The 57,671-nt window shown below is 61.3% G+C and carries 40 protein-coding genes (1 of these 40 running past the window's edge); 12 read left to right on the forward strand and 28 right to left on the reverse strand.

The features are described from left to right. The 20 genes from VFV96_01915 to VFV96_02010 all read right to left on the reverse strand — a co-directional run. Positions 1-507, reverse strand: a 507-nt coding sequence (locus tag VFV96_01915) for a family 43 glycosylhydrolase (GenBank protein ID HEU5069148.1), incomplete at its 3' end; no start/stop codon positions are given. Between the two features lie 22 nt (positions 508-529). After that, on the reverse strand, positions 530-4,156 hold the full coding sequence (locus tag VFV96_01920) for a LamG domain-containing protein (protein HEU5069149.1): 3,627 nt from the start codon (positions 4,154-4,156) through the stop codon (positions 530-532). Positions 4,157-4,217: 61 nt separating this feature from the next. Continuing rightward, entirely contained in the window at positions 4,218-6,971 is a 2,754-nt protein-coding gene (locus VFV96_01925) for a sialate O-acetylesterase (GenBank protein HEU5069150.1), read from the reverse strand. Positions 6,972-7,121: 150 nt separating this feature from the next. Continuing rightward, a complete protein-coding gene (locus VFV96_01930) occupies positions 7,122-8,219 on the reverse strand; it encodes a metallophosphoesterase (GenBank protein ID HEU5069151.1) in 1,098 nt (365 codons plus the stop codon). Between the two features lie 62 nt (positions 8,220-8,281). Further along, positions 8,282-10,840: a discoidin domain-containing protein gene (locus tag VFV96_01935; protein ID HEU5069152.1), complete on the reverse strand. Its 2,559-nt coding sequence runs from the start codon at positions 10,838-10,840 to the stop codon at positions 8,282-8,284. Positions 10,841-10,868: 28 nt separating this feature from the next. Next, a complete protein-coding gene (locus tag VFV96_01940; GenBank protein HEU5069153.1) occupies positions 10,869-12,047 on the reverse strand; it encodes a DUF1080 domain-containing protein in 1,179 nt (392 codons plus the stop codon). A gap of 34 nt (positions 12,048-12,081) precedes the next feature. Beyond that, positions 12,082-13,464: a Gfo/Idh/MocA family oxidoreductase gene (locus VFV96_01945; protein HEU5069154.1), complete on the reverse strand. Its 1,383-nt coding sequence runs from the start codon at positions 13,462-13,464 to the stop codon at positions 12,082-12,084. Between the two features lie 68 nt (positions 13,465-13,532). Beyond that, the gene (locus VFV96_01950) at positions 13,533-16,013 is read right to left on the reverse strand and encodes a PA14 domain-containing protein (protein HEU5069155.1); all 2,481 of its coding nucleotides are present in this window, start codon (positions 16,011-16,013) and stop codon (positions 13,533-13,535) included. Positions 16,014-16,033: 20 nt separating this feature from the next. Next, positions 16,034-17,878 carry an NPCBM/NEW2 domain-containing protein gene (locus tag VFV96_01955; protein HEU5069156.1) on the reverse strand — a complete coding sequence of 615 codons (1,845 nt, stop codon included), beginning with the start codon at positions 17,876-17,878 and terminating at the stop codon, positions 16,034-16,036. A 35-nt stretch (positions 17,879-17,913) separates the two neighbouring features. Then, on the reverse strand, positions 17,914-19,491 hold the full coding sequence (locus VFV96_01960; GenBank protein ID HEU5069157.1) for a sialate O-acetylesterase: 1,578 nt from the start codon (positions 19,489-19,491) through the stop codon (positions 17,914-17,916). Positions 19,492-19,562: 71 nt separating this feature from the next. After that, positions 19,563-22,019, reverse strand: a complete 2,457-nt coding sequence (locus VFV96_01965) for a beta-L-arabinofuranosidase domain-containing protein (GenBank protein HEU5069158.1) — start codon at positions 22,017-22,019, stop codon at positions 19,563-19,565. Positions 22,020-22,090: 71 nt separating this feature from the next. Further along, the gene (locus tag VFV96_01970; protein ID HEU5069159.1) at positions 22,091-23,752 is read right to left on the reverse strand and encodes a hypothetical protein; all 1,662 of its coding nucleotides are present in this window, start codon (positions 23,750-23,752) and stop codon (positions 22,091-22,093) included. 178 nt (positions 23,753-23,930) lie between these two features. Beyond that, positions 23,931-24,794, reverse strand: coding sequence for a prepilin-type N-terminal cleavage/methylation domain-containing protein (locus tag VFV96_01975; protein ID HEU5069160.1), 864 nt, complete (start codon positions 24,792-24,794; stop codon positions 23,931-23,933). A gap of 222 nt (positions 24,795-25,016) precedes the next feature. Continuing rightward, on the reverse strand, positions 25,017-25,955 hold the full coding sequence (locus VFV96_01980) for an aldo/keto reductase (protein HEU5069161.1): 939 nt from the start codon (positions 25,953-25,955) through the stop codon (positions 25,017-25,019). A gap of 21 nt (positions 25,956-25,976) precedes the next feature. Continuing rightward, a complete protein-coding gene (locus VFV96_01985) occupies positions 25,977-27,671 on the reverse strand; it encodes a sodium/solute symporter (GenBank protein ID HEU5069162.1) in 1,695 nt (564 codons plus the stop codon). 4 nt (positions 27,672-27,675) lie between these two features. Continuing rightward, positions 27,676-28,728, reverse strand: coding sequence for an L-idonate 5-dehydrogenase (locus VFV96_01990; GenBank protein ID HEU5069163.1), 1,053 nt, complete (start codon positions 28,726-28,728; stop codon positions 27,676-27,678). Between the two features lie 8 nt (positions 28,729-28,736). Continuing rightward, positions 28,737-29,567 carry an amidohydrolase family protein gene (locus VFV96_01995; protein HEU5069164.1) on the reverse strand — a complete coding sequence of 277 codons (831 nt, stop codon included), beginning with the start codon at positions 29,565-29,567 and terminating at the stop codon, positions 28,737-28,739. A 104-nt stretch (positions 29,568-29,671) separates the two neighbouring features. Further along, on the reverse strand, positions 29,672-32,509 hold the full coding sequence (locus tag VFV96_02000) for a hypothetical protein (protein HEU5069165.1): 2,838 nt from the start codon (positions 32,507-32,509) through the stop codon (positions 29,672-29,674). A gap of 47 nt (positions 32,510-32,556) precedes the next feature. Next, complete coding sequence (locus VFV96_02005) at positions 32,557-35,070, reverse strand: glycoside hydrolase N-terminal domain-containing protein (protein ID HEU5069166.1); 2,514 nt, start codon at positions 35,068-35,070, stop codon at positions 32,557-32,559. 484 nt (positions 35,071-35,554) lie between these two features. Beyond that, positions 35,555-37,093 (reverse strand): M66 family metalloprotease, encoded by a 1,539-nt coding sequence (locus VFV96_02010; GenBank protein HEU5069167.1) that lies wholly within the window; start codon positions 37,091-37,093, stop codon positions 35,555-35,557. Between the two features lie 436 nt (positions 37,094-37,529). Between VFV96_02010 and rpmI the strand changes: the two genes are divergently transcribed. The 7 genes from rpmI to VFV96_02045 all read left to right on the forward strand — a co-directional run bounded on the left by rpmI (position 37,530) and on the right by VFV96_02045 (position 44,873). Further along, positions 37,530-37,748, forward strand: a complete 219-nt coding sequence (rpmI, locus tag VFV96_02015) for a 50S ribosomal protein L35 (protein HEU5069168.1) — start codon at positions 37,530-37,532, stop codon at positions 37,746-37,748. A gap of 24 nt (positions 37,749-37,772) precedes the next feature. Further along, complete coding sequence (gene rplT / locus VFV96_02020; GenBank protein ID HEU5069169.1) at positions 37,773-38,147, forward strand: 50S ribosomal protein L20; 375 nt, start codon at positions 37,773-37,775, stop codon at positions 38,145-38,147. 96 nt (positions 38,148-38,243) lie between these two features. Then, on the forward strand, positions 38,244-39,314 hold the full coding sequence (pheS, locus tag VFV96_02025; GenBank protein HEU5069170.1) for a phenylalanine--tRNA ligase subunit alpha: 1,071 nt from the start codon (positions 38,244-38,246) through the stop codon (positions 39,312-39,314). 10 nt (positions 39,315-39,324) lie between these two features. Next, on the forward strand, positions 39,325-39,903 hold the full coding sequence (locus VFV96_02030; protein ID HEU5069171.1) for a hypothetical protein: 579 nt from the start codon (positions 39,325-39,327) through the stop codon (positions 39,901-39,903). A 77-nt stretch (positions 39,904-39,980) separates the two neighbouring features. Beyond that, the gene (locus VFV96_02035; protein HEU5069172.1) at positions 39,981-40,892 is read left to right on the forward strand and encodes an ectonucleotide pyrophosphatase/phosphodiesterase; all 912 of its coding nucleotides are present in this window, start codon (positions 39,981-39,983) and stop codon (positions 40,890-40,892) included. A gap of 109 nt (positions 40,893-41,001) precedes the next feature. Beyond that, positions 41,002-43,458 carry a phenylalanine--tRNA ligase subunit beta gene (gene pheT / locus VFV96_02040; protein ID HEU5069173.1) on the forward strand — a complete coding sequence of 819 codons (2,457 nt, stop codon included), beginning with the start codon at positions 41,002-41,004 and terminating at the stop codon, positions 43,456-43,458. Between the two features lie 107 nt (positions 43,459-43,565). Beyond that, positions 43,566-44,873, forward strand: coding sequence for a TrpB-like pyridoxal phosphate-dependent enzyme (locus VFV96_02045; protein HEU5069174.1), 1,308 nt, complete (start codon positions 43,566-43,568; stop codon positions 44,871-44,873). 16 nt (positions 44,874-44,889) lie between these two features. Here VFV96_02045 and VFV96_02050 read toward each other — a convergent pair whose 3' ends face one another. The 8 genes from VFV96_02050 to VFV96_02085 all read right to left on the reverse strand — a co-directional run bounded on the left by VFV96_02050 (position 44,890) and on the right by VFV96_02085 (position 53,650). Then, positions 44,890-45,726, reverse strand: a complete 837-nt coding sequence (locus VFV96_02050) for a polymer-forming cytoskeletal protein (protein HEU5069175.1) — start codon at positions 45,724-45,726, stop codon at positions 44,890-44,892. 42 nt (positions 45,727-45,768) lie between these two features. Next, positions 45,769-46,185: a polymer-forming cytoskeletal protein gene (locus VFV96_02055; GenBank protein HEU5069176.1), complete on the reverse strand. Its 417-nt coding sequence runs from the start codon at positions 46,183-46,185 to the stop codon at positions 45,769-45,771. A 158-nt stretch (positions 46,186-46,343) separates the two neighbouring features. Further along, a complete protein-coding gene (gene rnhA / locus VFV96_02060) occupies positions 46,344-46,868 on the reverse strand; it encodes a ribonuclease HI (protein HEU5069177.1) in 525 nt (174 codons plus the stop codon). Then, positions 46,865-47,998: a sugar phosphate nucleotidyltransferase gene (locus tag VFV96_02065; GenBank protein HEU5069178.1), complete on the reverse strand. Its 1,134-nt coding sequence runs from the start codon at positions 47,996-47,998 to the stop codon at positions 46,865-46,867. Before VFV96_02065 ends, rnhA begins: the two co-directional genes overlap by 4 nt. Positions 47,999-48,031: 33 nt before the next feature. After that, complete coding sequence (locus VFV96_02070) at positions 48,032-49,693, reverse strand: alpha-L-fucosidase (GenBank protein HEU5069179.1); 1,662 nt, start codon at positions 49,691-49,693, stop codon at positions 48,032-48,034. A gap of 38 nt (positions 49,694-49,731) precedes the next feature. After that, on the reverse strand, positions 49,732-50,532 hold the full coding sequence (trpA, locus tag VFV96_02075) for a tryptophan synthase subunit alpha (protein ID HEU5069180.1): 801 nt from the start codon (positions 50,530-50,532) through the stop codon (positions 49,732-49,734). A 55-nt stretch (positions 50,533-50,587) separates the two neighbouring features. Next, complete coding sequence (locus VFV96_02080; GenBank protein HEU5069181.1) at positions 50,588-51,670, reverse strand: aldo/keto reductase; 1,083 nt, start codon at positions 51,668-51,670, stop codon at positions 50,588-50,590. A gap of 15 nt (positions 51,671-51,685) precedes the next feature. Then, complete coding sequence (locus VFV96_02085) at positions 51,686-53,650, reverse strand: alpha-L-arabinofuranosidase C-terminal domain-containing protein (GenBank protein HEU5069182.1); 1,965 nt, start codon at positions 53,648-53,650, stop codon at positions 51,686-51,688. A gap of 149 nt (positions 53,651-53,799) precedes the next feature. On the opposite strand from VFV96_02085, the gene VFV96_02090 reads away from it, so the two are divergent. The 5 genes from VFV96_02090 to VFV96_02110 form a co-directional block, all read left to right on the forward strand. Continuing rightward, positions 53,800-54,351, forward strand: coding sequence for a hypothetical protein (locus tag VFV96_02090; GenBank protein HEU5069183.1), 552 nt, complete (start codon positions 53,800-53,802; stop codon positions 54,349-54,351). Between the two features lie 62 nt (positions 54,352-54,413). Further along, a complete protein-coding gene (locus VFV96_02095; GenBank protein HEU5069184.1) occupies positions 54,414-54,803 on the forward strand; it encodes a hypothetical protein in 390 nt (129 codons plus the stop codon). A 195-nt stretch (positions 54,804-54,998) separates the two neighbouring features. Further along, the gene (locus tag VFV96_02100; GenBank protein HEU5069185.1) at positions 54,999-55,949 is read left to right on the forward strand and encodes a hypothetical protein; all 951 of its coding nucleotides are present in this window, start codon (positions 54,999-55,001) and stop codon (positions 55,947-55,949) included. A 49-nt stretch (positions 55,950-55,998) separates the two neighbouring features. Then, a complete protein-coding gene (locus tag VFV96_02105; GenBank protein HEU5069186.1) occupies positions 55,999-57,282 on the forward strand; it encodes a glutamate-5-semialdehyde dehydrogenase in 1,284 nt (427 codons plus the stop codon). Further along, positions 57,279-57,671, forward strand: the 5' end (the start) of a protein-coding gene (locus VFV96_02110) for a hypothetical protein (protein HEU5069187.1). 924 nt of this gene lie beyond the right edge of the window; 393 of the gene's 1,317 nt are visible here — the first part of the coding sequence; the start codon lies at positions 57,279-57,281; the stop codon falls past the right edge of the window. The genes VFV96_02105 and VFV96_02110 overlap by 4 nt, the downstream gene beginning before the upstream one ends.

Genomic DNA, 57,671 nt, shown 5'->3' on the forward strand with positions numbered 1-57,671 from the left:
CCAAATGTAGGCCGACTGGTCGTCGTCAATGAAGGTTTCGCCGTCAAGGACGATGGTCCCTTTGGGCGTCTGGTCGGGGATCATTTCCTTCCCATTTTCCCCCATGAGATTGCTCCAAGGTCCGACGGGAGAGTCCGAAACGGCGGCCCAGATCTGGCAGGGGACGCTGCTATACATGTAATACTTGTCTTTGAACTTCACCACCGACGGGGCCCACTTGAACTCCGTCTGGGGCCAGTTCATCGGCTGCCAGGTCCAATGCACGTAATCCTTGGAACTCCACACGCCCGCCGGACCGCGTCCAACATCCCACCCATCCGGCGTCGCGTAGATGTAGTAAGTGTCACCGAACTTGCGGCTGCACGGATCGGCAAAATATCCCGGGATCACCGGGTTTCCCGCGCGCGGCGAATTCCATGCCGTGCCTGCCAGCACACTGACACTCGTCATGGCCAGGCAGACCACGAGCGTTTTCCGGCGCATTCGGGATGTCTTTGGTTTGTTCATAATCTCCATCGCTCTCGTTCCATCAATTCTCATTGGGTTGACTCAACCGGGCCACATTGTGATGCGCCGCCTCGTAGATCTCTCGAATACCTTCCGGCCGCAGCGCGTAGCTGAACCATCGCAAGTCATCAATATCCCCGGAGAAGCTGGCCGATCCGGGCGGGAAGTCTTTGTTGCAATAGCCGATGCGAACCGGCAATCCGCCTTCGTCAAATTGCCCCACTGCCAGGCGACTCTTGCAGGCAAGACGTCCATCCACGAAACAAGCCACGTTATCCCCGGCAGCAACGGTTGATACGGTCACCGCCACATGATGCCATTGGCCATCCGCGACAGGCACCGGGGCCGCCGTGGCGCCCACCCAACCCGCGTCGAATTGCAGGCGGCCCTGGTTTACAAACAGCACCTTGCCGCCCCGTGCCCATTTGGATCCTCCGCCGGCCCGCGCCAGAATCGGCCCGCCTTTCGTTGTGCGGATCCAAGCGGCCCAGGTGAAGGCACCGTTCGCATGCAAATCCTCCGCACCGCGAATCTCCACATGGGTTTTTCCATCCAAGTGAAGGGCCATTGCTTCCACGCCCTGCCCCCATTCTGCTGCGCCGCGAATCAAACCCTGATGCCGGCCGGAATTATCCGTGAGCGTGGTGCCTGTTCCCTCGTTCATGCTCCAGATCACCGGGGCGGGCACGGGGGGCGTGGTTAACCGTTGCACCGGCGACCAGTCTGTTTCGTTGAAGTAGAGGCCACGAGCCTTCACACGGTAGGCAACCTCCTGATTGGGCGCCAGGTCTGAGTCTTGGTAGGATGACGCACGCTGCCAGCCGCTGCTATGGCCGGAGCCTTCCGTGCATTGGAAGAAGTATTCAACGCCGACTTGGCCCAACTCGGCAGCCGTCATCACGGCCGAAAAACAGTTTGTGCCAGCTTGGGGTGCCAGTGCCCAGGAAACCGGCCGGCGAACGTTCACGGCCGGGTCCGGACTGGCGCCGTGCAGTGTGAACGTGACCGGCGAGGTGGTTTGATATTCCAGCCACACGACCAGCACTGGCCTGCCATTCGGGTCGCGCACGATGCCTTGGCGGCATTTGCTGCCAACGGCCTGAGCCTGACCCTCGATTTCCAACCGACCCAATTCGGTGGCATTCCAGTTTCGAAACACGAAACATGGATTGAGAACCGGATGTTCGGGTGAGGCCATTATCCGGAAGACGGGCGAGGGTCCGGTGGCTGAAAGGACATACGCCCGCTGGCTTTGGTCATAGCCCGTGCTGACGCAGTCCGAGGCGGTTTCCAGCGCGGGCGCCTGCAGCCATGACTTGGCCAGTGGGACAAGCGCGACGGCACTTTGGTCGGTCATGCCTTCCATCAGGGTCTTTTCCAATGAGGGCACATCACCCTCCTGGCGCCGGCTGACGGGCCAGAAGAGATGGGAGACCGAACAATGCGCGGCCCGGTCGGGGAAAGAGGCGTTGCGCCCGGAAGAATTGATCTGCGAGGTCGGCCAGTGATTCCAGGAAGGGAAGACCGAATACCAGGTGCGCTCGCCCCGGTAGGTATCACCGCCGGTGAACCGCTGGATGGTGAACGGGTCGTATTTGCCGGTATAGTGGATTTGCTGAATGATGCTCCCGCCGTAGGCCGGCGATGGCGGCTCGGGATTCCAATCGTAATCGTGAGCCTTCCCGGCCGCATCCACCAAGGTCATGACGGGCGATTTTTCCAGCACGCTCTCCGGATGCTGTCCTTCGCCGAGAACGACGATCTGTTCATCCCACTCGTGCCACGACTCGGGCGTGTCCGTGTAGAGACGCATTCGCTTCACGGCGACGCCATCCGGATAGATGTAGTAATACCAGTCGGAAATGTCGCCCCAGCCGGTCCGCTCATCATAATTGGCCCAGTGATGGTCGGGATTGGACAACCAGCAGCGCCAGTGGACGACCACGCGCGCCGGCGTGTTCTCGAGGATGCGGACATGGGAGTTCCAACAGCCTTTGTCCGACATGGGCTCGCAATCCCCCGGCGCCCTGGCCGTGCCGCCGGTTTCGTTGAACTCGTTGTTGAACCACTGATTCTCCTCATTGACGACCATCGGCACGTAGCTCACCCCGCGCCAGAAGACAAACTTGGTTGGCAGTTGGTCGAAGCCCACCACGACGTCGGGATACTCGCCAAACCGCCACAAGTTGTCCCAGGTTTCGTAGTAAGGGAGGTGGGTGTAGACCCCCTTGAACTGCCCGCCGGTGCTCGGGTTGGGCAACACACGCCTTTGCATGTCGGGTGAAGAGACAACCGCCTGGCCGGGATTGAAGTTCCGGTGGCTTGCGGCGAGTTGGTCCGAACTCAAGGCCACGTCATAGAGTCGCACCTCGTCAAGCAGGGCATCCAACCCGAACTCACTCGCAAAGGTGTCATGCAGCGCCTCAGTCGGCATTCTGGGAATCCCCGCCTTGCCAACGCGCACGCTGGCGTTGACGGTCTGAACCCCACCCACACCGGCGGATTTGCTGGCCACCTGCTCGCCGTCGATATAAAGGCGCATCATGCCGTCGGCTCTGCTGTAGGTGCCAGCAATGTGATACCAACGGAAGAGCGCCAGGTGGTTGGCAGCCTCATACGGCGGGTGATTGGGAACCGTGAGTTGCTGCCAGACGCCGCCGACCTTGACCTTAAAGCCGGGGTAACCATGGGCATCCACGCCGAGAAAGAAACCGTCGTCATCTCCCTGTTGCACAATGGGCGCCCAATTCCACGGATAAGCACCCAGCGCGATCCAGCCCTCAAGCGTCAAATCGCCGCCTGCCAGTTTCGGCGCCTGCTCCGCCGGCAGGACCACTTCGGTGTGGTAGCCGTCAAATTCGAGGGCCGTGCCCGAAACACCTCGCTTCCAAAGCGTCTTGTCACCGGGAATCGACAGGCTCAAGCCGGAAACGAGTTCCCTGCTCAGGTTGCCCTGCCCCTCGTCAAACCTGAACCCGGCGACCGGAGCCACCACCGGCGGCCCTTTCTCTGGATTGCCCTTCACCCGGGCGGGCGGCGCTGAACGCCTGGCATTCTTGCGGCTCATCTGGGTGATTCCATTTACGTTCAACTGCAACACCTGCGTGGTCTGATTCAATGGATCATTCCATTCATCGATGGTCTTGGTTCCCTGTTTGACCACCCTTGTCACCTTGCCATCGGAGTGGATTGTAAACACCTCGTCCGTGAAATTCTTCGGGTCCAATCCCCCACGGGGATTTCCGGCCGTGAAACTCGACAAGTAACGCCAGTGAACGGTCGCTGTTGAGCGGCTGGATTCAATAATCTCGGCGTGAGAGAAAAGGTTGACCCGGTCAGGCATGGTAGCGGTCCCGTCGCCGTGCCGGGGGACGATTTCCTCGAGCGGCCACCTCCCCTGTGCGGTCTCCCAATACGGCAGATAACTCGCCCCGCGCCAGAAAACCAGCTTCCCATCCGCAGCGCCGATGTGAACAACAATGTCGGTCTCGTCGCCCGTTCGGGAGTAACGCTCAAAGGGATCGCCCGAACGCACGTGCGTGTAATAGGCGAAAAAGTCGGCGCGCGTTCCAGCGGAAGCCGCGCCTGGCATACTGGCCAGCAGCAGTCCTGCGATCGGCCCGCCCATGCTGTTGAAGTGCTTCAGCATCAGCGGACCGTCAAGTTGTAAAAACCATTCATCATGTTTGAATATTCGGCCTCGACCGCAGCTATTGCTTGCCCTCCTTTTCACTCACCAATGAGTTCGCGATGAATGCCTCCAGGTGTTGACGCTCATCGTCAAGCAAGGCCGTTTTGTAAACAAACACATCGCCGATGTCTCCGTTGAACGTCGTCCAGGCATCGGGCGCGTTACGGCCCACCGTGATGCTGGTGGCATAGGATCCCGCGACGCCTGGCACCAGCAAGGTCATGGGGCTGGTGGCGGAATTCGCCATCACTTCGACGCCATTCGCAAAGACTTTGTAACTTCCGTCCGGCTGCACGATGAGGCTTAGCAGGGTGGTTTGTCCGTCCGGAATGGCGACTTCGCTCACATCCACGGAACCATTGCGGCGCACGCAGATCCGGCCCGTATCGTTGCGAATCCCAAGCACCAGGCGGTCATAAAAAACGTCCACAATGGAGAACCATCCCGAGGCCGCCCCACTCCGCATCGGTCGCGCGACGACCACGATGCTCGCTCCATTGCATGGTATCGGCTTGGAATAGGATTCGAAATTGAATCCGTCTCCATCGAGATACTGATTCCGGCTGAATTTTCTGTCAGCGATCGTGACCGTCCGGGGCGTGGAGATGGGCGTAAGTGTGCCGCCCTCGGGAAAGAGCGTGGGCCAGACGCCTGTGCCGCCGGCTGCCGGAAGCGAATTCGCCCGCGCGGCCACAAGCAAATCACCGGTCCTTGGAATCTTCCCCGTGGAAACGGAGTCGCTTTTGAACTGCACAGAGATGGAATGGGACGAAGCAATTTTGGCAAAGGTGTAGGCATTTCTCGCCCCAAGATCCTTTTCATCGACCCGGACGTTCGCGATGGAGTAGCCGGGTATGGGAACAATGCGGAAGGTCTGCGTCCCGTTGTATTCGGCCATCACCTCTCCGCATGGTGAGATGCCGCCACCGTAACCCGCCTCCGCAGAAATCTTGCAGGCAAAGGATGCGCCGAGGGTATGATTTCGGCGAACATCATTGAGCGCGAAGTCCTCGCGCGGCCCCAGCGCAACTCCATCCACCGTCACCGACCTCGTGCTCATGCCGCGTTTCGGCATGATGCTAAACGCCTGCGCGCCACCCTGGGGCACGGCTACCGACCCCGACGGCCGCACCGATCCGCCCTCGTTCGCCACCGTCGTGATCTGGTAGGTCGGCGCCTTCCGGGCAAAGGTCGCTTCGATGGTGTGATCGCCGTAAACGGGGTCAAAGGTGAAGTTCGGCACTGACCCAACGGACGCGCCGTCCACCTTCACGTCCTCGATGAAATAACCCGGCTTCGGTTCAATCATGTAGAGAGCGGTCATTCGCTCCAACAGTTGCCTTGCGCCAGACGGGCGAATCTCTCCGCCTCCTCCCGCCTTCGCAATGATGCGGTGGTGGGTCGTCACATCTTCCACATAAAATGGCGCGGCGGGCAGCCCTTCCCGGTTGTAAAGGTTGCAGCCTTCCGGATTCTGCCAGCAGGCGTAGGCCACCTTGCGCGGTTGAGCAACCGAAGGTGAGGAGAGCAGCACCTGGTTATCTTTGATCGTCGCAATGGCCGGGAACCATTTGCCGTCAGCACCCGCAATGACAAAACGCTTCAACGTGCCTCCGACGACTTCTTCTGTCGGCTTATACCAGGTTTTGTGGCCGACCATCAGCCCGCTCCCAATGTGATCAAAGAAACAAACCACGGTGTTGCCCGCAACCGAGACGTCCTTCAGCACGGGCCCGCTGGCGACAAGGTCCGGATGACCGTAATCGTTCTTCAGCGCCCAAAGCGCCAGGCGTTCGCCGACGTCCTGTTTATTCTCGGGGTGATAGCCCGGCCAGCCCACCTTGGACACCCCGATATCCATGGCCGATGCGCAACCGGCGTGCGGCAGCGCCATGGCTTCGACCTGCTGCAATCGCGTATCTGCATCCCACCCCCCGGAGTGGAGCACCGGACTGTTGGTCGGCAACAGCTCGCCATAATTCGCAATCATCACATAGTAAAACGGAAAGTCGTCCATTCCGAAGAGCTGTTTCCAGCCCTGCACCATCGCCTTCATTTTCAGAAAATAACTGTCGGGCGACTGAACGGTTCTTTCGGCGTTTTCGCCCTGATACCATATCGCCCCCTTGATGCCATAAGGAGCCAGCGGAGCGATCATGCCGTTGGCCAGATGGAACGGACCATCGGGCAAAACCGGCTGGTCCAGAAGCGGCCTGAGTGCGGGGACGTCTATCAATCCTTCCGGGGAAAGCCACAGATCAATGGCGGTTCCGCCAACCGCAGACACGATCAATCCAATCGGTATAGAAGCGTCGTTGGTCTGATAGATACTTCGGGCGAAATAGAAGGCAGCCGCAGAAAAGCCGCCCGCACTGCGAGGACTGCATACAATCCACTTGGGATCGCCTTTTAGCCCCTTCAGTGGTTCACCTGCTGCCGTAAGGGGCACCCGGAACGAACGGATTCCAGAAAAATTGGCAGCAGCGATATCCTCGGGGCGATTGCAGGCGGCCAGCCCCATGTCCATGTTTGATTGACCGCTGCACAACCACACATCTCCAACCAAAACATCCTGCACGGTGATTATGTTGGAACCCTTGACCGTCAAGGTTTGCCCCCGGGTGTTGGCAGGCATGGCCGGAAGCAACACCCGCCAGTTCCCTCGCGCATCGGCCTTCGTCGAAATCGTTTCGGAGCCAAAGACAACGCTGACTTTTTCGCCCGGATCTGCGGTGCCGAAGACTGCCACGGGCTTGTCGCGTTGCAGCACCATGTGATCGCCAAACAACTTTGAAAGCTGCACGTCCGCCTGCGCCGCGTTGGTCAGCCCAATGCCGAGTGCAACAAACAACCAATAGAGCCTGAACGATCGCATGATCATATCCTGAAGAGTGACTTAGATGGACCCGGCTTGCTCACTTCTTCACTCCTTCGACAACCGGCCGCCGGGTTTGATTGATTTCACAAAAAAGTCAGCCGGGTCCTTGCTCCAGCCAGACTCATCGAAATGCGCGGCAATGAACTGGTCGCCGTGAATGCGCATGACCCAGCACACGCTGCCGCACGAGAAAACATCATAGCGGCGCGGATGGTCCGGCACCTTGCCCTCGTAAAAATACGCCAGATCTGCCGCATGCCGCTGCGGATCGGGCCATTGGTAGTGGGCCGTGTGATGGTCGTGCCCGTGCAGAATCGCCACCACGTTGTAGTCCTTGAGCAGTTCGTAAAGGGCGCGCCGCTGCTTCAGGGTCCACCAGTTCCAGTCATTGAGGGAGAAACCGTCGAATCCGTAGTGGTGCATCAGCACCACCGGCTCGCCCGAAGCGCCAACGTGTTTAACCAAATAATCCCGCAGAAACGACAGCGCGCCCTGCGGGTCATTCCAGCTTCCCGGCCCGGCCGGTCCAAACTTGAAGGGCGTTTCCGCGTCAGTCGTGTCAGCGGGGCACAACCCCAGGCTGACGAAATGCACGCCGTTCCAGTTCAGCGCGAAGTGGACGCCGTTGGTTGAAATGGCATCCAGTTGACCGGCTTCGGCGAGTTGACGATTGCGCCCGACGAGCCCGGTTCGCGCCGGGCCATCCGGCGCGCCGTCGTGATTTCCGGTGCACGCGAACACGGGCACCTTGTTATGACCAAACTGAAGCCCGAGCGCCGGAAACACCTGGTCGAAGCCGGCCCATTGCTCTTGCCGCACGGACAGTTCCTTGTCGCCATCGGTCAAATCGCCGAGCACGAACAAGCCGCGCGGCGGGGCCACCACACCCAATTGCACCTCGTCCAGCGCCGGCCGTTCGGGATAGGGCAACCCCACCAAACTCCGCATCGCCTCCCGCCGGGCCCGGGCACTGACCACCATTTGATCCGGCGTGAGTGCCGTCTTGTCCTTGTCCTTGTGCGCGCCCACGTGAACGTCCGAAAGCACAAAGAAGGTGTAGTCTCGCGTCGCCGCTGAGGTTGCCGCCCCGGTCACGGGAGCGACAAAAGCCAGCATCAAACTCGCCGCCAGCAACGGAACCATCCACGCAGCGCGCCGCGTCCGTTGGCAATGTGTCCGAAATAATCGCATAACTGAGGACTCGTCTATTCTTTCCAAGCCAGGATTTCCGTGACGCCGCTGCGCGCCTGTCCGTGATGAGTGAAAACCACACGAAACTTGCTGGTGGTCACCTTGGAAAAGGTGACCGTATTGACCGCGCTACCCAGGGGTTTGACCGGCGTCTTGACCTGGTCTGGCACGTCCTGCCATTCGGATCCGCTCCATGATTGAACCGTGTAGGATTCGGGTGGTTGAACCCCTCCATGATCGTCATAAATGCAGAGCTCGATGCGGCCGATCTCCTTCGGCTCACCAAAATCAACCTCCAGCCAGTCGGTTGCGTTCGTCGAACCGTAGGAAGTCCAGCGATTCACCGGCGTGGAGGTATAGACGGTTTTGCCGTCGTTGGCCCGGACGGGGAGGCCGCCAAAAACGTCATGAAACGAAGCGGTTGCTTTGGGAAAGCCTTCGCCGCGCAGGTTCAATGCCAGGTTCCCGGCGGGCGGCGGCGCAATGTGATACTCGCCACGCAGCGGGCCCCACGCCTCCAATTCCGTCAACCCGGTCTTGCCGTCCCGGCCGTTGGCAAACCGGATGCGAAGCTTCTGCGCATCGAGCGTTGGGAAGCTGACGACGTTGGCCCGATGTCCGGAGGGCTGCTCGGGGACGCGGGTCTGCCCCGGCACCGCCGACCACTCCTGGCCGGCCCAATATTCCAGATCATAGCGCATCGGCGCCACGATCCCTTTGCCGTCGTCGAGCAGGTAGAGCTTCACCATGTCGAGCGGACGCTTGACGCCAAGATCCACTTCCACCCAATCCGTTCCGCTTGGCGATCCTTCCGCGGTCCACCGGTTCGGCGGATGGATGGAATACCAGTAGCTCCCGTCATTTATTTTGGAGAGCGACGTGCCCTCGGCGGTAAATGAAGCGGTCACTTGCGGAAAATAATCCCCGTCGTTGCTGACCAGGTAATTAACCTCCTTCGGTTCCGCCGACGGCCGTTTGGCGGCGGGAAGTTTGGCCGTGACCCGCGCCAGCTTGCTGGACGTAGCGGCTTTTTTCCCGTCCACAAACACCGTCAAACCCTTGCCGCGTCCGTAGCGTTTGCCGTCCCGGTCCCAAATGACGCTGACGTTGTGGCCGTGATAATTCAAATCATCCAGCGCAAACCACGGCCAGTCTTCGGGCGCCAGCGGCTGGATTTCCAGGACGTCATCGGCGCGCGGCTTCACCCCCACGAGCCCGGTGATGATGAGATCGTTGTAACCGCTGTGGAAATAATCCTCGCTGCGGTCATACATGTCGTAACCCTCCCATGAACCGGTGTCAGGATTGGCCGCCTCGGCGATGTAGGGCTTGCCGTTCTTACGCTGGGTCAGGGAATAGATGCGGAGCAGCCGGTAGTAATCGGCGCGACTGATGACGTGCTGCTGGTAATTTTGCAGCAGGTTGGCCAGGGCTTTCAGCGTCTGCGTGGTGGCGTAGGGCCAGGACTGCCCGCTCCACCAGCAACAGGAGGCGTTGACGAGAAACAACGGATCGTGCCGCCCCACAAAGCTCGGACCGAACGGCGCGAGAAAATAGTTCGTGTCCATGAGGAATTTCCACGCCGCTTCGTAGCCGGGATCAGGCAGGTTGAATTGCCAGGGCACATAGCCGATCAACTCGCGCCCCTCCGGACTGCCGGCAAACGGGCCGTCCTCGTAAATCAAGGTTCCCGCCTTGATGGGTTTGCCGGGAAAATCCTTGATGTTCTCCTCATTGTTCTTGAAACGAATCAGGAAGAAATCGCGCTTGGGATCCCACAGGGACGCTTCAATCCGCTCCTTCAACTTCGCCGCCTTGGCATTGAAGACCTCGGCCTGCGCCGCATCGCCGGCCAGGGCGGAGAGTTTGGCAATCGCCCGCTCATCCGCCCACATGTAGCTGTTGAAGGAAGGCCGATAGCTCGGCGCGCCGCGCAGGATGTCGCTCGTCTGCCGGCTGGCAATGTTGAACTCCATGCCGTCGTCGTGGCCGATCTGCCAGAACATCCCCATCTCCGGCACGTAATGTCGCTGTTCGAGCAGATTGAAGTGCTTGACCAGGCCCGGCAGCAGGCGGGTGGCAAACCCCTTGTCCTGCTTCACCTCGTAAACCGCCCACGCGGAATCCGCCAGCCAGGTGCTGTAGTTGCGCGGCTGGGCTCCGGGCACATTCAGCCAGTAGTTCAGATAGTCATGGGCATATTGCGCATCACGCAGCCAGCGCGCTTCATACAAATGATGCCCCGCACCGCAACTGATCCCGCCATACGCGCCCGACCAGAAAGGCCGGTTCCGGAATTCGGTGAAGGAATACCCGCTGGCCGGCGAACCGTAAATGAGGTGCTTGGTCACCAGTTCCCAGCGATAATAGTAGGTGGTGTTGATGTCCGCATCCGGGCATTCGAAGAACGGGATGTTCGCCTTATACCAGTCCCAATCCCGGTTGTCCCAGAAGGTTTGGGCTTCGAGTTGGGCCTGCTTGTCCAGAACGGCTGCGGGAGCCGTTAAGACTCCGGCGGCAGCCAGCAACATGCCTGACGACCGGCGAACAAAAGGGGCCAAACGTATTTTCATGAACGGATGCTTCAACGACTTCATTACGTCACCTTTTTGCATCCCAATGTTGGGACGCGATGATTTGGTCAATCTCCTTCTTCGGCGCAAACGACTCGGAGAGGGCATGGAAGCGAACAAGGAAGTTGAAGACGTCCCGCAAGCGCCGCACTTCGTCCTTTTTGGCGCCCAGTTTCTCCGGTGACAGCGCCTTCAGGCCCGCAATGTATTGCTGCGCCCCCTGCTCCGCCTGCTGCAACGCCGCGGGGTTCTGCTCGTATTCGAGCGATTCCAACCAGAGATAGAGTGCCGGCAAGGGATCCGTTGTCGTGGAGAGTTGAGCGGCATGTTGCCGGATTGACGCGGCAATTTCCTGGCGCTTCGCCATCGTGGCGACCGTGGTCAGGTAGCCGTCGGTTCCACCTTCGACGGCGCGCGGCGGGAGCGGACGACACCAGATGTTGCGATAGCGAACCGGGTTGCCGTGATCCTGGAGCTTGAGCGGGGCCGCGTCAGGAAAAGGGCCCGGCCGGCTGCGCACCATGTGACTGGTGGGCCCTTCGATCTGGGTGTGGTCCTGCACCAGCACGCCGTTTTCAAACACCGTGACGTAGCCGGGATCAACGACCTTGCCGTCCTTGTAGATGGGGCGCCGGAACACGATGTCATAAGCCTGAAACTGCCCCGGCGGACGGAGCGCATTGGCCATGGGCGGCATCACATCATACACGGCTCCGGCTGTGCCGTCGGCGTAAGTCGGATTGTCATAGTTGTCCAGCACCTGGATTTCCATGATGCCCATGAGAAACACGCCGCTGTTGCCGCGGCCCTGATCGTTTCCCACCACCTTCGTCGGAGCGGCCCATTCAATGTGCAGTTGCATGTCGCCAAATGTGCGTTTGGTGCGGATGTAGCCGGAACCGGGAACACATTCCATGGCGCCGTCCTGAATCACCCACTTGGTCGGCTCTGGATTGGGCGTGTCGGCTTCCCATTGGGAGAGGTCGGTTCCATCAAAGAGCACGATGGCATCCGACGGCGGTTTGCCCGGCTGCTCCTGCGTGCTGCACGTGCCGGGCGTGACCACCGGCGGCTGCGGACGGTTCCGGTCGTGAACGGCCCAAGGATGATGGTCGTCCGGCGCATCGCCATAAAAGACCGGTCCCACGGCCGCTGCTGTAAAGGCCAGGCCAACCACCGAAGTGAACACAAACGTGTGAAGTCTCATGAGTCAGAATGCGGGTTTTAATGAAGCCCCCCGTTTAAGCCAGCTTCCATGGATGCCGATACGGGCGCGACAGCAGCTTGCTGGCTTCGGCATCGCCGATGATTTTTTCGCGGTCGGGGTTCCATTTGATTTTCCGTCCCACCAGCATCGAAATGAGCCCCAGGTGGCCCGGAATGGCCGAGTGATGCGCCACGTCCGCAGGCGTGATGGTCGGCTGACGCGATTTGACCGAGTCAATGAAGTTGCGCTGGTGATTGGAGGACTTGATGAGTTTCACCTTGCGCAGCTCATCGGGGACGTTTTTCCAGTCCTTCCACTCGGCGTTTGATGCATCAAAGCCGCCGCGGTCAACCCAAACCCAGCCGTCGGTGCCAATCCACTTGGTGCCGCCCCGAATGTCATCATAACCGCCGGCAATCGTCATGGTGACGTCCGCGGGATACTGCAACTCGATGCGGTAGCGGGTGCAGGTGTTCCACACGGCGTCCGGCGGCGGAAACTCCCCGTGTCCCTCGATTTCCAACGGCCCGGTGTGATCGAATCCGAGGCCCCAGTGTGCGATGTCGCAATGATGCCCGATCCAGTCCAGCAACTGGCCGCCGCCGATGTTGTAATTCCAACGCCAGTTCATGTGAACGCGCCCCTTGATGTAGGGCTCCATCCGGGCGGGACCGATCCACCGGTCATAATCCAGTTCCGGTGGCGGATCAGAAGGCGTCATGAACTGGCCGGTGCCGGCAAAATCGGTGTGACCCGACGGCAATCCCACTTCGACGTGGCGGACGCGGCCGATCATGCCGTTGCGAACAATCTCGGCAGCCTTGTGAAAGTTGCTCACCGACCGCTGCCAGGAGCCTGTCTGCCAGATGATCCTGTGCTGGCGGACCGCACGGACGATGGCCTGCTGTTCGGCAATGGTCCGCGCCAAGGGCTTCTCACCATAAACATCCTTGCCCCGCCGCGCGGCCTCCGTCGCAACCAGCGCGTGCCAGTTGTCGGGCACGGCCAGCATCACGGCGTCGATGTCCTCGCGGGCCATGAGTTCACGATAATCGTGATACGCCGCACAATCCTTGTTTTGATAGTGGCCGTTGATGGTGTTCACCGCGGCGGCAAGATGATCACGATCGACATCGCAGGCGGCCACAACCTGGCAATCCGGCAGATTCAGAAACGCCCCGGTGTTCCACGGCCCCTGCATGCCCCAGCCCACCACGCCAATGGTGATCCGCTCGGACGCCGATTTGCGTGGCTTGCCGCCCGTGGCGCAACTGGTCAGGATTGTGGGGGCCGCCAGCGCCAGCGCCGTGGTGGCGAGGAAATGGCGGCGGGAGAAGGAACGCGGCGCCGCGGCCGCGTTGTCCGCCGGGCGGCCGCCCGATAGTTTACGAGTGGAGTTGGTTTCGTGCTTGTTCATGGTTGTGTTTCAATTCCTGGCTTTTTGTCCGGGCAAGGCGCCCCGATCGCAAAAGTGGGCCGGCGGGTTCATGGTTCGGTGGGCGCCGCCGCGCTTTTCGGGTGCGTGAATGCCTCGGGCGGCACCTCGGTAAATCGGCTGCCCGGCAGCGCCCATTCCAAACGCAACCCCGAACCGCCGGTGCCTTGGAAATAGCGGACTGAGAGGGCGTGCGCGCCGGCGGCAAGCGCCACCGTGCCCACGGACTCTTCCATGCCGTGAATGCCGTGCTTGCCGCACACTTCCCGGCCATCTATCCACACCGCCGCCCCGTCGTCGGAGGCCACCCGGAGCAAATAAACACCCGTGGTCGGGGCGTTGAGGAACCCCTCAAACACCAGGGCGAAGTCCTCTTCGCGCGGCTTGGGGGCCAGGCTCACCTGTTCGACCACCACGCGCTTCAGCCGCTTCAACGAGTCAAACGCAGGCATGTCCTCCGGCCGCTGCCCCAGTTCATACACGGCAACGTCCAGTCCCGGCCCGGCTCCGCCCGCCTCAACCGCCGGCAGCGGCGTCGTGTGCTGCATCGGAAACGCCACCACGCGGCTCAACCGGCCGTCCGGCCACCGGGTGCGGGCTTTGATGACCGTGTCACCGGTGATTTTGATCGGCTCCCGGTAAACTGGCGAACCGGCATCCGGCTCCCGTCCGTCGAGCGTGTAAATGATCTCCCCCCGATCACTGGCGCCTTCAAGTTCGACGGTTGTGGAGCCAATGAACTGATCTGCCAAAGTGGTCTTGCGGGGCGGCAACAGGCCCGCCAGTGCGCGCGCGGAAATTTCCGGGCGGATCTTGCAGACGTCGCGGTCGTAGGTCATCAGCCCGTTGTTCTCGACCTCGATGTCGGTGAGCTGCGTGTAAACACTCGCGCTGATTCCGGGTTCCTTCACGCGCCGCAGGAGGACGCCGGTGATCTCCTCGTAACGGGCATTGAGCGATTCCTCGTCATTGAAGGTCTGATAGCCCCAGCCCGAGTCAACCCACATGTGCCCCGGGAGGTTGCGGCCCAGGCCGCCGTATTCACCAATGACGGCCGCCCGCTTTTCCGTGGGTTTTGGTGCGCCCGGCACGGGATAAGTGTGATGGTCCAGCACGTCGCCAACGTTCTTGTCCACCCAGCCACTGGCGTTGTCGATGAGCCGGCTGGGATCCCACTGGCGCACCAGATCCACCACTCTTTCAGTGTCGTATTGCCCCCACCCTTCGTTGAATACGACCCACATGATGATGCAGGGATGGTTGCAATGCGTCGTCACCATCCGTTGCAGTTCGAGTTCAAACTGCTGCTGCTGTGCGGCAGTGTGATTGCCGGAGCCCGGCATGTCCTGCCAGACCAGCAGGCCAAGCTTGTCGCACCAATAATACCAGCGGTCCGGCTCCACTTTCACGTGCTTGCGCGACAGGTTGAAGCCGTATGCCTTGGTCATCTCGATGTCGTGCTTCAACGCCTCGTCCGTCGGAGCCGTGTAAAGGCCGTCCGGCCAGAAGCCCTGATCCAGCGGACCGGCTTCAAAAAGGAACTTGTTGTTGAGCAGCATGCGCGTGACGCCGCTCTCATCCGGTCCAATTGAAATTTTCCGCATTCCGAAATAGCTGTGCACCTCATCCCGGTTCGAATCGTCCGTCAGTTCGATGTCGAGGTCATAGAGGAACGGCGAGTCGGGCGTCCACAGCCGCGCGTGCGGGACAGGAATGGTGATTTCCCCGCCGGCCGGCCCCGTGCCGGTGCCGACCCGGGTCTGACCGTCCCGGGCGACGGCGCGCACGGTGCCGCCTTCCGCCTCCACGGTCAGCCGCAACACGCCCGCGTCGATGTCCGGCACCATTTTAAGGGCCTTCACGTAGGTCCGGGGCACGGACTCCACCCAGACGGTGCCCCAGATGCCGCTGGTGGCCGTGTAAAAAATGCCGCCCGGGTTGAGGGTTTGCTTGCCGACGGGCTGGCCGCCTTCGTTGGTCGGATCCCAGACGGCAACCACCAGCGTCTGCTCGGCGCCGGGTTGCAGCGCCGCGGTGACGTCAAAGACAAACGGATCATAGCCGCCTTGATGCCGCCCGATCGCGTGGCCGTTGACCCACAGTTCGGTTTCCCAGTCGGCCGCGGCGAAATGCAGCAGCACGCGCCCGCGGCGCCACGCTTCCGGCACGGAAAAGGTTCGCCGATACCAGAGGCGGTCCTTCGGCTCGACCCGCTTCTTGATGCCGGACAACGCTGACTCCACCGGGAAGGGAACCAGAATTTGCTGCGTGAACTGTGACGGCGGCGGCGCATCCTTGGCCGTGATTTCGAACTGCCACAAGCCATTCAGATTCTGCCAGGCCGTTCGCACCAGTTGCGGACGGGGATACTCGGGAAGCGGCCGGGCGGGATCCACATCCTTCGCCCAGCGCGTCATCATGTTGCCGGGCACGGGCTGCCACGGCGCCGCGCCAGCGGCCAGTCCGGCCAGCAGGATCAGCGCGCCCGCAAGGCGATTTCTCAAGGACGAGGAGGATGTGGTTGCACTCATTCAGATTTTGCGATGACCGGTCATTCTGCTTGCACCCGGTAAAGCCCCGCGCCGTGCCGGGGCAGGGTCTGTTCAAACGTTTCTTTGACCGGGCCCAAATCCCTGCCCTGCCAGAGATCCCGCACCGCCACCGCGCCCGTGAACCCCAGATCTCGCAGCGAAACCCGCACCGGCTTGCTGGCCAGCGCAGGCGGACGCTGGGTGAAAACCATGAAGTTGACCGTCGCTCCGCCGATGGTTTGCCCGGTCCCGCTGTCATCCAGTCCAGCCCGCGCCTGGAAACGCGTGTAGCCCGGCGGCAAATCATAGACAATCAGCGAGGCGGCGTGCGTGCCGATCCCGTCCGCAACGGGCTGGCCGTCGATCGTCAACGGCGAACCGGCCGCCGAGCGGCCAAGCAGCACGCTTCCCCAACCGCACGTGGCGGAGCGCCATTTGAGCTGGGTGAGCTTAAGCACGCCCCGCGGTCCGATCAGCCGCGGCTCCGCCCAATCCGCGTGGTCACACACAAACCCATCGCCCCCCGTGCTCACGGCCAGATACAGTTGACGGGCTCCAGTGATGTCCACATCCACCGGCACCGCGTGGCCGGGCGTTGCTCGCGTCACCAGCGGACTGCTCCAGGCCGCACCTTCCGGCGTCAACTCTTCGGCGCCCACCGAGAACAGGGCCAGATATTTGGCGGTGGAACCGGGCACATCGGCAACCCACGCCGCCTGGTCGTCATTTAGGAAAATTTGCCGGTTGTTGGCGCTGCGTTGGTTGACCGACAACACTTCACGATTGGTGATCAATCCGAGCGTGAAGGCATCCGTATCCGGCAAATTCCCGCCCAGCATCAGGGGACAGCGACCGATCGCCCACAAGGTGACCAGGGTCCGTTGTTCATCGTGCGTCAGCAGATTGGTTCGCGCCGGTCCGGTGGGCGGACCCGTGAGACGCAATTGCCCCAGCGGCAGCATGTCCGGATCCGGCCAGTGCCCGTGGCCGATTTGCGGCTCCCACTCGTGCAGAATGCCGAAGGCGCTGCGCACCTGCGGCCATTGGTCCCACAAATCACCCAACAAGCGCCACATGTTGGCATGACTCGCGACGTGCCCGGCCACGCTCACCGGCGTGGGTCCCGGCGAAAGGCTCAACACAACAGGCCGGCCGCACTGATCGATCGCCCGGCGATACCCTTCCACCTCGGCCTGATCGTAGGGCGTGCTCAGGTCATCAACCTTGATGAAGTCCACCCCCCACGAGGCATAAAGGTCCAGCAGCGAGTTGAGGTAGGCCTGGGCGCCAGGCAGGTCCATTTTCAACCCGACCATGTGGTTCAACCACGGACAGGGATTGTTCATGTCGGCGACCTGATCAGCGGTGGCGTCGGACTTGGCAACGGGGCACTTCGCCGCCACCGCCTGTTTGGGAATGCCGCGCATCACATGAATACCGAACTTCAGCCCGAGCGAGTGGACGTAGTCAGCCAAAGGCTTGAATCCTGCGCCCTGCGCCGCCGAGGGAAAACGGGCTTCATCGGGCAGCAGGCGCCCGTGGGCATCCATGTTCAGGCGGGGATGAAAATCCGGCGACTGCTCGGGCGCAAAGCCGGCGCCGGGCAGGTCCGGCGCCGACCAGACGTAATCCACCACCACATATTGCCAGCCGGATTCCTTGAGATGCGCCGCCATGTAATCCGCATTCTCACGCACCTGCGCTTCGTTCACCTTGTAGCCGTAGCAGTCGTAACTGTTCCAGCCCATCGGCGGCGTTGGCGCCCAGGTCAGAAACGCGGCCTCGTCGGCGGCCTGCGCCCCCGCGGCCAGCAGGAGACTCACCGCCAGTGGAACGTGCGCCAGGAGGTTGAATTTTTTTGTCATAATGTGTGACTTCACGTGCCGCCCGGAAAAATCCGTCACCAGTCGTCCGTGCGAAAGGGCGAAGCCGGCAGGCCCTCGCGGTTGTAAAGATTGCAGCCGGCCGGATTCATCGAGTAGGCGTAGCGGACGGCGACGGGAGCGGGCACGTTGGGCGAGGAAACAACGACGGTGGCGCCGTCAATGACCGCATCCGCCCAGAACCACTTCCGATCCTGCCCCGCAATCGCAAAGCGCTTGAGTTTGGCCGTCTTGTCTTCGATGGTGGGCTGGCGGCCCTCCTTCTTACCCACCATCAATCCGCTGCCGACGCTCGTGAAGAAAATGCAGGCCTTGTTGCCTTCGACCTTCAGGGACTGGTAAAGCGGACCGCTGTAAACCAGCCCGGCCTTTCCGTAATCCTTCGCCAATGCCCAGAGGGCCAGCCGCTCACCCACGTCAAATTTGTTCTTCGGATGGATGTCATTGGGATTGTCCGCATCCGCGAGTTCAATGGTCACGGCCATGCCGGTCTTGGGAATCTCCAGACTTTTCAACTGCGCCATGCGGACGCGCGCCCAACCGTCGCCGCCGGCCGGGTCATTGTTCGGCTGCGTGAAGTTGGCCAGTTGCACAAAGTAAAAGGGAAAATCGCCCTGGGCCCAAAGCTCGCGCCACCCGCCAATCAACGCGCGCATCTTGGCGTAATACTCGTCGCCTTCGCCGCCGTTCGATTCGCCCTGATACCAGATCGCGCCTTTCAGCCCGAACGGAACAATCGGATGGATCATGGCATTGTAGATGGAGGACGGGAAACTGGCGTCGTTGTAGGGATTCCCGGGCACCGGCGGCTGGACAGGGATGTCGGCTCCGGGCGCGGTCAAAGCCTTCCGCACGTCGCCGATCCATTGCTCCAGTGGTCCGAGCGCCTTGCCGAGCTCAGCGCGATAGGACTGACAGCGATTCGTGACATCCACCAGAATGCCTGCGAGCGAATCCACCTGCTCAAAACCGCTGGGCGGAATCCACGGCTCGATGCGGGTGCCGCCCCAGTTGTCATCAATCAGCCCGATGGGCACGCCGGTTTCCTGCTGAATCCTGCGGGCGAAATAAAATCCGACCGCGGTCCAGCCCGGCGCGCTCTGCGGCGTGCAAACCTCCCACCGGCCCGGGATGTCATCCGCCGGTTTGCTGGCCGTGGTGTGATCGAACTTGATGCGGCGCAGCGTCGGAAACTGCGCCGCTTCGATGTCTTGCGGCGCATTGCATCCGCCCAGTCCGAATTCCATGTTCGACTGACCGCTGCAAAGCCACACGTCCCCGAGCAGCACGTCCTGCACGGTGACTGTGTTCCTGCCCGCGACGGTCAGTGTGAGCGGCGCGGCAGACATGGGTTGCGGCGCAAGCTTGACCATCCACCTGCCATCCTTGCCGGTGGTGGTTGTGGCTTTCGCCACCCCCATCTTCACCGTGATTTCTTCGCCGGGTTGAGCCCAGCCCCAAACCGGGACCGCCTGATCGCGCTGGAGAACCATGTGATCGCTGAAAATGCCGGGGAGCCGCACATCTGCCAGCGCCGTCACCGTCAGCCCGGCTGCCACCAGTCCCACGAAATAACCAACCATTTTGGTCAGCATTCTATTGTCGCTCGCCAGAGGTCGTCTTGAGTTTTGCATGGTTCGTTAATCGTCCGTGAAATTGCCATGGATCACTTCACCTGCCATTCCAAAATGCCGCCCGAAAAGTCTGGTCGAAGCTGAACTTCCAGGCGCAGGGCCGTGGTTTGCACCGTATCAAAGGTCGCGTGATTGAACTCATTGCTGGCAATGGGTGGCATTTTGGCGTTCGCAACTTCACGCCACTGGTCGCCATCGCGGTAGAGAATCTTCCATGATGCCGGCAGGCGGCATTGACCGTTTCCGGCATCATCGAACCAATACACCGAAGCACGGGAAATCTTCATGGGACTGGCAAAGTCGTATTGCACCCACTCGGCGGTCCCGAGATGTGGCCACCAAGTCATGCGCGGGATGTCATGGTCGTTGGAGTTGCGAGGCTCCAAGCCGTCACCCAGCGCCTCGACAGTGTCACCTCCAAAAACATGCGAGGCGCTTGCCTTGTAGCGGGATGGTCTGGACTGAACCGGCGCGATCCAATCGTGTGCGTTGGGGCCATTTCCGATGACGGGGAACATTGAAATGCGCAAACGGGCCGCACCCATGGGAATCAGGGTGACCTCTTCGATGGGCTCGCCGGACCGCACCGGACTCGGCTGAAGTTTGGCCACCATGTGATGTGAGTCGGCCTGCCAGTTCGGAATCTTGCGCGCCCTGGCCTTCAACGAAATCGGCGCGTTTTCGGGAGTCCACGGCTGCGCCATGATCGGGCCGGGTTTGCGAATGACGCTGAACGCTTTTTTGTCCAGCACAAGACCGTAGTTCCATGGCGTTTCGGCGAAAACTTCCCACTCCGGCCAGTCCCCGGTGTGGCCCCCATACTTCTCCCAGCGTTCCTCGATGGCCAGCGAGTAACTCAACGGGCCGCGGCTGACGGAGACGGCATTCTGATTCTTCACCCAGTCGTGAGTGCTAATCTTCATCGGAAGTTGGAGCGTGATCGTGTCGCCATCCCTCCATTCGCGCTCCAGCACCACGAACGCCAGCGGCCTGGGTTTCACTTGCACATTCCGGCCATTGATTTGCACCGAAGCTGTCTCGCACCAGCGTGGCACACGCAGATACAGCGGGAAGCTCACCGTTTTCGGAACGGCCACCTTGAAACGGATGACCTCGTCAAACGGGTAATCGGTCTGTTCCGAGATGGTGACAACCGTGCCGTCGCCCACGTGGGCCCGCACCTCGCTGGCCGCATAAAGGGAGGCGCACAGCCCGTTGTCGGGCGTCGCGAGCCAGAGATTCTCCGCGTAATAAGGCCAGCCGTGCGACACATTGTGCTGGCAGCAGCGATACACCGCGAACGGACTGTAGCTGAACATCGTCCCCCCGTTCTGAATGCCCGGCGATTTGTTTTCGCGGTCGAGCTGAATCTGATTGGCACAGGTGATGTAATGCAGGCCCTTCTGATCAGGCGTCATGGCTGCGGGAAAACTGTTAAACGCGATGTCCTCGCACCGATCAACCCAGACCGGGTCGCCGGTGATCTTCATCAGCATCTCGAAACTGTGCATGAATTCTACGATGCCGCAGGTCTCAATGCCGCCACGCGGATCCACAAAACCTTCGCGGCAATTTTCGTCACCGGCGAAACCACCGCCGGGAAACTGGCCATACAGGCTCATGAGCTTGGTGTAGTTCTGCTCTGCCGAGGCCAGATGAGCGGGATCCCTGGTCACCATCCAGGCCACGGTTCCGGCGCGAAAACCCTGGGCCAGATTTACGTTGTGCCAGTCGACAATGCCCTCGTCCCAGCGGGCCATGCCTTGGTGAATCCTTTTCGCCAGGTCGAGCAGCCAGGGCTCACCGGTGCGATTGTAAAGCCAGAGGGCGCTTTCAATGTTGTCGCCGGCACGAAGCTTCGGCCAGTAGCCTTCACCAAACGCGTTCGCCGGCAGCGTGCTTTCCCACTTCAGATAGCGCGTCATCACTTCAATCACGCGCGGGTCTCCGCTGAATTCATAATAACTTTGCAGGGCATTCAGCATGACCATGTGCGGCCAGAGATCGGGCTTGCCATTGAGCGAGGTGAGCAACGCGCGCGGACCGAACCAGCCGTCCTCGCGTTGCGACGCCATGGCGGCCTCAATCCATTTCTGCGCCTCTGCAATTATTTGCCGGTCGCCGAGCACGTAACCGAGATCCCCGTAACCTTTCAGCCAGTAAGGCATTTCTTCCCAGCCGGCCCCACCCTGACCATCCGTGCTTGTCCAGGCACTCTTGTCGAACTCCAGCCAGGGCGAAACTTCCTTGAGCCGTCCCGTCATTCCGTCCCGCTCCAACTCGAGTTGATGCCGCAGCCAGCCTCTGGGAGTGATGCTCCCGATGGGCAGCTTCACAAAGGGGCTGGGCGCGAGCGGGGCGCGGTTCGCGGTATAAAAGGCGTTGGTGCCCGCCGTCTCCGGAAGGTTCGCGACGGCAACAGATGCATGTCCGGCCTGCACGGCAAGGGTCAGTGCGATGACGATGGCGTGAAGAGCCGTTCGATTCATGAAGAATGCAAACATTGACGGCTGAGGATTGAATCCATTCATGACAATTTTCTGCTCGCCGCGCGAATTCCTCATGGTGCTTTGAAGACTTGGATTTCCGACAACCCAATGTTCGGGCTGCCGCTTTTCACACCGGTGACGACAAACATCAGCCAGTCCACCTTTCTGGTCGGGAAACTGACTTCGAGTCCTTGTTTGGCGTCGTCCGGCAACGCGCCGGTCTTGATGGTGGAACCATCGCTGAACACCAACATGCCGGACGTGATTTGATCGAGCTCATTGGGCCGGTCAAAAAGCGTCACCCGGTTGATGGTCTGAGGCCGGTTCCAGGACAGGCGCAACATGGCGGTGTCTTGTTCCCCGTTGCTGGCCCATTCATCGCGAATGTCACCGGGATATCCGCCCACCACGCCATCAATGGCACCAGCGGCCGAGTAGCCGGGAAACGTGGAACTGACGGTCACCCTCGCGTCCCGCGCCAGGTTGTGCGCGGGTCCGGCTGTGGGCGGCATATCGGTCGGCGTCAGCAATCGCACCTCCTGCCAGCACATGGCATAGCGGCTCCCGGGGGGGAGTGACTGGAAGGTGGTCCCGCCCCACCCGGAGCTGAAGTTGGCCGCGTAACACAGCCAAAGCGTGCGCCCATCTTCACTGATGAACTTGGAGGGGATGTTGACGAAATAGGCCTGTTCCCCGAAATCCTTCAAATAGGCGACCAGCTTCCACGGGCCGGCGGGATCACCCGCCTCAAGGATGTAGGTGCTGTAACGCGAGACCGTGTTGCCACCGTCCGTCACGCACATGAGGTATTTCCGCAGCGGTGCGTCGTAGGTCATGGTCACGCAGCCCATGTGATCACGCCACTCGGCAACCGGTTGGATCCGCTCGAAATCGCGGCTCCAAACGGCGGCCCCGGACTCGTTGCGCCCCGCAAAAAACTCATACTTTGAGGCATCGTTCATGTTCTCGATGCCGGGCGTCACGCGGGTCAAATAGGCCTGGTCGGCCGTGATCCAACTGTCGTAGGCGAAGCGGCGATCCTTCCCATCACTGGCGCCTTGAGCGACAAGGTAGGCCTTGCCGTCGGGCGAGTGCTCCAGGTTGCGACCGAAGTCCACGAAATGCGGAGCGCCGATCTTAACCGGCTCGCCGTTCAATGCCTGCTCGCCAAAAAGCGGTTTGGCCGGCGTGCAGGGTGTCTCCGTCCAGCTCCGGCCATAGTTGGTGGACCAGCGAAAGCCGACAAACGGCCCAAGCCATGGCCAGTTGTAAATAATGCCGTCACGCCGGATGCCGCCGCCGGGATGCAGACAATACGTTCCGTAATACCACACCCCATCGTAAACCAGCGAACCGCAGGGATAACGTCCTTCGTAGGGCCTGGGGCTGGAGGCAAAAACCCCCTGGTTGGTGACCACCAGGTGGAGCGGGTCATCACCCAGGAGGGTGGCATGTCCGGTGGTCGCATTTTCCCCGGCGGAACTTGAGCCAAGTCCGTTCACGTTCCCATCGGTCCATGGCGAGTAGAGATTTCCATCCGCCGCCCAGGAGGGATACCACGTGTCGGCACCGGTATATTCCGCGTGCCGGCCAGTGAAGCCGATCCCGACAAGTGTTTCAGATTTCGGAAACGGACAGTCTTCGGGCGGGCGCGAAGGCCAGACACGGATGCGCTGCGGCGGCGGTGCGGCCACAAGGCGCTGCGTGACACCTGCGCCAGCCTCCGTTGCCATCGGCAATTCGGCGGCGACGATTGACCACTGGCTGGCACAAGCGCATACCAAGGACGCAACCGCCAGATTTCGGAGGAAGGCTCCGTTCAAAGAATTTGATTTCATGGATGTCGCACCTCCAAGACGACCCCCCCGCAAAAGGTGATCCATTCGCCAGACGATTGGGTGAGACATGGCACTACCTCGTTGCACCTGTGATTTTGACTGAGGTTTTGGACTGGATCCAATCAATGTCCATGTTGCCCGGCGAAGGCCAGCCCCAATGCGTGGGTTGCGAGGTGCGCGCGTCCCTCCATTTGTGGATCTCCGAATGGCCGTCCGCAAAAGAGAAACTCCCCGCTAGATTGTGGTAGGTGGCAGGCACATCAATGAAGTTCTTTCCGGGCAGATAATTCGGATCGTAGTAGTTCATGTCCGTCAGGAAAAAGCCGTCGTTGATGGATTTCTCACTCTCATCAAGGATGACAAAGACATTGCTTGGGCCAGGACTGGCCAGATCATTCATTTTCCGGTAAACCACGTAGCCCGGAATCTGAAAGTCGAGCGGTTGATCTTTTGCGCGCCCTGCGATGTAACCGTTCATGGAGACGCTCCGACAAACCGGCGTGCCCTGGGAGCCCGGGCGGGTGCTTGTCCGCCGGTCGCCCGGACATTTGAAAACCTTGACGTTGCCCGCCAGAAACGGACTCAGCGGGCTGGTTTTGAGATAATTCGGAAGATCGATAAAATCTGCGCTGGCCGGATTATCGACCAAGCCGTTCAACCAAGTGCGGGATCCCAGCGCCACATCGTCGCCGTCCGAACCATACTGGATCCAAGCCAACGTGATCTGCCGGGTGTTGTTCATGCACATGATGGCTTGAGACTTTATTTTGGCCTTCGCCAAGGCAGGAAGCAGTAGCGCCGCCAAAATGGCAATGATCGCAATGACAACCAGAAGTTCAATGAGCGTAAAACCTGTGCTCGCTGCCGAACATTCAGGCAGGTGACCACAGCATGCCCCGCCCCGGCGTGTCTTGTCGGAGCCGGATGGTGCTAACACAACTTCGTCTCTTCCACACATAAAGGTTTGGCGGTAACGAACGACTTGCATCGCCGGTTTTCGCATGACTCAGGCGAAGCCAATTGGCCCCGCTGCGGGGGCACATTATCCCACACTGCCATTGCTGAACCAACCGAGGGTCGCATACCGCCCGGATGACGCACTACTGCACATTTTATGAAAACTTGTGGATTCCTTACACGCCATTCGAACACGAGCGCTTCAGTAGTCCCAATCCTGGTTGCAAACCGGGCCCAAAAGTTTCCGGACTTGCGCCACAAGGGCTGCGTCAAAAGGTTCTTCCGACCAAAGGACGTTCCGTTGGACTGCTTCAGAACTGGCGGAACTGAACAAGGTTGTCGGAATCTCCGGATGCTGGCTCGCAAACTGCAGGGCAAGTTTGCTGATACACGTTCCCCTGCTCCGGCAATATTCGGCGGCCCGCCTGAAGACGGCGCGATCCTCCGGCGTCGCCGGATGCCAGTCGGCCGGACCTCGATCAGTGAGCAGTGCACTGGCAAAAGGCGAGGCGTTAATCAGCCCAACCCCTCTCTCCTTGGCAAGCGGCAACAATTCCAACAGGCGCGTGTCGTTCAGGCAGTAGTGATTGTGGACGAGCGCCACATCAATGTCGCAGTCGCGGAAAATCCGGTGCCATAGATCCATCGGGTAAGTGCCAAAACTCACCGCGCCGATGCGCCCCTCGCTTTTCAGCGCGTGAAGTGTGGCGAGCCCCTCTTGCAATGCCCATTCGGTGTGTCGGCGGCCCTCATATTCAATGTCGTGGATGTGGATAATGTCGAAATAGTCCGTTCCCAGGCGCGTCGCGCTTTCTTCGAGGGATTGGCGGATGCGAACCGCGGAGTAATCGAAGGAATCTTTGCCATACTTCCCGGGACTGGTGTATTTGCCAATCTTGGTTGAAATGACGTATTGGCTCCGCGGAATGCCTTTGAGGGCCCGGCCCAACAGCGTCTCCGCGCGCGTGCCGCCGTAGGCCGGTGCGACGTCGAAGTAGTTGATGCCACAATCGAGCGCGGCATACACAGCGCGGATGGCATCCGCCTCTGGCACGACATGAAAGACGCCGCCCAGCGACGACGCACCAAAGCTCAGGCGCGACACCCTCAAACCGGTTTTACCCAGGAAATTGTGCTTCATCGTGGATGCTCACCCCGCTCTTCAGCGCAGAAAAACATACAACCCGCCCACCGTGAGCAGGAGTATCACGGTCACAATCCGCGGATCCCCCACTCCCGTCACCGGACCTTTGAGAAATGCGAGCGGATGATCCCAACACACCTTGGCAACAGCCGCCTGGTCCATCGCGGGCGTCAGCAAACTCGTGACGATGTAGATCACCACACATAGGACCGCGATGATCGGGCCGACGAGCATGAACGGAATGCCCAGGCCTTGAACCGGGTCGCTTACCAACCCGCCAAAGCCCGCGTGCGTTGCGTGGCCCAAAATCATCTTCCCCATGGCCGGCAGGTCCGCCAGAAAATAGATCACGCCAACCGCTGCCCCGGCATAGAGGGTGGTCATCGCAGCCTGCCAGTTGCCTCGCTTCCAGATGAGCCCCAACAACAACACCGTCGTGACCGCCGGCGCAAACGTCATGGGAATCTTGTTGATGGCCTCAAAAATCGTGCCGAACTGATCGCCCTGCGTGGACCACAGCATGGCCAGCAGCATGACTATGCCGGTGGTGATGCGGCCGATGGTCACCACGCGCGCATCCGGCATGTCCGGACGCGACCGCTTGATGATGTCCATCGAGATGAGGGTGGCACAACTGTTCAGACCCGCCGCGATCGTGCTCATCAGCGCCGCCGCCATCCCCGCCGCCAGCAATCCCTTCAATCCGGCCGGAACGAGATGATTGATGAGCATTGGAAGCATCGTGTTGTAATCCGGATTGTTTGTGCCGGGGACGGTCCCAAGCTGAAACGCTCCTCTTTGCCAGAGCACGCCCCCCACCACGCCGGGCAGCACCATCAGAAAGACCGGAGTGATCTTCAGAAAGCCGGCAAACAACGCGCCATTCTGACCTTCCTTGATCGTGCGGGCAGCCAGCACGCGCTGCACCAGGGTTTGATCGGCGCACCAATACCAGATGCCCAGGATCGGATAGCCCAAGACCACCGCCAGCCAGGAATACTCATTCAGATGACCTTCCGCGTTTACCACGGGCCGCAACATGCTCAGCTGTCCCGGGTTCACCGCTTCCTTGAAGGACGCCACATCGTTGACACCAACCGATGGCAGGGCGCGAATCGCCAGGATCGTCACCAGCGCTGCGCCGAATAGCAGCAACCCCGCTTGAATGTTCTCGGTCAGCACCACCGCCTTGAGTCCCCCCAGCGCCGTGTAAACCACCGTGAACAGCGACAAGACGACGATTGACGTGATCATCGGGACACCCAGAAAACTCTCGAATACTTTGGCCGCGGCAAAAAGGCTGATGCCAATGTGAATCAGCAAGGCCCCAAGAATCCCGATCACGGCGAGGAAGGTTCGCGCGGAGGGACAATAGCGGCGTTCCATGAACTCCGGCAGGGTGTGGGCGCTGGATCTGATGTAAAACGGAGCAAACACGAGCGCCAGCAGCATCAACGTGAAGCACGCCATCCATTCGAAGTTGCCAATCACCATCCCGCTGCTTGCGCCGCCCGCCGCAAGTCCCACCAAATGGATGGTCGAGATGTTTGACGTGAAAACCGCCGCGCCGACGGTGAACCAGCCGAGCGATTTGTTCGCCAGAAAATACTGGTCCGTCGACGCGTTGCGACGGAAACCGGTCCAGATGCCAAACGCCGTGATGCCAATCAGGTAGGCGGCGATTACGGCCACATCAATCATCGATACATTCATGCGTTCAGTTGATTTCCAGCTGCACCTTGAGCACGTCGCCTTTGTCCCCTGCCAGGCGCAAGGCCCTGGCCGTCTCGACCAGCGGCAACACGTGGCTGATCAAGGGATGCAGATCAATTCGCTTCGCCTCAATCAGACGAATCGCTTCGTCGAAGACGTTCCCATAGCGCATGGAACCGATGAAGTTGACTTCGCGATTCATGAGCAGGTTGGCCGGAAGCGGAATATCCTCAGTGCCGAGCGTGCCGATCTGCACAATCGTCCCGCCCGGCCGCACCAGTTCAAAGGCCTGCCGCAGCGCGGCCTTCGCGCCAGATGCTTCAAAAACCACATCAAACCCCTCACCAGACAGTTCCCGCACTTGCTCCGAAAGATCGCTGGCGGCAGGATCAAGCTCCGCGTCGGCACCCAGCCTGTGCGCCGTGCCGCGCCGTGATGCCAGGAGATCACTCAATGCCACAGGCACCGCACCAAAGACTTTGGCTGTCATCGCCACAAGCTGTCCAATCGGCCCGCCGCCCGTGACGAGCACACGTTTACCTGAAACAACACCCGCGCGTTTCACCGCGTGCAACGCCACCGCGAAAGGCTCAAGCATCGCCCCCGTGGCATCATCCATGTCCGGGGGCAGCGCGTGGCACTGGTCTGCGCGAACGGTGACATATTCGGCGAACGCACCGTCCGTCGGCGGCTGGGTGCTCGCACTGCCCAACATGATGATCTGACGGCAAAGATTCGGCCGGCCGCCTTTGCAATACTCGCAAAAGCCGCAGGAACGCGCAGGATTCACGGTGACACGAGCCCCCAATTGAACCGTGGTCACGCCTTCGCCCACCGCCGCAACTTCAGCCGTAAACTCGTGACCAGGAATGAACGGACGCGTCGGCACAAACGCCGCGCAGTAGCCGTGCTCGAAGTAGTGGAGATCCGAACCACAGATGCCGGCCCGGCGGACGCGCAGCTTCACCATCCCGGCATTGGCTTCAGGTTGGGGCCGGGCTTCGACTTTGATTGACTTTGCGCCGTGCAAAACCGCGGCGCGCATGGTGGTGGTCATTTGGGCGTTTACTTGAGGCGGTAAAATTGAGTGCAGTTGCCCCCCAGAACCCGGCTTTGATCGGCCGGTGGATATTGACGAAGATAATCAATCACGATGCGCATGGTGTTTGCGTAATCGCCTGAGAGCCCGCACACGGGCCAGTCCGAACCAATCATCAACCGCTCCAGTCCGAACGCATAAAACACGGTGTCAAGGTAACGACAAAAATCATCCGGCTGCCATTGCTTCCATTTCGCCTCGGTCACCAGCCCGGAAAGTTTGCACCAGACGTTGGGACATTCGGCCAGGGCTGCCACACCCTCCTGCCACGGCAGGAACAACCTTTCTCCGATGCGCGGCTTGCCGATGTGATCCAGCACGAACCGTTGTGCTGGAAACTCCTGAACGAGTTGGAGCGCGGCGGGCAGATGCCTCGGGAACAACAGCAAATCGTAGGTCAAACCTTGCGCGTCGAGTTGCGCGATGCCCCGGCGAAATTCGGGCCGCAGCATGAACTCGTCATCCGGTTCATCATGCACCACGTGACGCACCCCAACGAGTTTCGGATTCTGGGCAAAGCTCTCAAGCTGGGTGTCGAGTTCCGCCGAACACAAATCCACCCAGCCCACGACACCCCTGATGAAATCATGCTGTCCGGCAAGTTCGAGCAACCAGCGAGTCTCCTCCACGTTCTGCCTCGCCTGCACCGTGACCGTGCCATCGAATTTCGCCACCTGAAGCAAAGGCTTCAGATCCTCGGGCATATAATCACGCTTCAACACTGCCATGCGCTCATCGATCCAGCGATACTCCTCCGGGTGGTAGCGCCAGAAATGCTGGTGGGAATCAATTCGCATTACCGGGTTGTTCATGGTCGGCGGCATCGCTTCCGTCCTGATTCCCGCGGGACGCTCCTGCTGAATCGGGGCGGCATCGGCGCGCGCCGGGCGGGTTTAAACATTCAAGGCAGGGAGGTGATCTCGTCGGTGTAGGCCGCCTCCACGGTATCAAGAAATAGTCCTTGAAACTGGCCGGGCGCGAGTTTCGGCAGTTCGACTTCAAACGTGTGATTTACGTCGGGTTGCAACGAGGTCACATCCGCATACCAGCCCGTAAAGGTGTTGCGCGGGTTGCTGCGGACGATGGAGGTGTAGGCCGGTTTGACGGGCACGGACTGACCATCAACCTTGAGCGTTACCCCCTTCATCGTTTCGTCATCCGGCTCCGCCACGTTGACAAAGAGCAGCAAACGATCGGAATTGAGCCACACCGCCTGACGCTCCTCCGCCGTGTAGTCCACCGGCCATGTCTGGCGGCGCGCCTGAAGTTGCGCAAAGACGCGGGCGGGAATGGTGCCTTCGGCCTTGTAGGAGCCGCCGGTAAACGCCGGATCATATTGACCGATTTGGGCGTGCGCCGGAAACGGGGTGCCCGCGAAATGGAGTTTCAAGGAAACCTGCGTGCCGTTCTGCACGAAACGGACGCTCTTGCCGTTCACCGTCAGCCCGGAAATCCGCCGGTCATCCGGCAACACGACCGCCATCGGCTTGACGGTCCCGGGCTCTCCCAGCAATCCCGTCAACGCCAGCTTGTTTCCGTTCAACTGCGCCTTGCCAATGGCACCGGTCAGCAACGGCTCCTCCACCTGCGTGGGCGCCGGGCTTACTTCCAGCACCAACGCGCTGGCGCCCGCCAGCGGCAAGCTCACCGGATCGCCGTAATTCCAAAACGCCCCGCTTGGGGGGGCCAGCAGCCGGCCCTTTTCGGCGTCCGGATAAAGCTGGCGCAAGGTGAAGCGCGTGCCGTTCGTGAGCCCGATGGATTGATCCAGACGGAACTCCGCCGGCAACGCGCGGTAGTTCGGATTGAATAGAAAAATGAAACCGTGCCCGTTCTGGAACGCCGCCGTGCCGTCCACGCGCCCCAGTTGCGGCGCGGCCAGGATGGGCTGCACATGGCGCAAAACCTCCAGGTTCGCATCGGTCCAGTCAAACCAGTCGCGCAACCACTTCTGGTCCGCCGCCGAGAAGGCCTTGTCCTCCCGCTCGTCGCGGGCCGGAATGTAATTGACCACCAAATTGAATGGCGCGGTCGCGACGGACGAAATGACCGAGTATTTCCAGCCCAGCAGATCCCAGTCGGCCGGACGGAACCGGCCGCGCGGACACTCCCCACTTTCGGTGAGGCGCGGCGTCTGGTGCGTCATGTAGCCCGGCATGATTTCCGGCGGCACAAAGCATTCCGTCCGATACCAGAACGCCGTGTGCCGCTGGCGGTCGGCCGAGACCCGATCCCAGTGCAGGTCGGGGAAGGCGCGGAAACTCTGCGGTTGCTCATCCGAGTTCAACGGGTGCGGGTAAGTTCCGGCCAGCCAGGTCCACACGCCAAAGTAATGGTATTGCTGGCGCCCATCGATGATCACCTCCGGAATCCGGCGACGCAGCTCCTCCAAAATGCGCCGGCAGCCGGCCCACTGCGCGTAGTGGCTGCTCGGCGTGTCGTCATAGGCAATCCACCAGTGGTCAAACGAATAGCCGCTCGCCCCGGTCTGGTCATGAAAGGCGACCAGCTTGTCGAGCAGCCAGTCCTGAAAACTGGTCTGGCCGGTGTCGGCGCCCAGGTAACCGCCCGGATGCCCGTTGGGCACCCAGCTTGTCCAGGCCGGCTCCTGCATGAACGGCAGCGAGGGATAAACGTAAGCCAAAAACCCGACGTTCCTCGCCTTCGCATAGTCCACGAGTTCCTGCACCGAGTCCGGCAACTTGTCGTGGGCAGGATCCCATTCGCCCTTGCGCAACTTCTGGCCCAGTGAAAACCACAGCAAGTTCTCCCACCCCCACGCGTCGCGGTTTTCCGCCAACGACGACTCCGCGCTGTTGGCGGGCGCAAAAAGTATGTCACGACATCCGATGGCCGCCGCCTGATCAATGATTCGTTTGTATTCCGCGCGGCCCTCAGGCGTGCCGATGTCAATCTGGTAATCATTCTCGCACCAACCGACATTGACGCGCGTGGTGCGGGTCGGATGCCAGAGCAAAAAGGCGCGCACGCAATCCACCAGCGCCTCCACCTCCGCCCGATCCAGCCATCCTGTGTCCGCCGGTCCGCCGCCAGCCACAAACTTCCATTCAGGAACCAGCCGCGCCGGAAGATGGACACCGCTGAGGACATAAGGGCCGAGGAGCAGCCGGTCCGAGGCAAACACACCATTCGTCGGAGTCCAGGTCATTTCAGGCGCATACCCCAGCGAGAAGCGTTCCGCCTGTCGTTTGAGCTGGAGAAATGGATTTTGCAGGGAAAGAAACAGGCCGTGCGTTGGCGCGGCTCCGTCCGCATCGGCAAACCGGAGCAGTGTGCCGTCGCGAATGCGCTGCTCCGAGGCAATGGGCGTGGCCACCTGTCCGCGCCACATTTCGATGCGATGAACCCGCACCTCCCGCTTGCCCGCGCCGGCCAGCAACACCTGTTTGCTCAAAAAATGCCAGCCCGGCTGAAGTTCATAGACCACCCGCGCCGTCCAGGGCCCTGATTCAAAACGATAAATCCGGTTCGTCGGCGACTCCTGTTCCAGCACGGGGCTGGCAAAATCGCTCTCCAGCGAATCGCCGTCCACGACCACCGTCAGGTCATCACCGGCCAGCCGCACCGTGTTGAGCGCCCGCTTGTCCGTGATGCCGGCCAGTCCGCGCGCATCAAATTCGGCGCGCACGAATTCATTCTCCAACGCCTGGCCAGCCAGCGCCGGCAGGGCCAGCAGCAGCAGAGTGGCGCCCGCAATGCATGCTTTCGGAATGCTCATGGTTCCAGGCCGTTTCAGTTTCATTGTGGGGATCATGATGGATCAGATTATTGGCCGGTCTTGGCCGGCTCCAACACGGTCGGGCGGCGCCGGATTGTCAGCGTCACCTCCTGGCGCGCAGGCAGTGTGACTTTGCAGGGCGCACCTGGCGAACGGTGTTCCACGAGGCCGGAGCCGCCGGGCGCAATCTTCACGGAGGCCATGCCACCGGGCAGGTTCAACGCCACCGTCTGCCGCACCGCCGAGGTGAGCGTCACCGAAACATCGGGCCCGGCCCAGGCGAGGCTTTTGATGGTCACCTGACCACGACACGCAACGCCCTCGATCCGTCCCTTGCCCCAGGCCGCCGGCAGTGCCGGCAACAAATCGAGCCGCCCGGGCTCGGAAGCCACCAGCATCTTGATGACGACTGCGGGCAGTCCGCCGCAGATATCCGTGTTGAAAATGCTGTGCGCGTTGTGCGTGCTGGTCAGCGCCGGAGTCCAGTAAAGATTCGCCAGCCAATCCACCACCTCCCGGCAGGTCTCCGCCTCGCCCAGACTGGCCGCGGCCAGGCCCAGTTGAACGGCGCCAAAAGCCATTTCCCCGTTCGGTTCATGCCGGCGATAGTCCATGCGCTTTTCGATGGCAACTTGGAACGCGCGACGTAGGGGCGCATTGGTTGCTATCTCTTCAGGCAATCCGTCAAACAAGGCGTAAAGATGCGAGGCGTGGCGGTGCGCGTAATTATCCTCCAGCAGAGGCGTGGTCCACTCCTTCAATGCGCCATCCGAGTTGATCTGGTAATCGGGCAGACGGGCGAGCAGGGATCGCCATTGCCGGACCTTGTCCGCGTCCGTATGCAGGATTTCGCAGGCGGCGATGCAATTGCGCAGCAGTTCCTTCACCACCGAAATGTCCATGGTGGCGTTGATGCAGGCCTGCGAGGGGTTGTTCTCCGGATGATTTTCCGGGGAGTAACTTGGGCTGAAGAGGAGCTTCCCGTCCGGCCCCGGAATGAGAAAGTCCTCATAGAAAAGGGCCGCTTCCTTCATGAAGGGCAGTGCGTGTTCGCGCAAAAAGCGCCGGTCGCCGGTGTATTGATAGTAATCGAAATAGAAGTGCGCCGCCCAGCCGGCGCCCGCCGTCCAAAAGGTCATGGGCCAGACGGAATCGAAATGGTTGTTGAGCCCGTGCGTGCTGGTGCGCGATGGCACCAGGATGCCGCGACAACCATAAAGCCGCCGTGCGTTCTCACGATACTGCGGCAGCTGCGCCTCCAAATAGCGAAAATAGGGCTGCAGACATTCGGCCAGATTGCCCGAAAGATCAGCGGCCAGCGCGCTCTGAACATTGCCATTCTGGGTGAAGTCGGCCGACCACGGCGGGCCCCACGTGCCGTTCCAGATGCCCTGCAAATTCGGAAACAGCTCGCCGCTGCTCGAAATCACGGCGTAACGTGCCGCATCAAATTCATCCTCCAGGAGCGCGGGAGAAGTCGCCCCCGGATGCGATCTGGCCAGCAGTTCCTCCGTGGGCAGGTCATGGTCGACTGCTCCTCCCAGGTCGAGCCGAACCCGGTTGAAGAGCTCACCGTGCAGCTTCACATGGCGGGACAACAAGCCGTCAAAATCAGGGGTCAATTTGCCCAACGCCTCCTCCATCGCCGGAATTTTTGAAGTGGCAAAATCTTCCAGCACGGCCACGCGCAACAACACAACCACCGCATCGGCGTTCGTAACGTTGACGCCCATGGCATCCGTCGTCATCGTGCCCCCGCTCACCACCACCCGGGCCGCCCCTTCGTAGCCTTGCAGGCTGCCAGGCCAGTTCCGCCGGAACTGGCTGCGATAGGTCAACCAGCAACCATCAGCCGCCGCCACGGCGGACTGAATGCCATTGGTAAAGGCAACTTCGGACCACCAGCCGCCCTGACCGGACGATGGCCGCGGCGCCAGGTTCAAGCGGCAACTGATCTGGCCGGGCCGCGACCCCGCAAAAGACAGCGCCACCACATCATCCGCTCTTGAAACGAACAGCCGCCGCCGAAACGTCCCGCGGACATCCGTCCACTGCACCGCGGCCAGGCCCTTGGAAAAATCCACCGAACGCGTGTAATCAGACACCGCTCCGGCAGGCTCCATTTTTAACCGGAGATCAAAGGCGGGAATAAAAGGATCGGTCCAACGTTTGGGGCCGTAACCCTCCTGCTCCGCCTCCGCCACCACCAGGTCCGCAGCACGTTGATATTCTCCGCGCTGCATGAGCGAGCGGATTTCGCCAAGCTTGCCGGCCGTGTCCGGGGGCGGCAGCGGAGGATGCAGCGGCATGAAAAGGCGGGCGTGATTCAGGATGATCGTTTCATCAAACGGCTCTCCCAGCACCATGGCTCCCATCCGCCCATTGCCGCTCAACAATGCCTCCTCCCACTGCCGGGCCGGATGCCGTGTATAAAAACCGCGTTCGGGCGAGGTCGTTCCTTCCGCCAGAACAGGTGTGGCCAGCAGAAATGCCGCCAGACACCAACCCGAAAGACGGATTCGCGAGCCGTGGCCGCCGTGTTTGTTTAGTCCAAGTGCCATGTCAATCAGCGCTGCGAACCGGCCTCCGGCCGGCCCGACAGCGCAGGTGTCATTTTTCAATGCTGTCCGTTGATCCCCCGTCACTCCGCGCCACGGCGGCCGCTCGTCGTTCGCTCGACGAATGGCCCATGACGCACAACGCGGGCTTGGTTTCGAGATTAGTGCATCTTTCAGAATCAATGGCCGGGTCGCTACCGCTATTTTTAGGAATAGTGGTGGACTATTAAGCAATCGTCCGCAGGCGACCACGGACGCGGTCTGTGCATGACCTGCCGGTTCGCCACGGAATCCCCGCCGGCTTCTCAATGCTGCATCCACCACACCGCTGCCCGTGTTGCATCGCAGCGCACGGCTCCACCAGTTGGCTGCGCGATGCATGAATTTGAATTCGTGGGCAGGTCCGGCGCGAGCCGACTGGGGCGCCCCACTTCAAGGCAGCCAGTTCATTTTGCGGCAGCCCCGCGAGGAAAGCATTTACCGGCGTTCAGTTGGGGAAGTCACCGGGCCAACGTGCGAGCACTTTGGGATGCTCCGGCAAACCCGAGCGGTCCGCTCCGGGCGTAAGCAACAGTTCAACCGCCGTGACCGCCCCCTCATCCGCACGAACATTCACGGCGGCGGTGGTCAGACTGCGGAACTGTTGGGGATCGTTTTCCGCCCCCGCGCTCGCGGCGAGCAGGTAGAAGTGCTCCCGGCCGCCTTGGTTGATCTTCAGCGTGAAGTCGCAGCCGCGCTTTGGGGAAAAGGTTTGTCGTGCGGCCTCACGATCCGCCGCCTGCCGGGGATCAAAGGTGCGAATCAAATTGCCGCGATAGGGACCGATCGGCGGATAAACCAGGTTCACGTCGGGTTCCGCCAGCGTCATGGCGGCCATGATGCTGATCACCGGCACATCTTCGTCCACCGGGTAATGAACCCCGTCACTGCGCACCAATTTGGTGTAATCGCCGGTGACCTCCTCCCATTTGTAATATTGGCCGGCCCGGCGCACCGCAACCTTCCGTTCAAGCCAGGCCTGCATTCGGTGGACGTTGTAATCGGAAAAATGGCGCAGCAGGAACGGCGGATCCTGATCGCCTTCGCCGCCGCCCTGCATGGGGTCGGCCTTGTAACGACCCGCCGGCCAGCGCGCGCTGCCGTGCTGCACGGTGGGCGGAATGAACGTGCGCGACGGCAAGTCAAACGCCCACGTCGGGCCGACGTGGACCAGGTTGAATACCTGCGGTGGTTGGATGCCATACATCTCGCCGCGATATGGATAATCCTTTTGCTGGCCGATGTGGGGCAACCCCAGCGCGTGGCCCAGTTCATGATGAAGAATGCCGGGACGCACCGATCCAACGCCGGTGAAATTGCCCGCCTGACCGCCGGCAAAGGCGCCATAAATGTTGATGTAGCACAACGCCGTATCCTGGTTGCCGCCGGCGGCGGACAAGGCGTGAACCCACTGCAGGGCGGCGGCTTGTTCGCCATCGAATTTCTGGCCGGTCTTGACGCGGTATTCTTCCGGGGAGGAAATCCTCACGGCCGGCAAGCCCGCCCGCGCCGGAATGACCAGTTCCGGAAAGTTGATGCCGCGCACCCGCTCAACCTCCAGTCCAGCCACCGGCCATTTGGACTCGATTTCGGCAAAGAGGCCCTCACGGTAATCGCCCTCGCCCCGTCCAAAATAGTGCACGTCGAACATTTTCAAATGCACCACCGTTGGCGCCCCCACCTCGATTTCATGCCGGACCACACTGGAACCGGCGCGAACTTCGACAACCAGTCCGCGGCGGACCAACCGGCCCGGAATGATTCCCGTGAAGCTGTCCTCAAAACGATGCCGCACCACGCCCGGCTCGGAAGGCAGCGAAGTTGGGAGCACGGCCGGACCACGAAGGATCATGTGATTGGTTGCCCCGCCGCTGACAACCGTAGCAATCACCGGCGGGGCCGTTTGCCCCCCGGCAGCCACCACGTGCACCTTCAGCAGCGCATCGCGGTTGCCCGTCAGCCGGAAATAGGGCTGGCCAGGTTGCATGACATGTGTTTGAGCCAGAAAGACAGCCTCAATCCGGGCATCGGAAGATGCCGAACGGTTCGTCGGCGCCTGCGCTCTCAACGCACCGGGGGACAAGCCAATGGCGACGGCAGCAGCGAGAAAAAGGGAGTGCTTGAGATTCACAAATGGAGCGCGCGATGCAGGGGAATACTACGACGCCCTTCCGCATGTTGAATCACATTTTGATGTGATGCCCTGCCGTCCACGTGCAGCGCGTCCGCGCCGGGCGTAACGCGCTTTTAATCGGGGCGATGGGTCCGCTTTTGACCTCTGCCTCACGTTCCTCGGCACCGGCCTGTTCCGGTGTCATTTATTTGAGTCAACGCGGCGAAGCAAAGCGCTGGAAAATACAACTTGCCCGCGCAAACGGCGTTCTTTATAGTGCGCGCTCTTTTGAAGGGAAACGGAAAGATTTATGCGTCGTCCAAAAGGTATTAAGACCAAGAAGTCCGTCGCCAAGCGGTTCAAAATCACCGCCACGGGCAAGGTGTTGCGCTCCAAGGCGGGCAAACGGCATCTGCTCCAAACCAAAAGCGCCAAGCGTCGGCGCGCGCTGCGCGGGGGCGGGCATTTGGTTCACAAACGCGATGCCCACCGCATCAAGGACGCCATGCCCTTCAGCCACCGGGGCTAAATTCACTCAACCTGATTACCTACCATGCGAGTTACCAACGCCGTTGCCTCCCGCAGCCGCCGCAAGCGGATGCTTCGCGCCGCCAAAGGCTTTCGCCTCAAGCGCTCCAAGCTTTACCGTTACGCCTCCGATGCCATTGATCACGGCCAGCAATACGCCTACCGCGATCGCAAGACCAAGAAGCGCACGTTCCGCTATCTCTGGCAGGTCCGCATCAACGCCGCCGCCCGCAGCGCCGGCATCACCTACAGCCGCCTGATTGAAGGCCTGAAGGCCGCCAAGGTTGCCCTGGACCGCAAGGTCCTCGCCGACATTGCCGCGCAAGACGCAGCGGCCTTCGGTGAAATCGTCAAGGTCGCGCAGAACGCGCTCAAGACGAAGGCCGCGGCCAAGGCGTAATTGACGCAGTTTCTCACAACGGGCGATCTGGCAACAGGTCGCCCGTTTTGCTTTCCCCTTCTGCCCCCCTTCCACTATCCTCACGCCTCAATTTCTATGGGATTCCTCGACGACATTGAACCGCTCAAGCAGGCCGCGCTCGCAGAGTTGAACGCCGCCGCCGACCTGCCTGCCCTCGACGCCGCCAAAGGCGCTTGGGTCGGGCCAAACGGCAAGTTCACCGCGCTCATGAAACAGATGGGCACGCTCGCGAAAGAGGAAAAACCGCTCGCTGGCAAAGCCATAAATGCCGCCAAACAGGAACTTGAGACCGCCCTTAATGCACGCCGCGAAGCGCTCGAACTTCAAGCCGCGCTGCCGAAGGAACCGACTGACTGGACGCTCCCCGGCCGCCGCCGTGCCGTGGGGCGCCTGCACCCGCTCACTCAAGTCACCGACGACATCGTGCGCGCCTTCCGCAAACTCGGCTTCGTCGTCGCCGACGGTCCTGAAATCGAGGACGAGTATCATTGCTTCGACGCGTTGAACACGCCCGCCGACCATCCGGCCCGTGATTTGCAAGACACGTTCTACGTCGCCAACCCCTCACCCGCCCTGGCGGGCACCCTCTCCCCATCGGATGGGGAGAGGGACGGGGTGAGGGGCAACCCCAAGCTCCCCCTCCTCCGCACGCACACTTCCTCCGTCCAAATCCGCGTGATGCAATCCCAGCCGCCGCCCATTCGCATCATTGTGCCGGGTCGCGTTTATCGCCGCGACAACGCCGACGCCACGCACAACCCGACCTTCCACCAGATCGAGGGGCTCTACGTGGACAAGCACGTCACCGTCGGCGATCTCAAGGGCACCGTGGAGGCGGTGTTCAAGGACGTGCTCGGCAGCGACGTGAAGCTCCGCTTCCGCCCGCACTACTTCAGCTACACCGAGCCGAGCCTGGAGATTGATTTCACCAATGCGCTTGTGAAGAAACTCGGCAAGGACTGGCTGGAGATCGCCGGCTGCGGGATGGTCCATCCGCAAGTCTTCGAGAACGTCGGCTACGATCCCGAAGTCTGGACCGGTTGGGCTTTCGGCTTTGGCATCGAACGCATCGCCATGCTCCGCTACGGCATCACCGACATCCGCCTGTTCTACGAAAACGACACGCGGTTTTTGAGGCAATTCTGATCTGACTGCAATGAACGCGAATCAACATGGGGAAGGCGCTTCATTTCTTCATGTATTGATGAACGCGATTGAGGAAAATAAACGATTCGCCCCAAAGTATAGAGCGGCCCGCAATCGTGATGAGCTATTGCTGGAATTTGCGGAGGCGCTCGTCCTGGCGAGCAGATTTTTGGTGAGATCAGTCCAAGGCAAAGAAGATTTGAGGAGCCCGAATCTGCGGTTGTTTTGCGAGTGCCTTGAAATGAACCGCAAGGCACTTCTCGATGAATTAGGAGGCAAGTTATCATCTGACGAAGCGATACAAGTATATGACAATGCCGCAGCATTTGCTTGTGCCGTATTCGCCCAAATGTGCGGCTTATCAGATTCGCAGAAGAAATCACTGCTACAAAACCTCGGCGGGGCGTATCTCAACAACTTAGGTCGGGAGACGAATGAGGCGTGCAGCCAGTTGTTAGAAATCGCTGGGATACCTCCCTCCCCGCGAAGTGTCGCCGAAATCGTAGTGTGCTGGGCCAAGAAACCTTGGTTGATTACAGAGCCTGACGATTTTCTCAAATGCTGGAAGGTGCTGCCGGTGATTGAATGAAGCACTCAGCGGTAACTGGATGATAATCGTCGGAGTTTTTCCCCGAATATCCCTCATTGACGAACGTCCCAAACAAGATGCTCAACTCAAAACGAACCCTCGTTGCCGTGCTGATTGGATTTGTTCTCGCCTTTTTCACCATTACATCCGCCACCGCCGCGCCGCACGCCAAACACGTTTTCATCATCAGCTTTGACCAGGGCAATCCCGACCTGATTCAGCGCACCGACATGCCGGTGTTTCACAAGATGGCGGATGAAGGCGCGCGCACGTGGAGCGCCTACACCATTGTGCCCAGCCTCACGCTCCCCTCACACACTTCCATGTTGACGGGCGTGGGCGTTCAAAAACATCAGATCACGTGGAACAGTTATGAACCCCAGCGCGGGCTGGTCAAGGTGCCCACCATCTTCAGTCTCGCGCATCAAAAGGGCCTGGTGACGGCCATGTTCGTGGGCAAGGAAAAGTTTGAGCACCTCGTGCTGCCCGGCAGTTTGGACGCGTTCGTCTGGCCCAAGGACGGCGACGACGCCAAGTCCGTGGCCAGGGTCTTCGCCAATGACGTGGGGAGACTCAAACCCAATCTTTGCTTCATCCATTTCCGCGATCCCGACACGGAAGGCCATGCTCACGGCGCCGCCTCACCGGAAAAGATTCAGGCGCTCAAGAATTGCGACGAGGCCTTGAAGACCATCCGCGACGCCGTGGACGCCGCAGGTTTGACCAAAAGTAGCGTGTTCATCCTCACGGCCGACCACGGTTCCCACGACATCAAGGACAAGAACGGGAAAACCGTCGGCACGCATGGCTCACCGGACACTGCGGATGTCACCATTCCTTGGATCGCGTGGGGCAAGGGCGTGAAGCCGAATTTCACCATCACCGCGCCCGTGGTCCAATACGACACCGCCGCCACCGCACTCTGGCTGCTGAATGTGCCGTTGCCGGAAAGCTTCTGGGGCCGCCCGGTAAAGAGCGCGTTCAAGTGACGATGCTTCTGGAACGCCGGTCTTCGACCCGGCAGGCGCGAATTTTCGCTGGGTTGCCACGCGCCGCCCGATTACCCTCCCGGCCCGGTTAAAACCCGGTTTTGACGCGATGAAAATCACTCTCAACTGGCTCAAGCAATACGTGGATTTCAACTGGTCGTCCGAGGAACTCGCGGAGCGGCTCACGCTGCTCGGCCTTGAAGTCGAAGGCGTCCACAAGGTCGCCGGCGAGTTTGATGGCATCGTCGTGGCGCAGGTCATCACCCGCGACAAGCATCCCAACGCTGACAAGCTTTCCGTCTGCCGCGTCAACGACGGTCAGGGCGAACGCCAGATCGTCTGCGGCGCGCAGAATTTCAAGGCGGGCGACAAGGTGCCGCTCATCCTGCCCGGCGCGTCGCTGCCTTTGAAGGCGGGCGAGACGCAGCCGTTTACCATCAAGGTCGGCAAGATCCGCAACGTCGAGTCGCATGGCATGATGTGCTCGCACGAGGAACTCGGCCTCGACCCGGAGAAGATCGGTCACAAAAAGGAAGACGGTCTGCTCATTCTGCGTGAGGACGCGAAGGTCGGCCAGCCGTTTGCAGAGTATCTCGGCCGTTCCGGCGGCGATGTGGTTTACGATCTCGAAATCACGCCCAACCGCCCGGACTGGAACAGCGTCATCGGCATCGCGCGGGAAATCGCCGCGCTAACTGGGAACGCATTGAAGCTGCCAGCGCTTCCTGCCGTCAACGCTCAACCATCAACCCTCAACTCCTTGGTCGGCGTTCGTCTCGATGCGCCCGATCTTTGCCCGCGTTACACGGCCCGAGTCATTCGTGGCGTGAAAGTCGGCCCCAGCCCGGAGTGGCTCCGTTCAGCGCTGGAGAAGGTCGGCCTGCGCAGCATCAGCAACGTCGTGGACGTGACGAATTTCGTGATGCTCGAAACCGGTCAGCCACTGCATGCGTTTGATTATCATCTCATCACCAAAGGCACGGACGGGAAACCAACCATCGTGGTGCGCCGCGCGCAGCCAGGCGAGATGTTCATCACGCTGGATGGACAGAAACACACGCTGAACGCCGAGAACCTGCTCATCGCCGATGAAACCAAAGGCATCGCGCTGGCCGGCGTCATGGGCGGCCAGAACACGGAGATCAACGAGCAAACCGTGGACATGCTGCTCGAATCCGCCTACTTCGCGCCGTCGAATGTCCGCCGCACGAGTAAGACGCTCGGGTTGCGCACAGATTCCAGCTACCGCTTCGAGCGCGGCTGCGACCCGAATTGGGGTGTGGATTTCGCGAGCCGTCGCGCCGCACAGCTCATCCTCGAAACGGCCGGTGGCCAGTTGGCCGAGGGCTTGGTGGACGCGTATCCGCAAGCCCTCAAGCCAAAGGAGATTTCATTACGCTTCGCCAAAATCACAGAACTGCTTGGTATTACGATTGAGCCGGAACAACAGTCCAAGTTTCTCACCAGCCTCGGCTTGGCTGAAGCCGGAACGCGCACACCACAATCCGCGACCTTCTCCATCCCGACTCATCGCCCCGACCTCAAACGCGAGGTGGATCTCATTGAGGAAATCGCCCGGCTCTACGGCGTGGACAAAATTCCGGCCACGGCGCCGCGTGGTGCGCATGGTGAAAACGCTTTCGATGCGATCTACGATGAAATCGCCGCCGTTCGCCGGCTGCTCATCGGCCTCGGCTTGAATGAAGCCCAGGGGCAGACGCTGATTGGCAAATCCGAAGTCCGCAATGCTAAGGTCGAGGAGATTGTCGAACTGGCCAACCCGCTCAGCGCCGACATGGACGTGCTCCGGCCCAGCCTGTTGCCCGGCTTGATCCACTCAATGCGGCACAACGTCAGCCGGAAGAATTACGACGTGGCATTATTCGAGGTGGGACGCGTTTTCACCAGTGTGAATGGCCAGACAAAGGAGGAACGCCGTGTGGCCATTGCCATCACCGGCAATCGCGCGCTCAATTTCTGGAGCGGCGGTGAGCGCGATGCCAAGTTCGACGCAATGGATCTCAAGGGCCTCGTCGAGGATGCGCTCGAGCACTTCGGTCTGCGCGGCGTGCAATTCAGCAAGCGGGCCGAGAGCACCGCGTTGTTCCTCGAATCCGCCACTGTCGCACTCGGCGGCAAGCTGCCGCTCGGCGAGCTCGGCCAGTTGCTGCCGACGCTGGCGAAGAAGTATGACCTGCGCGACGCCGTCTTCCTCGCGGAACTGAGGCTCGACGAACTCATCGCGCGCGGCAGCCGCAGCAAGTCATTCAAGGCGCTGCCGCAATTCCCCGCCAGCCGCCGCGACATCGCGATGCTCGTGCCGGAAGCCACGACACACGACGCCGTGCTCGGCGCCGTCAAGCAGGCCAAACCCGTGAATCTGGAAAGCGTGGAGTTGTTCGACGTCTTCCGCGGCAAGAACGTGCCGGAGGGGCAGAAGAGCCTCGCCTACGCGTTCACGTATCGCGGCGCGGACAAGACGCTCACGGACGCCGAGGTCAACGCCGCGCATGCCAAAGTGGTGGAGGCCTTCAAGGCCAAATTGCAGGCGACGGTGCGGGAATAGCCGGTGCGGGGTGCCGGGCGGCGGCCAAATTTTGCGCAATTTTTGGCAGAAGCGGGTGAGCTTTTTGCTCCTGCTCCATCAACGCTGTGTCAAAACATAACTGCCGCATGAGTCAGCCCATACGTTTCGACCTCGGCCAGGCGGATCTCCCGACGCACTGGTATAACCTTAACGCCGACTTTCCGGAACCGCTGCCGCCGCCGCTGCATCCGGGCACGCGCGAACCGCTGCCACCCGAGGCGTGGCACGCCATTTTCCCGGAGAACCTCGTTGCCCAGGAAGTCAGCCGCGATCGCTGGATCGAAATCCCCGAGCCGGTGCGCGACATCTACGCGCGCTGGCGGCCTTCGCCGTTGCTGCGCGCCACGCGGCTGGAGCGGGCCCTCCAAACCCCCGCGCATATTTACTACAAGTATGAAGGCACCAGTCCGGCTGGCAGCCACAAGGTCAACACCTCGGTGGCGCAGGCGTATTTCAACAAGATGGCGGGCACCCGCCGGTTGGCGACGGAGACCGGCGCGGGCCAGTGGGGCGCTTCGCTTGCACTCGCCTGCAAATTGTTTGGTCTCGAGTGCAACGTTTACATGGTCAAGGTGAGTTATCAGCACAAGCCGTATCGCCGGATGTTGATGCACACGTGGGGCGCCAGCGTGCATCCCAGTCCCAGCGATCAGACCGACTACGGCCGCCGGTTGCTGCAGGAGGATCCGCATTGTCCCGGCACGCTGGGCATCGCCATCAGCGAGGCGTTGGAAGACACGGCAAAAAATCCGGGAACCAAATACGCCCTGGGCAGCGTGCTGAACCACGTGATGCTGCACCAAACCGTCATCGGCCTGGAAGCCATCAGGCAAATGGAACTGGCGGGCGAGGCGCCGGATGTGATTTACGGTTGTGCGGGGGGCGGCAGCAATTTCGCCGGGCTGGCTTTCCCGTTCATCCGACAAAAGCTCGCCGGCCAGTCCCGATGCCGCATTGTGGCCGTGGAACCTTCGGCCTGCCCTTCCCTGACGCAAGGCGAACTGCGTTACGACTTCGGGGACACCGCCGAGAGTTCACCGTTGCTGCTCATGCACACACTCGGACACAAGTTCATGCCGCCGGCCATCCACGCCGGCGGGCTGCGTTATCACGGCATGTCGCCGATGGTCAGTCATGCGCTGAAACTGGGCCTGATCGAAGCGGAGGCGCATCATCAAACCAAGGTGTTTGAAAGCGCAATGCTCTTCGCGCAGAACGAAGCGGTGGTGCCGGCCCCGGAATCCGCCCACGCCATTCACGGCGCGGTGCTGGAAGCGATTCGCGCGCGCGAAGCCGGTCAAAAGCGGGTAATCTTGTTCAACCTCTCGGGCCACGGACTGCTCGACCTGAGTTCCTACGAAAGCTACCTGACCGGAAAACTGCAAGACGTGTAACCGCACACGCCGCTCCTCAACCCGTTTTCTTTGTCCGGCTGGAGGGCCGGCGCGCCGCCGGCTTGCGCGGTTTCAGATCCAGCCCCGGCAGTTCGTTCGTTGCGCCCGCTGACGACGGCGGTGATTCCGGTGGGGCCGCCGACACGACGTCTGCCGCCGCATTCGGCGCCGTGGCGCGGGGCGGATTGATTTTCAACTGCCCCACGAGCACGGCCCCCGGCTCCACCATGAGCGAGGTTGCTTCCACATCGCCAAACAGGTGGCCCGTGGCTCGCAGCACGACCGGCCCCGGAATGCGGACATTCGCCACCAATTCGCCGGCAATCTCCACCGACTGCACGTCCAGCGGCTTGGGCCAGGCCATTTTGACGCCGGCGGGAATCAGCAAAAGCCCTGCTTTGAACGTGCCCTTGAAGTCCGCCGGGGCATGGATCGTCAGCGTCCGGTGCGCGTGCAGCTTGCCGAGGAATCGCCCCTTGATGATGGCGTCGCCCACTTCGGCTTCGGTGTTGAAAACGTAGCCCTTTTCGCCGATGACAAAGGTGCCGTGCGTGCGGAAATTTTTCGAGACCGCCTGATTGATGGTGTAGTTCCGCAGATCAATGTGCGCGCTGCACCGCTTGCACATGGTTGATTCCGCCTCTGCCGCCACGGCCAGCAACGTGCCGCATTGAAAGCAGGTGACCTGCCGCGTGTCGTGATGGCGAACCTCCCGATCCGTCCGGGGCCGCAGCACTTCCTCCAGCCGGAAATGCTGCCGGCACTTTTTGCAGACCGTGGAGTAACCGTCGCGGGGTTCAAGCTGCACGTGCCCGCAATGCGGGCACGCGACATTGATCTTGTCCGGCTTCATGCACCGAGGCAGTCAGCGGCCTGCGGGCGCAGTGGGAACAATTTAACGCACACCGGGCTTGCCGGGTTCGGGCGCTTTCGGCGCCTCGGACGGACGCGACCCGGCCGGCTGGGCGGAAGGCGCAATCTTGTTCGGATTCACTTCGGCGCGGCCCACAAACGTCACCCCTTCCTCGACACTCAACTTGCTGGCCTTGATGTCACCGAAGATTTCCGCCTTGGTCTTGATGTCAATTTTCTCCTTGGCCGTGATGTTGCCGGTCACCTTGCCGCGCACCACCACGTTGCTGACGTTGATGTTGCCGTTGACGGTGGCGGTATCGCCCAACGTCAGGGTGCCGTCCGAGCTGATTTCGCCCTCGATTTTCCCCTCGAACTGCAGTTCGCCGCCGAAGCGAAGGTTGCCTTTGATCTCAACGTCATTTGAAAGAACGTTTTTGCCGCCGGTAGTAGAACTCATGGTCAATTCCTTGGGTTAAATGATTCGGCCTGAGTATCGCCGCCGCCGCGCCTGTGTCAAAGCACCACACCAAAAACTTATTCACGAAACGAGCAGCGGGTGAGCGTTTTGCAAGAAGCGGTTGCAAAATGCAGGATGAACCGAGGCAACGGGATAAATCAGAAAAGCGCAGGGGTCTGCCTCGCCGCGGGCGCACCAGCGTCCTTGAACGCGACCAGCGCCGATTTGAGTTCCGCAGGGGAAAGTCTGCTGCGCAACTGCCGGATGGCGTCACGTGCCAGCACATCACAGCGCTCGTTGTCGGCGTGGCCGGCGTGACCTTTGAGCCAGCCCCACGTCACGTGGTGACGCGCACCCGCCGCGTCAAGTTCACGCCAGAGATCGGCATTCTTCACCGGCTGCTTGTCTTTCGTGATCCAGCCTCGCGCCTTCCAGCCCTTGATCCATGACGTGATGCCGTTGCGCAGATATTCGGAGTCCGTGAAGATTTTGACAGTGCAGGGCTGCTTGAGCGCCCGCAGCGCCTCGATGGCGGCGCGGAGTTCCATGCGATTGTTGGTGGTCGCCGGTTCCGCGCCCGCAATTTCGCGCACATGCTCCCCATGCCGCAATACGGCCGCCCAGCCGCCCGGGCCGGGATTCCCCTCGCAACCGCCGTCGGTGTGGATAATGACCTCTCTCACACCAGCCTTTTGAGTTTTGGATTCTCGGCGAGTCTTTTGACCAGCTCCTTGATCTTTTGGGCCTGTGACTTGTGGGCGAGCAAGACCGCATCGTCGGTCAAAACCAGAATGGAATCACGCAGCCCCGCGCAGGCAATTGGCGTGCGACGGCTTTGGCTGCGGCCGTCGTAGATGATGTTCCGCGCCCCGTCCACGTGAATGAATTCTCCCACGGCGCAGTTGCCTTCGGCATCGGGCTTGAGGTGCCGCGCCAACGCCGGCCAGGCGCCCAAGTCATCCCAGTCGAAGGCGCCGTCGGCCACAACCACATTTTGGGCGTGTTCCATCAGGGCGTAGTCCACGCTGATTTTTTTGACGTCGGGATATTCGCGGGCGAGCACCCGCTCCAGTTTCCCCTTCGTCGCCGCCTCAAACCAGCGCTGGCACGCCGTGCGCATTTCGGGCTGATGCTTCTCCAGCGCGTTGGTCACAGTGACGAAGGACCACACGAACATGCCGGCGTTCCAGCGATATTGGCCGCTGGTGAGATAGGTCAGCGCGATGTCGTAGTTCGGTTTCTCCACGAACTGCTCGGCCTTGAAGAACGTCGTCTTGTATCGCTTCACGCCGGCGGGCGGTGGCAGTTCGGCACCGGTGCGGATGTAGCCATAACCCGTGGCCGGTTCGGTCGGCTTGATGCCGATGGTCACTATCACCTGCCCGCGGCTGGCGAGATCAAAGGCATCGCCGAGCACTTGTTGAAACTTCTTCGCCTCGGGAATGACGTGGTCCGCGGGCAGCACGGCCATGACCGCATTCACGGAACGGGCGCCCACGATGGCGGCACCGAGCGTCACCGCCGCGCACGTGTCACGGCCGACCGGTTCCGCAATGACGTTGTTCTTGGGCAGCTTCGGCAATTGCTTGCGCACCTCGGCTGCCTGCGCCGCGTTGGTGATGACCAGAATGTTTTTGACGGGCACCAACGGCAGGACGCGATCCACGGCCTGTTGCAGGAACGAGCGGTCGCCAAGCAGCTTGATGAGCTGCTTGGGGGTCTTCTCACGACTTATAGGCCAGAAGCGCTCGCCGCGCCCGCCCGCCATGATGATGACAAACCGTTCCGTCTGGTTGGTGGCTTTCGCTTTCATGGTGTGAGTTCCCCGGCCGGCATGAAATCCCGTTCACCGCGTGATCTTCAGCGCGAACGCAATGTCGCACGGCGGCTTGTCCGGCAGGGTGGCCATCAAGCCGTCCGCATTGCGCGTGAACTTGAGCTTGCCGCCGCCCAGCAGGCGGACGCTGCCAATCTTGCCCGGCCAGTTCGGTGAATTTTCCGCCAGTGATTTGATGGTCACTTTGCCATCCGCCGGCCACGCCAGCACGACGGCGTAGAGGGTCCGGCCGTTCTTGGACTGGGTGAACCGGATGTCCGCGGGCGTGAACGGCTTCGCGTGCGTGTCCCGCTGGCCGTCGAACTGGCCCTTTTCAAAATCGGTGGTGGACGGACCTTCGCCGTAGGTTTTCCACGGCCGTGTCTGGTAGATCGCCTCGCCATTGACCTTCAGCCACGCACCGATGCCGCCGACGATTTTCACCTCGTCGTCGTCAATCGTGCCGTCGCGGCGCACGGGCACGCTCAACATCAGGTTGCCGTTTTTGCTGACGATGTCCACCAACATGGGCACCACCTGCGCCGCAATCTTGTAGCGATGATGCTCGTAAATCGCACGGTCGTAATGCCACGAGCCGATGCAGGTGTCCGTCTGCCACGCAAAGGGCAGGATGCCGGAGGCCTTGCCGCGCTCGATGTCGTAAACGAGCGCTTGGCGTTGGAGTTCGTCAAGATGCTTGCCGTTCATCACGGCTTCGTTCTTCCCGTGGCGTTGAATGCTGGTGTTGTAGAAGTGCGCGGCCAGCCGGAGCCCGATTTCATCCGTCAATCCGTGGAACGGCATCACGGTATCATCGAAGTAAATCATGTCGGGCTGGTAGTCGTCCCAAAGCTGCTTCGTGCGCAGGAAGAATTTTTTCAGGTAGGCCGCATCCGGAATGCTGCTGCCCTTGGCGGGATTCCATTCCCAGTCCAGCCGTGTTCCCGGCGGGTGGTTTTGCGCGTAAAGATCCTGCGGATCCAGGCCGTCCCACCAGAGCCCTTTGCCGTCCGCTTTGGTGAGCTTGCCATCGTAGGGCACGCCGGCGAGCGGGCCCTCCTTGTCCGCGCCCTGGGCGGGTTCATACCACGACCAGGCGTGCGACGCATGCACGCTGACGGCGAAGCGCAGACCGTTTTTGCGGGCCGCCCGCGCCCAGCCGCCAATCAAATCCTGATGCGGCCCCACGGCCACCGAGTTCCACGGCTGATACCGCGAATTGAAGTTGTCGAAGTTGTCGTGGTGGTTGGCCAGCGCCATGAAATATTTGGCGCCGCACTTCTTGTAGAACGCGAGCAGCTGGTCGGGATTAAAGTTGGCCGCCTTCCACTCGTGAATCACATCCTTGAAGCCGTTCGTGGACGGATGGCCGTATTCGGCCAGGTGCGATTTGTAGTCCGCATCGCCCGGCATATACATGCGGCGCGCATACCAGTCGCCGTGCTCCGGCTCGCATTGCGGCCCCCAGTGCGCCCAGATGCCAAACTTCGCGTCACGGAACCACTCGGGCGTCTGGTAGTTGGTGAGGGACTGCCACGTCGGCTGAAACGAGCCGTCCACAATCGGCAGCTCCGCGGGTGGCACCGGCGGGTCGTTTTCCGCAGCCGCCGCGGCGGCCGGTCCGCCCAGCCCAAAGGCGGACACTGTGAGCACAGACAGAATGCGAACTGCAAGGTTGGATTTGGTTTTCATGGATTCACGGGAAAAGGACGCTCATGCTCGGCCGGCGCTCAAACCGACTTCACCGCGTCGGCGAGCGATTTCACGAACGCACTGACGCGCGTCACCAGCTCCGGCGACCGGCCGTGTTCGGCGATCTGGTTCACCACCGCGCTGCCGACCACAATGGCTTCCGCACTTTGCGCCACGGTGCGCGCCTGCTCAGGATTGGAAATCCCGAAGCCGACCGCTATGGGAAGCGACGTGTGTGCGCGAATCTTTGCGGTCATGGTCGCGATGGTGTCCGAAATTTTCGCCTGCATGCCGGTGACGCCTTCGCGCGAGACGTAGTAAATGAACCCGCTGGCGCGGCGCGCGATGAGTTCCATGCGGTCCTCGGGCGTCGTGGGCGCAATCAGGTAAATGTTGCAGAGCCCCGCCTCCCGCATGAGGCGCTCGTAGTTGTCCGATTCCTCGGGCGGCAGATCGAGCACCAAAAGGCCGTCCACGCCGGCTTTCGCGCAATCGACGATGAACTCCTTCACGCCGCGCTTGTGCAGGAGGTTGAAATAGACGTAGAGCACGACAGGGATCTGCGAATCGCGCCGGATGGCCGCGATGGTTTGCAGCAGCTTGGGCGGCGTGGTGCCGGATTCCAGGCCGCGCTGGGCCGCCAGTTGATTCACCAGGCCGTCCGCGAGCGGATCGCTGAAGGGCACGCCCAGCTCGATGACATCCACGCCCGCGCGGTCGAAAGCCAGCGCCAGTTCCCGGGTTGCTGCAAGGTCCGGATCCCCGGCGCCGATGTAAATGACGAGGCCCTTTTTACCACCCTGTTGCAGCCGGCCGAAGCGTTCGACGATGCGGTTCATGTGCGTGGCAGCATGGCAAAGCACCTCCGGCTTGGCAAAACGGAAACGCCGGGCCTCAACCCAGAAACGGAAACTCGCGCGCCAGCAAGCCCGCCGCCTTCAGGTCGCGCCACAAGGCCGCGGGCAACGGCCGCGTGGCACTCAGCACGTTGTCGCGAACGTGGGCGGGTTTGCCCGTGTTGAGCGCCACCGCCACGATGCCGGGAACCGCCAGGCCAAACTGCACGCAAACGTCCGCGGGCTTCACAGCGTGGCGTGCACACAGCGCCAGGAATTGCCCGCGCCATGCAAACAGCGATGCCTCCTTCACAGGGTCGGGCCGGCGATAATCGAACCACTGGCCGCCAATCAAGAAACCGGCATTGAAAACGGCGGAGTTGATCATGCCCACACCGCGCGACGCGAGATGGGCGATGAAGGCGAGCAACTCGGGCGGATGCGAGTAAACCGTGAGGCTGCAGGCGAACATGACCCAGTCCAGGTCCACGTGACCGGCGATTTCGCGGATGACGCGCCAGTCCTTGGCGCCGATGCCGATGGCTTGCACGAGTCCCCGGCCCTTCAATTCAAAGAGCGCCCGATACGCGTCCAGCACTTTCGCGAAACGGGTCTGCCGTTCCGCCGGCGATTTGGCCGCGGCCAGAAATTCATCCGGATCGTGGACCGACACCACCTGGGCGCTGAACCCCGGACCCAGCAGGCTGTTGCCCTGTTCGTAACATTGCAGGATGCCCTCGTAACTGATGCGTGATTCCGCATCATGTCCAATGCCGGCCCACACACCACGTTCAAAGGTGGGTTCCGGCCCGCGCAGCGGCACCTGATACCAGCCCAGCTTGTTGCTGATCACCACTTCGCCCGGCCTCACGCCGAGCGTGCGCAGCGAATTCCCGATGACGGACAACGCCAGCCCGGCACCGTATTTGCCGGCTGAATCAAAAACGGCCGGTGCCGGCGAATGGCGGATGATCTCCGCCACAATGGCCCGCTTCGTTTCGTCGGGCACCACTTCATACAAGTTGCCGAGGCAACTGGTGCCGAAGATCACCGGCGGCACCGAGAGCCCGGTTTTGCCCAGCGGCCGATGCGATCCGGCCGGAGCGGGTCCCTGGGTTAATGGCATGTTTGTCGGGTTCATAAAACACGTCGCGGCTCAGCGTGTCTTCACGCGCAACACGGTCAGCGAATGGGCGGGCAGTTCACAGTCGAACACCGGCCCCACCTTGAGGCGCGAGGTGACCGGCTCCACCCGGAGCGGCTGATTGAAATCGTTCACCGCGGCCGGATCGCCTGTGAGCACCGTCTGAATCGCCTCGGAGCCGACATTGTTGACCCCGGCCAGACTCACGCGCACCGGCTGAAGCGTTGCTTGTCCATTGACCAGTTTCATAATGAGGTCACCGGAACGCCGTTCGCTCACGGACGAGATTGCCAGGCGGGCGCCAGCCGGAACCCCGGAGCAAGTGGTCGGCAGGCAGACGTCGCCCTGGTTCAGGCTGAACAGCTGCTGCACGAAATAATTCACCGTGCGCAGCACCTGCTGGTTGTCGAAATAGATCAGATCGGGCCGCCATTGCGTGCGGCCCTGCTTGGCAAGGAGGGGCGCATACGAGGCCAGGCGGACGACGTCGCCATTGCGCTCCAGCGCGGTCAGGTGGGCCGCTTCGGCGAGCGCCGAACGCAGCGTGTTGGCCCGACCGGCATCATGGGCCGCGTATTCGCCCAGATACACCTGCGACCACGAGCGGTCATAACCGTCGTAACGATTCAGGTGGTCCCAAAACCATTCCGGCTTTTCGTAGTAGTGCTCATCCACCATGGGCACGTGCAGTTCATTGGCAAACTGCCAGCCCGCGTCGTAATCCGGTCCGTCCGGGAACGGCCCCACGGTGCCGATCACCGTGATTTCCGGGTGCTGCGCCTTCACGGCCTCGTAGATCATTTTGAACCGGGTGCGAAACACCTCCGTTTGGGCGTCCTCGTTGCCGACACCGAGGTATTGCAAATGAAACGGCTCGGGGTGACCCGCCGCCGCGCGCTTGGCGCCCCAAGCCGAAGTGGCGGGACCGTTCGCCCACTCGATCAAATCCAGAATGTCCTGCACGTAGGCAGGCATGGCCGCGAGCGGCAATCCCTCCTGCCCGGTGCCACCGGTGTGACCGGAATTCTGACAGCACACGCCCGCGGCCACCACGGGCAGGGGTTTGGCGCGGATATCCTCGCAAAACTGGAAATACTCGAAGTAGCCCAAGCCAACCGATTGATGATAGCCCCAGAGGTTCGCCTGCTGATGACGCTCCTCCACCGGGCCGATGGTGTCCTTCCACCGATACAGGTTGCCGAGGCCGTTGCCATGCGCGACGCAGCCTCCCGGGAAGCGGATGAACTTCGGATGCAAATCGGCAATCGCCTGCGCCAAGTCCGGTCGCAAACCATTCGGCCGGCCGCGAAACGTGTTTTCTGGAAACAACGAAACCTCGTCCAACGCCATCCCGCCGCGATTGGTCACCACCAGGACAAAGCGGGCCGCCGCCTCGGATTGCGTCGCCGTAATGGTGTTCGTCAGCCGCGTCCACTCCCAACCGGGCGCGCCCAAGGCCACTTCGCCCAGCACTTGACCGCTCTTGCTTTCCAATCGCGCCGTCAACGGTGCCGGATGGCCCGCGTGCGCGGAACCGCCCCAGCGGTTGCCAACGTAAAGCTGCCGCGCGAACAGTGAAACACGATAGCGCCCGCCCGCCTCCACGCGGATGCCGTCAAAACCGGGGTTCGCCAGGCCGACGCCCTGCCCGGGCTCGGACACTTCCAACACCGCATAGTGAGGATTATTGGCGTTGAGCGGCGCCGCCGCCTCCCCATCGAGCGAGGCGCGGCCGCCACCGGGGGTCTGCACGTCCCAATAGCTCAGCGGATTCCAGGTCTTTTGTTCCGTCGCCTGATATTCGAACGAACGGTTTTGAATCAGTTCGGCATAAAGCCCGCCATCCGCCGCGTAGTTGATGTCTTCAAAAAAAACGCCCACCAAATCCGGGCCGATGGACCGGCCGGGGGCATCCGCCTGCACCTTGATTATGGCGACATCCGCCAACGCGCGGCCGACGCCCAGCAGGATTCCCATGGAAAGGCAAAGTGATTTCACGGGCGGGAGGATAGTCAAACGGCGGCGGCGCCGTCGATGGCGTTTGGTCAGCTTCACAAAACGGCTTGCTGGGATGGTCGCACCCGATCTTAAATGGATTCCACACTCACTAAAAAGTTCCGAAGCAAATGCGACGCGGCACCAAAACGACCATCACCGGCGGCCTGTTGTTCCTGCTGGGAGCGTTCGTTGTGCCGCTGTGGTTGGTTCTTGTGGTGGTTTTGCACCACAAACCGGAGACGCAATTCAAGGTGCCCGGGCAAACCGAGGTCACGGTCAAGGAGGCTGGCCGTTACTATCTCTGGCACGATTGCGGGACCGTTTACCCGGGCCGGAACTACGCGCAATCCGCCGATCTTCCTGATGGGCTGACGATTCAGGTTCACGCCGCCAGCGGCCGCGAACTGCCATTCGTCAGCGACCGGTCCATTTCCGCCAGCAACAATGGCAGCACGAAAAAGAGCATCGGCTACGTGGACGTCGCACAGCCGGAAACGGTGACCGTGCAAGTGTCGGGCTCCGCCCAAGATTTGATATTTTCCTTCTCACAGTTCCGGCTCCTGCGTTTGTTCGGTCTCATTTTCGGAGGCGTCGGGCTTTCGATTCTGGTGGGTCTGGGCGGGCTTGGCTTGATGGTTTGGGGCATCGTGAAGCTGGTCCGCGCGAAGCCGCACGGTTGAGTCCCCCCGCGAATAACATGGCGATGCTTGACTTGCCGGCTTCATGACCCAAGAGTGGCCGCGTGCTGCGTCGTTTCGGCCATTGGATGCTGGTTGCCGCCCTTCTGGCGGCCATCGGTGGTCATTGGGCGCTTCTGCAATCCTTCGCGTGGGCCGCGATGCTGGCCGACAATCTGCAAACGCACTCCGTGACGGAGTCCATTGAGCGAACGTTTGATGGCAAGCATCCCTGCCGCTGCTGTCGGGCGATTGCCGCCGGCCGGCAGACGGAAAAGCGGCCGGAGACCGAATTTCCTGGAGTGAAACTCAAGCAGCCGGACCTCGCCTGGGAACGGTCATGCTTCGTGTTCGTTCCGCCGGCCGATTTCCACTGGCTGCCCGCCTTCGAAGCAACTGCGGACTCGCTTTCGCACGCTCCGCTTCTGCCCCCGCCCCGCTCCACTGCTGCCTGAGCCACCGGTGTCGTTAACCCGCCGCTCCCATAGCGTGCGGTCAGCTTGTTGTTCCACAACCCGGGACCCGCTCGAAGCGGTGTCCCAAACCCGTTCGCCCGACGTCTCGTCCGCCCGAGCGGACCGGCGTCACGCCGGCCACCGCACAACCAAAACCGCGGCCCGGAACGGGTTCAGTGTTCCCGATTGGTCCTCATGAAACATTTGTTTGTTACCCTGATGGCGGTCGCGGCCGGAGTGCGGTCGCTGTCCGCGTGTGATCTTTGTGCCGTCTATGCCGCCAACGAAGCGCGCGGCGACACGAGCGAAGGCTGGTTCGGCGGCGTGGCTGAGCAATTCACGCACTTCGCCACTTTGCAGGAAAACGGCACCGAAGTGCCAGACGAGGCGCATCAACGGTTGGACAGTTCGATTTCGCAACTGTTCGCCGGCTACAACGTCACGCCACGCTGGGGCGTGCAGTTCAACGTGCCGTTGATTTATCGCTCGTTCGAGCGGCCCGAGGGATTCGCCACGGACCGCGGCACTGAGTCCGGGCTGGGCGATGTGTTGCTGCTGGGGCACGTGCAGTTGCTCCGGCAGGAATCGGTGGATGGCAGTTTCGTTTGGAACGCACTGGGCGGTGTGAAAATGCCGACGGGCAGTTCCCGGCGCATCGCCGAGGAGCTGGACGAAACCGAGGTGCCCGGCGCGCCCGAAAGCGGCATCCACGGTCACGACCTCACGTTGGGCTCCGGCTCGTGGGACGGCGTGGTGGGGACGAGTCTGTTTGCCCGCTGGCGCCGCGCGATTTTCCGCGGCTCCCTGCAATACAGCTTCCGCACGCGGGGCGATTATGGCTACCGCTTCGCCGACGACCTGACGTGGTCGAGCGGCCCCGGCGCGCTGCTGCTGTTGCATGACGATTACAGCCTGTCGTTGCTGGCCAATGTCTCGGGCGAACACAAGGGCACCGACGACCTGAACGGTGCAACGGCTGCCGACACCGGCATCGATTCCGTGTTCGTGGGGCCGGAACTGGCCTTCACGTTGCAGGACCGGCTCAGCGCGGAACTCGGCGTGGACGTGCCGGTCAGCATTGACAACACGGCGCTGCAAGTGGTGCCGGACTACCGCCTGCGCGCCGCCTTGACGTGGCATTTCTGAGGCGCAATTCCGCGTTTGAAATGACGTCATTCTCCCCTACTTTGGGCGCATGACGTTGCTGGAACAAATGACCCGGCTCGCGCAGCAGGCCAAAGCCGCCTCACGCGAGCTGGCCAAGCTCACCACGGCGGAAAAGAATTCCGTCCTGCTGGCCATGGCCGCCGCGCTGGAGCGGCAGGCCCCGGCCATCCAGTCCGCCAATGCGCGCGACCTGGAGACCGGCGCGCAGATGGGCTTGTCGGGCGCCATGCTGGACCGGCTCAAACTGGATGACAAACGCATCGCCGGCATGGCCAAAGGACTCCGCGAAGTGGCGGCGCTCAACGATCCGGTGGGGCGCATTTTGGACGAGCGCGTCCGGCCCAACGGCTTGAAACTCCAGAAAGTCGCCACGCCCATCGGGGTCGTGGTCATCATCTACGAATCGCGCCCCAACGTCACGGCCGACGCCGCGAGCCTGTGCTTCAAAACCGGCAACGCCACCATTCTGCGCGGCGGCAAGGAGGCGTTGAACTCCAATCAAATCATCGCCGAAACGATGGTGGCCGCCGGTCGGGCCGCGCTCGGCGACGCCTTCCCTGCTGATGCCATCCAGGTGGTGCCCACCACGGACCGCAATGCAATTCCGGCGCTGCTTTCGCTCACGCAATACGTCGATCTCTGCATGCCGCGCGGCGGCGAAGGGCTGATTCGCGCCGTGGCCGAATGCAGCAAGGTGCCGGTGATCAAACACTACAAGGGCGTCTGCCACGTGTTCGTGGATCGCGATGCCGATTTGCAAATGGCGGAAAGCATCGCGCTGAACGCCAAGCTGCAGCGGCCCGGCGTCTGCAACGCCATGGAGACCCTGCTCGTGGACAAGGCGGTGGCTGCACAGTTCCTGCCCCTGGTCGCCGCCAAGCTCGCCGCGAAGCAGGTGGAACTGCGCGCAGACGAATCTGCCCTCCCTCAACTATCAGCCCTCAACTATCAACCCCAGCCAAAGGCTGCGTCCGAACAGGACTGGTCCACGGAATACAACGATTACATTCTGAACGTCCGCGTGGTGGACGACGTGCGGGCGGCGATTGAGCACATCAATCACTACGGCTCGGCCCACTCGGACAGCATCGTCACGAAGAATGAACAGACCGCGAAGCAATTCCTTGCCGAGGTGGACAGCGCGGCGGTCTATTGGAATGCCAGCACGCGCTTCACCGACGGCGGCGAGTTCGGCATGGGCGCCGAGATTGGCATCAGCACCGACAAGGTGGGCGCCCGCGGGCCGATGGGTTTGGATGAGCTGACCACCTACAAGTGGATCGGCCTGGGCACCGGACAAATTCGCGGATGAGCGCCGCCGAAAACGCCAGTCAGGTTCGCGCCGCACTGCCCCAAGGCGGGCTGTTCGCTGGGACGGAGTGGCGCACCGCGCCGGCGCCTTTCGTCCTTGGCGAGCCCTTCGCCAAGGAACTCGATTCCCTCGGGCGCGTGCTGCTTCAGTTTTATCGCGCCGTGAACCTGCTTTACCGCCGCAGCCTCGAAGGGCGGCAGCCGGCATGGGTGGCAGAATGGCTTGATCGCGGCAAGCCGGCCGAGCTGGTCGCGCTGCAACGCCACGCCGCATTCAAGAACGACGTGCCGCGCGTCATCCGGCCCGACATCCTGCTCACCGAGGACGGCTTCGCCATCACCGAACTGGATTCCGTCCCAGGCGGCATCGGGTTGACGGCGTGGCTGAAC

It is taken from the genome of Verrucomicrobiia bacterium (assembly GCA_035765895.1).
Lineage (GTDB): Bacteria > Verrucomicrobiota > Verrucomicrobiia > Limisphaerales > DSYF01 > DSYF01.

What these genes read in the sequence shown, in the direction of transcription:
- VFV96_01995 (HEU5069164.1), bottom strand. Translation starts at nt 29,567, where the DNA reads ATGCGAATTGATTCCCACCAGCATTTCTGGCGCTACCACCCGGAGGAG.
- pheS (HEU5069170.1), top strand. Translation starts at nt 38,244, where the DNA reads ATGGGATTCCTCGACGACATTGAACCGCTCAAGCAGGCCGCGCTCGCA.
- VFV96_01940 (HEU5069153.1), bottom strand. Translation starts at nt 12,047, where the DNA reads ATGAGACTTCACACGTTTGTGTTCACTTCGGTGGTTGGCCTGGCCTTT.
- VFV96_01945 (HEU5069154.1), bottom strand. Translation starts at nt 13,464, where the DNA reads ATGAACAAGCACGAAACCAACTCCACTCGTAAACTATCGGGCGGCCGC.
- VFV96_02085 (HEU5069182.1), bottom strand. Translation starts at nt 53,650, where the DNA reads ATGGGAATCCTGCTGGGCGTCGGCCGCGCGTTGGCGGATGTCGCCATA.
- VFV96_02090 (HEU5069183.1), top strand. Translation starts at nt 53,800, where the DNA reads ATGCGACGCGGCACCAAAACGACCATCACCGGCGGCCTGTTGTTCCTG.
- VFV96_01965 (HEU5069158.1), bottom strand. Translation starts at nt 22,019, where the DNA reads ATGAATCGAACGGCTCTTCACGCCATCGTCATCGCACTGACCCTTGCC.
- VFV96_02065 (HEU5069178.1), bottom strand. Translation starts at nt 47,998, where the DNA reads ATGAAAGCGAAAGCCACCAACCAGACGGAACGGTTTGTCATCATCATG.
- VFV96_01970 (HEU5069159.1), bottom strand. Translation starts at nt 23,752, where the DNA reads ATGGCAACGGAGGCTGGCGCAGGTGTCACGCAGCGCCTTGTGGCCGCA.
- VFV96_02035 (HEU5069172.1), top strand. Translation starts at nt 39,981, where the DNA reads ATGCTCAACTCAAAACGAACCCTCGTTGCCGTGCTGATTGGATTTGTT.
- VFV96_01930 (HEU5069151.1), bottom strand. Translation starts at nt 8,219, where the DNA reads ATGGTTCCGTTGCTGGCGGCGAGTTTGATGCTGGCTTTTGTCGCTCCC.
- trpA (HEU5069180.1), bottom strand. Translation starts at nt 50,532, where the DNA reads ATGAACCGCATCGTCGAACGCTTCGGCCGGCTGCAACAGGGTGGTAAA.
- VFV96_01955 (HEU5069156.1), bottom strand. Translation starts at nt 17,878, where the DNA reads ATGACAAAAAAATTCAACCTCCTGGCGCACGTTCCACTGGCGGTGAGT.
- VFV96_02005 (HEU5069166.1), bottom strand. Translation starts at nt 35,070, where the DNA reads ATGGCACTTGGACTAAACAAACACGGCGGCCACGGCTCGCGAATCCGT.
- VFV96_01960 (HEU5069157.1), bottom strand. Translation starts at nt 19,491, where the DNA reads ATGCTGACCAAAATGGTTGGTTATTTCGTGGGACTGGTGGCAGCCGGG.
- VFV96_02050 (HEU5069175.1), bottom strand. Translation starts at nt 45,726, where the DNA reads ATGAAGCCGGACAAGATCAATGTCGCGTGCCCGCATTGCGGGCACGTG.
- VFV96_02070 (HEU5069179.1), bottom strand. Translation starts at nt 49,693, where the DNA reads ATGAAAACCAAATCCAACCTTGCAGTTCGCATTCTGTCTGTGCTCACA.
- VFV96_01950 (HEU5069155.1), bottom strand. Translation starts at nt 16,013, where the DNA reads ATGAGTGCAACCACATCCTCCTCGTCCTTGAGAAATCGCCTTGCGGGC.
- rpmI (HEU5069168.1), top strand. Translation starts at nt 37,530, where the DNA reads ATGCGTCGTCCAAAAGGTATTAAGACCAAGAAGTCCGTCGCCAAGCGG.
- VFV96_01935 (HEU5069152.1), bottom strand. Translation starts at nt 10,840, where the DNA reads ATGAAAATACGTTTGGCCCCTTTTGTTCGCCGGTCGTCAGGCATGTTG.
- VFV96_02010 (HEU5069167.1), bottom strand. Translation starts at nt 37,093, where the DNA reads ATGCAACCTGGCCAGCCCTATTTCCGGCTGACGGGCAACCGCGATGCG.
- VFV96_01980 (HEU5069161.1), bottom strand. Translation starts at nt 25,955, where the DNA reads ATGAAGCACAATTTCCTGGGTAAAACCGGTTTGAGGGTGTCGCGCCTG.
- VFV96_02045 (HEU5069174.1), top strand. Translation starts at nt 43,566, where the DNA reads ATGAGTCAGCCCATACGTTTCGACCTCGGCCAGGCGGATCTCCCGACG.
- VFV96_01920 (HEU5069149.1), bottom strand. Translation starts at nt 4,156, where the DNA reads ATGCTGAAGCACTTCAACAGCATGGGCGGGCCGATCGCAGGACTGCTG.
- VFV96_02000 (HEU5069165.1), bottom strand. Translation starts at nt 32,509, where the DNA reads ATGAGCATTCCGAAAGCATGCATTGCGGGCGCCACTCTGCTGCTGCTG.
- VFV96_01985 (HEU5069162.1), bottom strand. Translation starts at nt 27,671, where the DNA reads ATGAATGTATCGATGATTGATGTGGCCGTAATCGCCGCCTACCTGATT.
- pheT (HEU5069173.1), top strand. Translation starts at nt 41,002, where the DNA reads ATGAAAATCACTCTCAACTGGCTCAAGCAATACGTGGATTTCAACTGG.
- VFV96_02055 (HEU5069176.1), bottom strand. Translation starts at nt 46,185, where the DNA reads ATGAGTTCTACTACCGGCGGCAAAAACGTTCTTTCAAATGACGTTGAG.
- VFV96_02080 (HEU5069181.1), bottom strand. Translation starts at nt 51,670, where the DNA reads ATGAACCCGACAAACATGCCATTAACCCAGGGACCCGCTCCGGCCGGA.
- VFV96_02105 (HEU5069186.1), top strand. Translation starts at nt 55,999, where the DNA reads ATGACGTTGCTGGAACAAATGACCCGGCTCGCGCAGCAGGCCAAAGCC.
- VFV96_01990 (HEU5069163.1), bottom strand. Translation starts at nt 28,728, where the DNA reads ATGACCACCACCATGCGCGCCGCGGTTTTGCACGGCGCAAAGTCAATC.
- VFV96_02100 (HEU5069185.1), top strand. Translation starts at nt 54,999, where the DNA reads ATGAAACATTTGTTTGTTACCCTGATGGCGGTCGCGGCCGGAGTGCGG.
- rplT (HEU5069169.1), top strand. Translation starts at nt 37,773, where the DNA reads ATGCGAGTTACCAACGCCGTTGCCTCCCGCAGCCGCCGCAAGCGGATG.
- VFV96_02030 (HEU5069171.1), top strand. Translation starts at nt 39,325, where the DNA reads ATGAACGCGAATCAACATGGGGAAGGCGCTTCATTTCTTCATGTATTG.
- VFV96_01925 (HEU5069150.1), bottom strand. Translation starts at nt 6,971, where the DNA reads ATGGTGCTGCAACGCGACAAGCCCGTGGCAGTCTTCGGCACCGCAGAT.